Here is a 57671-nt window from a genome sequence, read left to right as displayed (position 1 = left end):
GGAATGAGCACGACGACGAGACCGATCGAGATGTAGAAAAGCAGATTGGTCGTCGCTTCGTCCATCGCCGGTTTGGCGGCGTTTTCGTTCATCGCCAGTGCGATCGCAGCGAACGCGAAGACGAGAATGCCCATGAGCATCGCGCCCCAGATGATGCGCAAGACCAGAAGCGTCTGTTGCGGGCTGGGTGTGTTGCTCTGCGGCGACATGTGCGTCTCCGATTACTCGGACTGACTTGTCGCGGTGCGATGCGTCAGGGCCATGCCGCGCAACGTCAGATCCGGCACGATGGCTTCTATCAGATCATAGCGCTCAAAAAGCAGCGCCGCATCCCCGCCGGTGGCGATCACTTTCGGGTAGCCCCGGTAGACTTCGGCGAATTTCTCGACGAGTTCACGCACCGCGCCGCGCAGACCGTTGACGACGCCGGTCAACATGGCCTGCCGGGTCGAGTGCCCGATGGGTTCGTCGGGCTCGGCGAGGTCGATGAGCGGAAGCTGCGCGGTGTATTCGTGCATGGCGCGGAGCATCATGCGGGCGCCGGGCAGGATCGCCCCGCCGTGGAACGTGCCTTCGCCATCGACGAAGTCGACGGTCAGGGCGGTGCCCGCGTCGACGATGATCACCGCCTGCTTGATCTGATCGAAGGCCGCGGCGGCGTTGAGCAGTCGATCCTCGCCGACGATGGATTCGACATCGAGCTTGCGCCCGATGGGAATGTTCACATCGCGCTCGACGCGCACGAGGTCGGCCTCGATCATGGCGCTGATGCGCTCCGCCACCGGTTCGTTGACCGAGCTGAGAAAAATCGCCGGCGCCTCGCCGAGCTCGGCCAGAAGGCCGGGCAACGTATTGAGCGCATCATTGGCGATCGTGTGCGAAGCGAGCAGGTTCGTCCCATCGAACGAGCCGATCTGTGTGCGCGAATTGCCGACGCTGATGGCGATGAGGGTGATGGACATAGGGGGGAGTATAGGCGAAGCCGCGAGCGGGTTCAGTCGGCGCTCGGGTGGAGTGTGGACCAGCATTTTTCGAGGAGTTCGGTGAGGCCGCGGCCGGTGATGGAACTCAGCGGGAGGACGGGGAGGTTCAGTTCGGCGCTGAGCATGGCGGCGGCGGTGGCGGCGTCTTCGTCGCCGCCGAGGGTGTCGGTTTTGGAGACGGCGACGATGACGGGTTTGGAGGCAAGGATGGGCGAATACCGGGCGAGTTCATCGTGGATGGTGCGGTAGTTGTCGATCGGATCGGAGCCGTCGGTGGGCTCGACTTCCAGAAGGTGGACCAGGATGCGGGTGCGTTCGATGTGGCGGAGGAATTCGAAACCGAGGCCGGCCCCGTGGGATGCGCCGGCGATGAGGCCGGGGATGTCGGCGACGACGAGGCGGCGGAAGCCGGAGAGCTGTGCGATGCCGAGTTGGGGTTCAAGCGTGGTGAAGGGGTAGTCGGCGATTTTGGGGCGGGCTTTTGAGATGCGGGAGAGCAGCGTGGACTTGCCGGCGTTGGGCTTTCCAACGAGGCCGACGTCGGCGATGAGTTTGAGTTCGAACCGGAGGGTTTTGGCTTCGCCGGGGGTGCCGGGGGTGTGCTCGCGGGGGACTTGATGGGTGGCGGATTTGAAGTGTTCGTTGCCGAACCCGCCGGTGCCGCCGCGTGCGATGAGCAGGGACTTGCCGGGCGTGTCCATGTCGTCGATGAGCTTGCCGGTTTCGTCATCGTAGACGAGTGTGCCGGGGGGGATTTTGATGGTGAGGTCTTCGCCGGATTTGCCGGTCATGCCCTTCGATCCGCCGGGCTCGCCATGCTCGGCGGACCAGTGGTGGCGACCGGTCATGTCGAGCAGTGTATCGACGCCGGGCGTGGCGACGAGATAGACGTCACCGCCCTGCCCGCCGTCGCCGCCGTCGGGTCCGCCCTTGGGGACGAACGCCTCGCGTCGGAAGCTGACTTTACCGTCGCCGCCGTTGCCGGCTTTGACATGGATGATGGCCTGATCGACAAGCATGATGGGGAAATGACCAATGTCCAAGCACCAATGACCAAGGGAATGACGGAATGCTCAAATGACTCTGTGAAAGAGGCCGAAGGCCGTTCCTTCATTGGTCATTGGGATTTGGTCATTGGTCATTGGCGTCCGGCGGGGCATAGAAAAAGGGCGCTACACACGTAGCGCCCTGCTGATTGCTGATGGCTGAAACCTGACGGTTTAAGCTTCGACGCTGTCGATGTGGACGCGACGGCCGGAGAATCGGACGCGGCCGGGGACGAGGGCGAAGAGCGAGTCGTCCTTGGCGCGGGCGACCTGGTAGCCGGGCTTGAAGACGGTGCCGCACTGGCGGACGATGATCGCCCCGGCTTTGGCCATCTGGCCGCCGTAGAGCTTGATGCCGCGGTACTGCGGATTGGAGTCGCGCCCGTTGCGGGTCGAGCCTTGTCCCTTCTTATGTGCCATGACGCAGGTCCTTCAAATAGGGTCGGGGAGTATAGCGGGGACGGGGCCGTCGGGCAAGCGGGGAAAATCGCTTCAAGGATTCAGGTTTCAGGCGCCAGCCGTAAGCCCGAACCCAGCTACCGGGGGTCAGCGGACGACCCAGTCCTGGCCTTTTTTGATGAAGGGCTTAATCTCCGCATGCGACTCGTCGCCGGGGGACTGGTATTCGACCATGAGCGTTTTGCGAAGCAGGTGCACATCGCCCGTCGCTTCGTCCTTGACTTCGTGCGTCTCGCCGCTCAGACCGCCGATGAAAAAGGTCAGGTGGTCGACGTCATGGTTGGGCAGTTCCCAGATGAACACGCCGTCCTTGGCGTTGTCGGGCCCCTGAAGCAGTTTGCCGATGATCTGCGTCGGGCTTTCGAGCAGCGGATTATCCAGATGGCTCTTGATGGCCTTGAACACGGTCGGGGGCACCGAGCGGTTGGCCTGCATCAGATCGCCCGCATCCGTCAATAGCACCGCATCCGGCACGAAAAGCTGGTCCTCGCCCGTGCCGTTCGTCACCGTGTATGTCATGTACCAGTACAGCCGGGGCTTGTCCTCACCGGGCAGGCGGACACTGATCACCGCGGGCGTGTGATACTTGAAGCCCAGTTCCCAACTCGACGGCACGACATCCGGCTCCGGCGCCTCGGCGAATGCGGGCACGAACGAAAGCGCCGCCGCCGCCACGACCGTCAGAACCACCAGCATCGATGAAAAAGCTTTCACGCGGCGCACCTCCCGTTGGCAAGGGCTGATTTGGTATTCTACCATCAGTCGCCCAGCCGTCAAAACCTTATTCGCCGCAGTCTTACCATGACGACGATCCGCCGCATCCAGACCGATTCCGCCCCGCTGGCCGCGGCTCAGGTCCGCCGGCTCCTCGATTACGTCGCCACCGGCTCCTTGCCCAATGAACACCTCTGGGGCGCGTTCGACGCCCGCGGCGAGATTCATCACGCCGCCGTCGTCCTCCCGCAGACCGGACGGACCGGGCTGGTGTTCACCAGCCGCCTGGACCGCCGGCGGGACGTGGCGGCGATGGCCGAATTGATCGACGCCGCCGTCGCCGATCTCCCCCCGTCGCAGGTCACGCTCGCACAGGCACTGATCGACCCGGATGACGACCTGCGGCTCGGGGCCTTCGACGATGCGGGCTTCACGACGCTCACCACGCTCTGTTATTTGCAGACGCGCGTGCCGGGTCATGCTCAGCCGCCCGCGCTGCCGGCGGATGTGACCTTTGAGAGCTATCAGGAAGCGCGGGTCGGTGATTTTGTCAGCGTGCTGGACGCCAGTTATGAGCGGACGCTCGACTGCCCGGCGTTGCAAGGCCTGCGCTGCACGCCGGATGTACTGGCGGGGCATCGCGCCACGGGCGTGTTCGACCCCGCGCTGTGGACGCTGTTGCGCATCGGGGGCAAGCCGGCGGGCGTGATACTGCTCAATCCGGTGCCGGCGGCGCAGTGCGTTGAACTGGTGTATCTGGGCATCGGCGCGGCGTATCGCGGGCGCGGACTGGGCGCGCTGCTCATGCAGCGCGGGCTGCATCTGTGCGCCCAGCGCGATGAGCCGTACATCACGCTCGCCGTCGACGAAACCAATGCGCCGGCGATGACGCTCTACAAGCGCTTCGGATTCCGACGACTGGCGCGCAAGGTCGCGCTGATTCGATCATTGCATCGCGCCAGCACGATGACCCATGCGTGAACCATCAACTTTTCCACAAACTTTTCAACACGCGCGCCGCGCACGGTGGACAAAACTTTTTTGCCGCGCTCAACTGCTTGATGCGCCGAGCTTATGTGATGCTCGCCCATCGCGCATCTCGTTCTCACCTATTGACTCGATCAAGTTGTCGCTTATTCTTGGACCTGTTCGGTCACGGAAGATCGAGTCCGTCACACGCAGGAGCGCGACACGAGGCAACGAGGCATCGGTCGCAACAGGCGTGTGCAATTCCGCACGGATGTCGATGTGCCTGACGCACGCGCGGTGATCGCGCGGCGCGGCAGGGTGTGTGAACCCGACTTCGCTCGCTCATTGGGGAACGACGTGACCCGTGAACTGTCCTTGAATTCCGATCGCTGTCGCATTGCGCAAAAACTGGCTGACGCGCTGGGCGACGGCAAATACGAAATGTGGTTCCAGTCCGCCCGCGTCGAGGCGGACGCGGAGGCGTTGAACGTCGCCGTGCCGACGCGCTTCGTCGCCGACTGGATCGAAGGCCACTTCCACGAGCAGCTTCAGGCGCTTGCCGCCGCGGAGCTGGGGCCCGCCGCCAAGGTGCGCCTGCACGTGGACCCCGCCTGCGGATCGGTATCGGAGCGAAGGATCGCTCCGGCCGGTCCACATCGCACGACCGAAACCGCCGCCGCGGTCCCCGTACCGGCCGCCCCCCCGCCGCGCCCGCGTCACATCCCCCTGCGCCATACGCTCGACGACTTCATCGTCGGCTCGTCCAACGAACTGGCGTTCACGGCCGCGTGCCGCATGGTCGACGAGGCGCAGGTGACGATGAACCCCCTGTTCATTCACGGTTCCTGCGGACTGGGCAAGACGCATCTGCTTCAGGGCCTCTGCCAGCGTTACGCCCAGCAGCATCCGACCGGCCGATGGTGCTACACCTCCGCCGAGCAGTTCACCAACCAGTACGTCATGGCGGTGCAGAAGAACCGGCTGGGCGAGCTGCGCCGCCGGCTGCGCGGGCTGGACCTGCTGGCGGTCGACGATGTGCACTTCTTTTCAAGCAAGTCCGCCACGCAGACCGAATTCCTGCACACCTTCGACGCGATGGATCTCCAGGGCGCCCGGCTCATCCTCGCCTCCGATGCGCATCCGAAGATGATTCAGCAGTTCTCGCAGGCGCTGGTGTCGCGCTTCATGAGCGGCATGGTCGTCAAGGTCGAGGCCCCCGAGCGGAATCTTCGCCGGCGGATTCTCGCCGCCTTGGCCCAGCGGCGCGGCATGACCATCATCGACGAAGCCCTCGACCTGCTCGCCGATCACCCCACCGGCTCGGTGCGCGAAATGGAGGGACTGCTCGCGCGGCTGGCGGCGATGGCGGCGGTGCGCGAGACGGCGATCCGTCATCGGCCCATCGGCGCGTCGCTCGTGCATCGCCTGCTCGAACCCGATGACCTGCGCCTCAATCGTCGCCCGGTGCGCGTCGAGCAGATCATCGACGTCGTCTGCCGCGAGATGGGCGTCGAGCGGACGCTGCTCATGGACCGCGGGCGGCATCGACGCGTCGTGCTCGCCCGGTCCGTGGCGATCTATCTCGCGAGGCAGATGACCACCCTCAGCTACCCCGAACTGGCCAAGGCCCTGCACCGCCCCAATCATTCGACCATTGTCACCGCGCACAAACGCCTCGCCGAGCAGGTCGCAGCCCAGACCCCGCTCACCGAAGCCGACGGCGTGACCGACGCCCGACTCGACCAGCTTGTCGATCGCCTGCGCAGGGCCGTGCTCCAAAGCGCCCCCGCGGCGTGAATCGCTCTTCAATGGCAAATGGCAATTGGAAAACGGAAAATGGCGAATCCGCCGATTTTCCATTTCCCAATTGCCATTTTCCATTTTCCATCGGGCCCCATCGCGTCCGTTTGTACCCCCCTGCCGCGCCCACTACAATGGCGTCATGAAACGACCCTTTGTCCGCATTCTCGCCGCTTTGATGGCGGTTTTGACCCTTGGTTCGCTCACGCGGGCCGACGAAACCGCCGACAGCGCCGTCTGGCTTCTCAAGAAGGCCACGCTGGTGCATCTCAATGGGATGCACAATGTGCTGCTGCGGTCGCTGCGTCAGATGCGCGACCCCAAGCTCAAGCCGCTCTTCAGCGAACTGGTCACCAAGCAGCATCCGGTGATGCAGATTCACGGCATCCTCGGGCTGGGCGAACTGGACCCGGCGCATCACATCGACCTGGCGCTGCTGGCGGACCTCAAGGACGCCGCCACGCAGGCCCAGCTTGTCTCCTCCGCCATCGACGGCGACCTGCTCGATCTTCCGCAGGCCAAGCAGCTCATGACCTGGCCGGGGCTCAGCGAGCCGGTGAAGGTCATCGTGGCGTCGTACCTGGTGTCCAGGAATGAGCCGCTGGAGAGCACGGCGGTGCTCGACAAGGCGCTGTCGTCGGACAATCTGGCGATGAAGGGCATGGCCGCCATGCTCAAGATGCAGCTCGGCGACGCCGGCGCGGAAAAGGCGCTCGACGAAATCGACAAGGGCGACGCGACGGCGAAGCTGCCCGTCGAAGCGATGCTCCTTCAAACGGCGATCCGCAACAAGTTCGACAAGGTCGGCCCGTTCGCCATGCGCCTCACGCAACAGAAAGACATCGACGAAGGGCTGGGCCTGCTGACGCTCCGCACGGCGATCATGTTCAAGGTCCCCGGCGCCGCGGAACTGTGGGCCAAGCGCTTCAACGCCACGACGAGCGTCGCCGACCGCATCCGGCTCGCCATCCTCATGGTCGATCTGGCGGACAAGGTCGATGCGTCGACGTTCAAGCCCATGGACGGCGATGCGCTGCCGCTGATTCAGCAGATCGGCAAAGTCGGCGCGGCGATCGCGCAAGGCCAACCCGCCGACAAGGAAGTGCTCGGCCTCCTGCAGCAGAACAATCTGCTGGCGATTCAGTGGGTGATCCAATACGCGCAGCGGCTGGACATCGAGGCGGCCAAGCCGATTCTTGTGGGCATCATTCTCAACGCCGAGGCCCCGCCCAACGAAGTGCGCTTCCGCGGCGAGCGGCTCGAAGGCGTCGTCTTCGCCACGGAGCAGATGAGCGAGAAGGCCAAGGACATCAAGCCGGTGATCGAAGCGCTGATGGCCAAAGTGCCGGCGCTGACGCAGGAGGCGATGATCATGGGGCTCGTCCGCTCCGACGCTCCCGAGCCGCAGAAACTCATCGAAGGGATGACCAGCTTCAAGAGCGACGCCGGGGAGTCGCTGGCGCTGCTCCTGCGTGCCAAGCACGGATTGCCGATGAACGATGCGGACATGGAGCGGCTTCGTCTTCTGGTGCGCGGCGGGGCGGGGCTTCAGGATCCCCTGCGCGTGCAGGCGGCCTGGACCTACGTCAAGCTCACCGATCAGGACAAGGTGACGCTGGCGAACGTGCTGAGCCGATAGTCAAGGAAGTGCGGAGTGGGGAATGCGGCGAGCGGAGTGAATCCAAACGCCGGCCCATCCGTCAGCAAGAGCATCAACCAACCAATTAATGAGTCGACTTCCCGATGGCTTCTGACATTCCTCTTTCATCACCGGACATCACCGATGCGGAAATCGCCGCGGTGACGGATGTGCTTCGATCGGGGCGGCTGAGCATCGGGCCGCGGCAGGTTCGCTTCGAGGAGATGATCGCCGAGCGGACGAAGCGGCGTCACGGCGTGGCGGTTTCGTCGGGCACGGCGGGACTGCATCTGGTGCTGGCGGCGTTGGGCATCGGCCCGGGCGATCAGGTGATCACCACGCCCTTCTCCTTCATCGCCTCCGCCAACTGCATTCTCTACGTCGGCGCGACGCCCGTCTTCGTCGACATCGACCCGGTCAGTCTGAACATGGACCCCGACAAGGTCGAGGCCGCCATCACCGACCGCACCCGCGCGATCATCGCCGTCGAAACCTTCGGCAATCCGACGCACATGGAGCGCCTCGCCTCGATCGCCCAGCGTCATGAAATCCCGCTCATCGAAGACGCCTGCGAAGCGCTGGGCGGGGTGTACAAGGGCAAGCCCGTCGGCTCATTCGGACGCGCGGCCGTGTTCGCCTTCTATCCCAACAAGCAGATCACGACAGGCGAAGGCGGCATGATCGTGACCGATGACGATCGACTCGCCGACCTGTGCCGCTCGATGCGCAATCAGGGCCGCGCCCCCGAGACGCAATCGTCGCAGGCCGGTTGGCTCAGCCACGAACGCCTTGGCTACAACTACCGGCTCTCGGAAGTCGCCGCGGCGCTGGGCGTGGTGCAGATGGAACGGCTCGACAAGCTGCTCGACCGCCGGCGGCAGGTCGCCTGCGAGTACATCGAGCGGCTCATGGACTACACCGACCTGGTCCTGCCGACGGTCTGCGATCACACGGACATGAGCTGGTTCGTCTTCGTCGTCCGCCTCACCGACGACTACACCGCGCGCGAGCGCGACCGCATCCTCACAGGCCTGCGCCGCCACGATGTCGGCTGCGCCAACTACTTCCCGCCGATTCATCTTCAACCCTTCTACCGCGAGCGCTTCGGGTTCAAACCCGGCGACTACCCCGCCACCGAAACGATCGCGCAGCGCACCATCGCCCTGCCGTTCTCGAGTATCATGGACTCGACGCAGATCGAGCTGGTCTGCCTCACACTCAAGGTCATGCTCCAGCGCGAACAGCTTCTGCGCCCGCAGAGCGAATAGCGCCGCCGATCGCGCCCCGGCACATCAAAACATATTGACATTCTCACATTCTTAAGAATGTGAGAATGTCTGCGAGGCGTGCCGCTCATTGAAAGCTCATCGCCGCCAAACCGTGCGCACGTGCGGCCGGGCTATTGTTTGCCCGTGGATTGAAAGGGAAGAAGTACACCGGCCCCAACAGGTCTTGCCAAGCCGGGAGACGGTGTTGATGTGCCCACCCGGCGATCCGCCTCAATCGCCGGGTGGTGTTTTGCGCATGTGAAAAAAGCTCAGGGATGGCCATCCCTGAGCTTTCGATTTGTGCGAGGTCGGTGTTTTAGAAGTCGATGGAGAATCCGCCATAGCCGCCGAACCCGTCGATGGACGGATTGCGGGCTTTGCCTTCGATGGAGGCGTTGGACAGATGGAAGTAGCGGAACCCGCCGATGAGCGCGAGGTTCTGTGCAAGCTGATAGCGGGCGCCGAAGCCGACATGCAGGGTGAAGTTGTGGTGCGTGCCATCGGGCGTCGGGACGCGGTGATCGCCTTCAAAGATGCCCGCCCCGCCTTCGAAGTAGATCGCAAAGGCATCGACGGGTTTCCAGAAGTAGTATCGACCGATGAGGTTGAACCCGAACGCGGCGGCATCGGGTTCGCGCTGGTCAACGCTGTAACCGACGAACTCGCCGTTGAGCGAGAGGTCGTCCCGGAGGAAGTATTCGACGTCGACGGTGCCGAACGTCAGCTTCTCGTTGTCCCCGCCGAACGCTTCGCGCCACTGGCCCGCGTAAAGATTCAGGTTCCACGAACCGGCCTTGAACGGCTCGTTCGTCGCGGCGGGCTCGAGCCCGGCGGGCGAAGCTTCGCGCTCCGGGCAGAGCGTCAGATTCGCCGCATGAAGACTCGTCCCGACCGACAACACCAGCAACCACGCACACCGCATCACCGACTGATTCACGTTACATCCCTTCGATCATTGAGTGAGATTACCACGCCGCACACCGCCCCGGACCCTCTCACAAATCGCATGCTAATCCGACCCCGACTCGTTTGCAATACGCATCGGCGTTTTGCGACGGTGCGCTTAAAACCGGGCGGATTACGCGGACTTCGATGACGCCGCCAGCGACGCGAGCACGTCGTCGGGCACCGCCTGCGACCCGATCGCAATCTGTTTGCGCAGCCCGTGATAGTCGCTGCCGCCGGTCACGATCAGCTCGTACCGCTCCGCGAGCCGGCGGTACTGATCCACCATCGCCGGCGTGTGATCGGAGTGCCAGATCTCCAGCCCGTCGAGCCCGGCCCGGACAAGCTGGGCGACGAGCTGTTGCAGTTCAGTGTCATCCTCGCACTTGAGCTGCACGGGATGGGCGAGCACGGCGACGCCGCCGGCTTCGTGAATCGCTTCGATGCCCCGCTGCGGCGCGAGGTTGTCCTTGCGGGCGTAGGCCGGGGCGCCGAATCCGATGTAGCGCCGGAACGCATCCTGAATCGACTTGGCGTAACCTTTGCGGACGAGCACGGCGGCGATGTGCGGCCGGCCGATCGTCGCACTCCCGGAAGCGCCGGCCTCGCCCGCTTCGGCGGCGATCTCGTCGAGCGTGATGTCCACGCCGAGTTTCTGAAGCGACTCGACGATCTGCGGATTGCGCATCCGACGCGCTTCCTGAAGTTCGTCGATCACGGCCCGCAGGGCCGGGGCGTCTTCACGGATGTGGTAACCGAGAAGGTGCAGCGCACCGCGCGGCTTGCCGCGCTCCGTCGAAAGCTCGATGCCCGGCACAAACGTGAGCTTCCGCCGCTTGCACGCCTTGGCGCACTCGGCGAGCCCCGCCGTCGTGTCATGATCCGTCAGCGCGATCGCCGAGAGCCCGGCCTCCGCCGCCAGCTTCGCCAGCGCCGCCGGCGCATCCGTGCCGTCCGAAGCGGTCGAGTGCATGTGAAGGTCGATAGGCATGGTGGAGAAAATGACCAATGACCAAGCACCAATGACCAAGGCAATGTTCAATGACCCAATGTCAAAATGAAAGGCCGCAGGCCGTTCCTTCCCTGGTCATTGGTGCTTGGTCATTGGTCATTTCCTTCGTATCGGTCATTTGGCGGCGATGAGTCCGCGCTCGTTCAAGTATGTGACGACTTTTTCGACCGCCTGTTCGATCGACAACTGGCTCGTGTCGACGATCAGTTCGGGCGCGGCGGGTTCTTCGTAGGGGTCGTCGATGCCGGTGAATCCCTTGATCTGGCCGGCGCGGGCCTTTTTGTAGAGCCCCTTGGGGTCGCGCTGCTCGGCGACTTCGATGGGGCAACGCACGTAAATCTCCACGAACGCCAGGCCCGCGTCCTCGTGCAGCTTCCGCACGCGGTCGCGGTCGGTGCGGTACGGGCTGATGAAGCTGGCGAGCACGATGACGCAGGCATCGGCGAACAGTTTGGCGACCTCGCCGATGCGGCGGATGTTTTCCGTGCGGTCCTCGGCGGAGAAGGTCAGATTGTTGTTGAGCCCGTAGCGGACGTTGTCGCCGTCGAGCCGGTAGCTGTGCACGCGCTGATGCAAAAGCGCCTGCTCGACGGCGCAGGCGACGGTGGACTTGCCGCTGCCGCTGAGGCCGGTGAACCAGAGGGTCGCGCCGGTGTGGCCGAGCAGTTCCCGCCGCTCCTCGCGGCCGACGACGCCGTCGTGCCAGGTGATGTTCGTTGATTTGCTCATCGTGCGGTGGGCTTCCTTTGGCCGGGGCATCGTAGCGGCTGTGCACCCCATTGCCAAACCGTATAATGCCCGACATATGGCCAATGCCCGCACGATTGTCGGCCTCGGGGAGGCGCTGTTCGATGTCTTCGGTGACGAAGCGCATCTGGGCGGCGCGCCGCTGAATGTGGCGGTGCATGCACAGCAGCTCGGCAACCACGGCATTGTCGTCTCGCGCGTCGGGCAGGACGACATGGGCCGACAGGTGCGCGACGAACTGACCAAGCGCGGCATGAGCGTCGACTATCTGCAAACCGACCCCGACCGCCCCACCGGCACCGTCATCGTCGGCACCGGCCCGGACGGCGAGCCGACGTATGACATCGTCAACCATGTCGCGTGGGACGTCATTCAGTACGACCCCGATCTGGATGCGCTGGCCCGGCGCACCGATGCGGTGTGCTTCGGTTCGCTGGCCCAGCGCGAGGCCCAGTCGCGCAACAACATCTACCGTTTCGCCGAGACGGCCCGACAGGCGGTGCGCCTTTTTGATGTGAACCTGCGGCAGGATTATTTCGATCGCCGAAGTCTGACGCGAAGCTGCGAGATCGCCACGGCCCTCAAGCTCAACACGGCGGAGCTGCGCACGCTCGACGATCTATTCAACCTCGGCGGCAGTTTCGACGACGCGGCGGCGACGCTTCTCAAGCGGTTCGATCTGCACTGGCTGGCGCTGACGCGCGGGCCGGACGGCGTGGTGGTGTATACGCCCGGCGGGAAGTTTGAGGGCGAGCCAGTGAGCGTGGACACGAGCGGGAGCGACGCGGTGGGCGCGGGCGATGCGACGGCGGCGGCGCTATTGCATGGCGTGACGCACCGCTGGCCCTGGCCCCGCACGATCGCGATGGCCAATCATCTCGGCGCTTTCGTCGCTTCGCAGAAGGGCGCCTGCCCCCAGATTCCCCAATCCCTCCAAAACATGGCCCAATGAGCCGCGTCACGCCCGACTCGGTGATTTCCCGATCAAGCCATCCGTCGCCGCGTGCCGATATCGGGCATAGGATCAGATGTCTGCGATGAACGTGGGCATCGCCGGCGACGTAACAATGACCGGAGAGAGGTCATGCCCAACGTCCCCAAAGAACCCGAGGCCTTCACCGAGCACGTCGCACGCTCCTTCCGCAAGCTCTACGACCGCTCGACCATCCACATCACCGGCCCGCTGGAGATGACCGTCGACGATCGCGTCGTCGGACTCGAAGATCTCTACCGCGCTTTCCTCAAGGACGACTCGAAGGTGCACGAGATGATCGCCGAGTTCGTCGAGGCGGTGCGCAATGTGCAGATGCTCGAAGAGACGCCGCTGCCGCTGGAGGTGGTGCGGACAAAGGTGATGCCGCGGATTCATGGTTACGGCGTCTTCCGCTCGACGCGCCCCGAACTCATCGCCCACCAGCCCTACATCAACGACACCGTGATTCTCTACATGGTCGAGCTCAACGGCGCCGCCACGCCCGTCACCACGGAGCAGCTTATCCGTTGGGGCATCGGGCTCGATGACCTGGACGCCATGGCCCGCACGAACCTGGCCGGTTATCGCCCCAATCTCGAACTTCAGCTTTTCCAGGGAGCCGAGGGCGCCGCCGCCCTGTTCAACACGGGCGACGGCTACGACGCCTCGCGCCTCCTGCTCGACCGACTCTACCCGCAGCTCGCCCCCGAATTCGGCGGCAACTTTCTCGTCGCCATCCCCGCCCGCGATATCTTCATCGCCTTCCCCAAAGAGCCCGACAACTTCGTCCACCGCCTCCAGCAACGCATCGACGACGACTACCGCTCGATGCCCTACCCCATCACGAACGATCTGTTCCTCGTGACCCTCGACGGCGTCGCCGACTGGAAACCCGCCGCGTGAATCGAGTGCGGAACGGGGAATGCGGAGTGCGGAGTAAATGACACGCCGACGCCCCCCGTTTAGCGAAGCCGCTCGCGGCCGACTTTCTTGCTAGAATGGCATGTATATGTGGAAGGCGTAGATGTACGTGTAGACTTGAGCAAAACCACATCAAGAAGACCAATGACTGACGAGTCAACAGAACTAATTCTCAATTCATCGGGTGAATTTCCAGCAGATTACGATGAGTACATCGAACGTCTAAAGGGGGAGTCTGATCGCGGCTGTGTACTGGTCGTAGCTGCCGACATTGACAATGCAGTATCCGAACTGCTGCGTGCCTATTGGGTAAACAATGCTCAACTTTCGGATATGCTGCTTCGACCCACGGGCCCACTCGGTAATGCTGCCGTAAAGTTGCAAGTTGCATACATGAGTGGCCTGATTAACGAAAAAACATTTCGGACAGCATCGAAAGTGATCAAGATTCGCAACGAATGTGCTCACAAAATTGCCGTCGACCTAGATTCGCAACCAATCATCGATTGGGTACGAGAGATGGAGCCAGCGAGCTTAAGTATTCTAGGATCAACTTTACCGAAGTTGGTGAAAGGACGAATCGCTTTCGTGATTGGGTCAATGACGGTTGCTAGAAATATCCGAGTCGTCGCTATCAATACGCAGAGAATGGAACCTGGCCGATTCTATGCAAAAAACGATAAACGCATTACAATGTGTGAATCTTCAGTGCATTTCGATTTTGAAGAATGAATTGATTTCTCGTGTGGCGGTTTGACGTTATGCGAGTAGGATGGGTCAAGTGTAGCGGACCCAACCTACGTGAAGAACCCTGATCCCCAACCCCTAACCCCCGACCCCCTTCTCCCATGATTCTTCTCATCGACAACTACGACAGCTTCACCTACAACCTCGTGCAGCGGATTGGCGAGCTTGACGCTTCGCTGGATCTGCGCGTGGTGCGGAATGACAAGATTTCGGCGGACGAGGCGGAGGCGATGAAGCCGGAGCGGGTCATCATCTCGCCCGGGCCGTGTACGCCGGCGGAGGGCGGGGTGTCGAACGACATCATCCTGCGCTTCGAGGGGCGCGTGCCGATTCTGGGCGTGTGCCTGGGGCATCAGTGCATGGGCTTCACGCACGGCATGATCGTCGAGCGGAACTACCGGCTGATGCACGGCAAGACTTCGCCGATCCATCACGACGGCAAGGGCGTGTTCGCGGGGCTGAGCAATCCGTTCGAGGCGACGCGGTATCACAGTCTGGTGGTGCGGCGGGAGACGGTGCCGACGGATTTGTGGGAGATCAGCGCGTGGACGGCCGAGGGCGAGGTGATGGGGATGCGGCGCAAATGGGACAAGGCGCCGATCGAAGGCGTGCAGTTCCATCCCGAGAGTTTTCTGACGGTCGAGGGGCCGATGCTGCTGGCGAATTTTCTGGGGCTGCCGAGGCCGGTCGTTTCGGCGATGTGACCGGATTACGCCGAGGGTCCGCCGTTCAAGGCCCAGGCGCACATGAGTCGGATGCCGACGGGGATGGCGGCGTCGGTGAAGTCGTACTGGCTTGAGTGCAGGCCGGGGTAGTCTTGGCGATCGTGCGGGCGGACGCCGATGAAGGCGAAGAAGCTGGGCACGTGCTGACCGTAAAACGCGAAGTCCTCGCCGGGCATGACGGGGACGGGCAGGTCGATGACGGCCTTTTCGCCGAGCGTTCGCCGGGCGATGCTCATGGCGTAGGCGCAGACGCCCGGGTCGTTGACGAGCACGGGGTAGCCCTGATCGAAAGTCGCATGGGCGGTGCAGCGGTGCGCGGCGGCGATCTGCGCGGCGACTTCGTTCATGCGCGATCGCAGCAGTACACCGGTGGCGGGCGTGATGAATCGATACGTGCCACGAATCGTCGCGGTGTCGGGAATGACATTGGGCGCTTCGCCGGCGTGCAGCGAGCCGACGCTGATCACGGCCGGGTCCACCGGATCGCGGTCGCGTGTGATGATCGTCTGAAGCGCGGTGACGATCTGTGCGGCGGCGACGATGGGGTCATGGCACAGGTGCGGCATGGCGCCGTGGCCCCCGCGGCCGCGCACTTCGATGGTGAAGTCGGCGGGGGCGGCCATGAGCGGACCGGAACGACTGGCCATCACGCCCACAGGCAGCATCGGCACGCCGTGCAGTCCGAACATCGTGCTCACATCCTTCAGCGCCCCGCCTTCGATCATGCGCTTGGCCCCCGCGCCGATTTCCTCGGCGGGTTGAAACACGAAGCGCACCGGGCGCGGCAACTGATCGCGCAGTTCGCTGAGGACGCGGGCGGCGCCGATGAGGATCGTGGTGTGCCCATCGTGTCCGCAGGCGTGCATGCAGCCGGGGTGCTGCGAAGCGTAAGGCAGCATCGTCTGCTCGTCGATCGGCAGCGCGTCCATGTCAGCCCGCAGACCGATCGCGCCGCCGCCGTCGCCGAGGCGCCCGACGACGCCGGTTTGGGCGATGTCCTTTTCATATTCGACGCCCGCCGCGTCAAGCTCGCGCCTTACCATGGCGCTGGCGTAGGTTTCCTTGTAGCCGAGCTGCGGATGGGCATGCAGATCGTGGCGCAAGGCGACCAGGTCGCTCAGATGGCGCGCGATCAGATCATCGATATGTTCAGCAAGCGTCGGATTCATGCGGTGACATTGTAGTATCGGCCGGGGACGGTGCGGTCGATCAACGGCGGTCACCGCGGGGGTGCGGGACGGTCCTTTGCCGCGGAGGCATCGGCGGCAAGGGCGTCGATTCGAGGATTTCCTCAAAGAGATTGGGGAGCTGAGCGGCATGGGCCCACGGATCCGCCGCCGCGTCCTCCGCCCACTCGAACCCGGGCAGGTCCAGCGCGTCCTGACACGCGTCGACCCCGTCGGCTTCGATCCTGCGGCCGCTCTGCGAAGAGGCGTCGGGCCAGTGTCCGTAACGACCGGTGACGAAATGATCCATGTCGTTGCTCCTCGTCGACGCGCCGGGTCCGTGTGCATCATCGTCGCCGCCCCGCCGCCGGTTAAGCGCGGGTCGATCGTTTGTCGTGATGCGACGGTTGGCGCGGCGGAGCAGGCGGCGCAGATGTTACAAACGGAGTCATGCCTCAGGCGCTGGCGGAGCGGCGCGCCGGCGCGTCGGTGTCGTCCATGTTGACGACGGAGCGCAGTGCGGCCAGGACATCGAGCGAGTTGTACGGTTTGGCGAGGAAGTCGGCCGCGCCGACATCGAATGCGGCGCGGCGGGCCTGCGCATCGTCCTTGCCCGAGAGCACGATCACAGGAATCGACGCCAGCGACACGTCGGCGGCGAGGCGGCGGCAAACGTCGTAGCCGTCCAGGTCAGGCAGATGCAGATCAAGCACGATCGCGCCGGGGCGATGCTCGGCGGCGGCGGCGAGACCGGATGCGCCGTCGGCGGCGGCGGCGACGGCGAAGCCGGACTCTTCAAGTCGAAGGCGCAGCGCGGCGACAAGGCGTTCATCATCATCAATGAGCAGTATGCACGGACGCATGATCAGTACTCCATTCGATCGCCGCGGTGAGCTGCGCGTGCAACGCACGATGCGATTCGTTCAGCGGCCAGGACCCCAGAATGTTCAAACGCACAGACGCCCCGCTCTGTCCTCGTGACCGGCGGGACGCCTCGATGGTCTGATTCAGTTCCTCCGCCCGCGCCGCCGTCGACGGCCAGCGTCCGATGACCAGCACCGACCGGTGCGAGGGATGGGCCAGGATCAATTCGGAGGAGGCGCCGGTGTGTGCGAGCAATCGGTGAAGCGACTCGAATTCATTTTCGTCAGCGGCGCCGAACCGGATCGCGCCCAGTTCCGCGCTGTCGTCGGCGTGAAGCCGGCTGTGGAGAAAATTGTGGAGGATGCGGGATGGTTCGTCGGCGCTGAGCGTGATGGAAAAGGTGCTGCCTTCTCCGCGACGACTGACGAGTGCGACGCGGCCGAGATTGAGCTGCACCAGTTGCTGCACGATGCTCAGACCGAGCCCCAGGCCGCGGGCGCCATGCGGCTCGTGCTCGCCTTCGGCGTCGCCCTGATGGAAGCGCTCGAAGATGCGGTCCCGCTGCGCTTCGTCCAGACCGGGCCCGGCATCGATGACGCTCACGCGCACGTCGCCGCACGCATCAGGTTCCGCGGCGAGACAAACGGTCGAACCGGGCGGCGAAACTTTGATCGCATTGGACGCGAGATTGATCAGCACGCGACGGATCTTCTCGCCGTCGGCATACACGGGATTGACATCCGGCGCGATGCGCGTTTCGAGCGTGACCTGGCGCGACCGGGCCTGAAGCGTGAGCATCTGGATCGCCCGATCGATCAGGTCGGCGACCCGGTGCGACTGGCGATCGGTCCGGACCGTGCCGACGCGCAGGCGCGTCGAGTCCAGGAAATCGTCGACCATGTGCGACATTTCGCGCGCCGCGGCCATGATGACGTTCAGATGCTGCCGCTGCTTGTCGTTGACCGGGCCGTCGAGCTCGTCCGCAATGATCGCCGCATATTCCTGCACGACGGTCAACGGCGTGCGGAAATCGTGCGCCACGTCGTCGACGAACCCGTGCGCCGCATCGCTCAGCTCCGAGAGCCGGCGGTTCTTGCGCGCCAGATCCGTCGTGACCTGCTTGAGCTGACCCGTGAGCTCGCGATTGAGTTCCTCCAGACGGTAGCGCCGCGCGGCATGGGCGATGGCGTGCGCGAGCATCATCGGCTGCTCGATGAAGTCGCTTTTGACGAGATAATCGGCGGCGCCGCTGTGGAATGCCTTGGCGGCGATGCGCTCCGAGCCGTGACTGGTCATCAGGAGCACCGGGCCGACGCGGGCGTGCACGAACTTGGGCAGCCAATCCAGGCCGGAGCCGGCGGGCATCGCGTAGTCGCAGAGCACGACGCATATCCCGTCCGTCTGCAGATGCGCCATCGCCGTGGCCGGATCGGCGCACACGACGATCCGAGCCGGCGCGTCTTCGGGACTGAACAGATGCGCGGTCGTCTCGACGGCGCGGCGGACAATCCGCTGATGCTCCGCATCGTCGTCGACCACCACCACTTTGCTGACGAGATTCGAGGCGCGTTGATTCATCGGCGGTCCTTCACCCGGAAACTGCAAACATCCTGCCGCCTCATTGTCTTGTATCGTATGCTCGGGGACCCCGGTTCAGTCCACTGACCAAAATGCAATTCATGTCAACAACCAGGCGCCCCAATCGCGCCGGTCCGTGTCAGCGTCATATTCCATATGATCAATGTAAACGATAGAAAGTCACCCAGTTGGGCTTGGGCCCAAGCTCGGCGTGACCGAGACTGGTCAGGCGACCGGTGCGCTCATCGCGCCGGTACACCGTAATCCCCCCGGATTTTTCGCCCACCGCCGCCACGTATCGATCCTCCAGATCGATCGCGAATCCGCGCGGCACCGCCTCCGTTTCCACACGTTCGATAAATCGCAATGACCCGTCGAATGCATTGATCGCATACACCGCCAGCGAGTCGTGCCCGCGGTTGGAAGCGTACAGGAAGCGCGCATCCGCGCTCAGATGAATCTCGGCGCACGTGTTTTTGCCTTGAAAATCGCCCGGAAGCGTCGTGAGCGTCTGCATCGGCGTGAGCGTGCCGTGGGCGCGGTCGAAGGTGTAGCACGTCACCGACGAACCCAGTTCGTTGACCGTATAGGCGCGATCGAGCTTCGGATGAAAGCGCATGTGACGCGGCCCCGCCCCGTCGGGCGGATGCACCATCGGCGGATCGTTCGGGCTGAGCATACCCGTGGCCGGGTCGAATTTGAACTGGTACACCGCGTTGGGCCCGGTGTGCGGCACGAAAAGAAATTTGCCGCTGGCGTCGAAGATGGTGGCGTGCGCGTTCTTGTCGGTCTTGACGACCTGCACGGGACCTTCGACGACGTTGCCGTCATCATCAATGCGGTTCACGGACACCATACCCTCGGTGTAGTACGCCGCGAGGAGGTAGCGGCCGGTCGGGTCGATGGCGATGAACGGCGCGGAGCCGGGCAGCGGCGTGGTGTGCCGCGGGGTGATGGTGCCGGTAGCGGGGTCGATGTCGCAGACGACGACGGTCTTGTCGCCGCGTGCCGCCACGTAGAGCCGCTTGCCGTCGGCGCTGATCGCGATCGGACCGGGGTCCTTGCCGACCGCCACATCCGGCCGGCGGCTGATCGCGCCGGTGGCGGAGTCCAGGTCGTACGTGGCGACCACGCCCGCACCCCCGACGCTCACATAAAACACCTGCCCGCCCGAAGCGGCGCAGCCGGTCACGAACACGATGCACGCGGCGAGAATGGAAAAGTACCTCATGGGCGAATCATACCGCGCGACCGCCGCCTGCCAACCGCGCCGCGCCGAAACATCATCGCCCCCGCGATCATCATCACCGCCGCGCTCGACGGCTCCGGGATCGCCACCGGGCCGAGCACATACTGAATCTCCCCGCCGGCCCAGACGGGAATGAGCCCCAGCGCATAATCGCCTGTCATATGAAACGTCACCGTCAACGTCGGATTGTCCACCGTCAACGCCGGATCGAATCCCGACGGCAGTCCGTCGATGATCGCCTGCGCCTCCGATGCACGCAGCGCGATGTAGGTGATCGGGTTGGACGTATCGTACGGCTCGGGGTTCACGAAGCCGTCGGTCGGCGTGTCAAAGAACGGATCCGTCGGCAGCACCGGTCCGTTGGGCACCAGCGCCAGCCAGCCCGGCGGCAGTTCAATGCTGTCGACGATGCTCGGATCGATGCCGAAGTTGATGTTGGGCATGTGCTCCGGGTCATTGGGGTCGGGCACGGCGTTGGCGGGTTGAAACTGAATCTGAAACGGGAAGACGTTGAGCTGCGGCGGCGGCAACGGATTGACGTTGCCCTGCGGGACGGCCGCACCGCCAGCCGCGGCGGGGCCGTACAACGCACTGATCTCCTTCTTGTCCTGACCGTTGAGGTTGCCGTCGCCGTCGGCGCTGCGCTCATCGGAATTCTGCGTGTGCGAAGTGACGGTGCCGGTCGCGTCGTCAGCCAGACCGATGATGTGCGTCATCTCGTGCTCGGCGAGATTCTTGAGGTACTCCTGTTCCGACATCGTGCCCGCGGGCAGCGCATTGCGGAACTTGGATGTGCCCCCGTCGAGTTTCTCGCCGTCCGTCGTCGGGCCGGACTCCGCATCGTTCTGCCCCGGCCCCAGCGTGCCCCCGTCCGCCTCCCATGTGACCTTCACGACGTTCGTCGCATTCGCCGGCGGATTGCCGATGACCACATTGATGTTCACCATCCGCGCCATCAACGCCTCCGACCACCGCAAAAATCCATCCCGCACCAGCGCATCGCGGCCCTGCGCCTTCGGATCGACCTGGATGTAGATGTTAATCGTCGAATTCTTGGGCCAGCGCGGCGGCTTGATGATCTGGTCGCCCCAGACGAACACCTTGCCCATCGCATGACACGCCATCAGCGCGATCAACCCCCCCGCCAACGCGCACCACCACCGCCGCCGCGCACACATCATGTGACTGCTCATGCCAACCTCCTGTGAAATGTCACAACATCTCATTCGACCGAACGAAAACGAAGTGTCGCACAGCACCCGACACCTGATGCTAGCGCCCGATCCGCCGCCCCGCCACGGAAAAATCAGGCGGATTCGACGATTTCAAAGCGCGCCCCCGTGGCGCGAAGCTGGTCGAGCTGGCGCTGGCCGATCGTCAGTTTCAACAGGACGTAATCCGTGTCGTACTGGCGGTCGTGGACCTTGGCGCGGTTTTCGATCATGTGCAGGGCCTTGCCCTCGCGCATCGGCACGCGGAGCGTCAGGTCGACCATCCCGCCCCGCTGGGCCTCGCGCACCGCCGCGACCAGCTTGTCGAGCCCGGTGCCGCGGGCGGCGCTGATGGGGATCGCGTTGGGATGCGCCTGCTGAATGAGCAACAGGTGCGTGTTGTCCTCCACCCGATCGATCTTATTGAGCAAAAGCAGGCGCGGCTGATCGACGGCGTCGATCTCCTTGAGCACTGTGTCCACCGTCGCCAGATGCGCCTCCGCCTGCGGGTCCGACACGTCCAGCACGATCAACAGCAGGTCCGAGTGGATCGACTCTTCGAGCGTCGCGCGGAAGCTGGCGACCAGATGGTGCGGCAGATTCTTCACGAACCCGACGGTGTCGGAGAGCATCACCGAATCCCCGCCGCCCAGGTCCCATCGGCGCGTGCGCGTGTCGAGCGTGGCGAACAGCAGGTTCTCGGCGAAGACGCTTTCGCCGGTGAGTGTATTAAAGAGCGTGCTCTTGCCGGCGTTGGTGTACCCGACGAGGCCGACGGTGAAAAAGTCGGTGTTGCGCTTGTCCACCTCGCGTCGCTTGCGGCTCTGAATCCGCTCGATCTCACGGCGCAGTTCCGCCTTGCGGTTCTGCACGATGCGCCGGTCGGTTTCGATCTGCGTTTCGCCCGGCCCGCGCGTGCCCACGCCCGCCCCCGCGCCGATGCGCTCCAGGTGCGTCCACATCCCCGCCAGCCGCGGATACGTGTACTCGAGCTGTGCCAGCTCCACCTGAAGCTTCGCTTCGTGCGTCCGCGCCCGACTCGCGAAGATGTCCAGAATCAGTTCACTGCGGTCGAGGATCTTCACCTTGACGATCTCTTCGATGTTGCGAATCTGCGAAGGCGACAGGTCGTTCTCGAAGATGACCACCTGCGCTTCGTGCGCCTGCACCATCATCGCCAGTTCATCCACCTTGCCGCGCCCGATGAACGTCCCGGCGACGGGATGCGCGCGGTGCTGAATCAACTCATCGACGACGAGAGCCCCCGCCGCTTCCGCCAGCGCCCGCAGTTCCGCCAGCGGGTCGTAGCCCGGTCCTTTCGCCGCCCACGGAGCCGGATCGAGCACCGCCGCCAGAACCGCCTTTTCCGCCTGTACTGAGATGTCCTTGCGCTCGGCCATATGGCCCATATCGTAGCCCGCACGCGACGCGTCCGTCCCGCCCCGTGCGTTTCTTTGGCAGCTCCATGAACTTGCGGCTACAATATCGCGTCTTAACCCCCAACACTGGGAGCCAAGTTCATGGCGAGAATCCGCTTCGAGTTCGTCATCCTCGCGGTCCTGCTGGGCATCTTCCTCGGCCGCATCCCCGATACCCTCGCCCTCCGCGGCAATGCCTACGACTTCTTCGACACGGTCGTCGACGTCCGCAGCGAGATCGTCCGCAATTACGTCGAGGAGCCGGACCAGAAGAAGATGCTCACCGGCGCGATCAACGGCATGGTCGCCTCGCTCAATGATCCCTACACCGACTACTTCGACCCCGAGAGTCTCGAAGCATTTGACAAGCAGACCCGCGCCACGTTCAGCGGCATCGGCGCCGAGATCAGTTCCGAAGACGGCCACCTGACCATCGTCTCCCCGCTCGAAGACTCCCCCGCGTTCGAGGCGGGCGTCATGGCGGGCGATGTGATTCTCGAAATCGACGGCAAAAGCACCGAAGGCCTCGACTCCAACGAAGCCGTCAAACGCATCACCGGCCCCGAAGGTACGGTCGTCAAGCTTAAGCTCCGGCACCTCTCCGGCGAGGAAGTCACGTTCGAGATCACCCGCCGCCGCATCGAGATTCAGACTGTCAAGGGTTTCTCCCGCACGAAGGACCATCACTGGAACTTCATGCTCGATCCCGACAATCACATCGGCTACATCCGCCTCACTCAGTTCTCCGATCCCTCGGCGGACGCGCTCAAGGCGGCGATCGATCAGCTTAAGCAGGAAGGGCTCAAGGGGCTGATCCTCGACCTGCGGTTCAACCCCGGCGGGCTGCTCAATCAGGCCGTCGAAATCTCCGACATGTTCCTTTCCAGCGGCACGATCGTCTCCACCAAAGGCCGCAACAGCCCCGAGCGGATTCAGACGGCCACCAAGGCGCTGGACGAAGGCGACTTCCCGGTCGTGGTGATGGTCAATGAGTTCAGCGCGTCGGCGGCGGAGATTCTCTCCGGCGCCCTCAAGGACAACAACCGCGCGATCATCCTCGGCACCCGCAGCTTCGGCAAGGGCTCCGTGCAGCAGGTCATGGCGCTGGAAGGCGGCAACGGCGCGATCAAGGTGACAATGGCGTACTACTACCTGCCGTCCGGCCGAAACATCCATCGCCGCGAAGGCGCCGATACATGGGGCGTCGATCCCAATGACGGGTACTACGTGCCGATGAGCTTCGATGAAATCCGCAAGATGACCGAGCTCCGACGCGACTCGGATGTCATCAAGGACGGCAACGGGTCGGCGGATAAAGTCACGCCCGACTGGCTCCGCGACAAGCGCAGCGACAAGCAGCTCGCCGCCGCGCTGGAGACCATGGTCGCCAAGGTCACGACCGGCGAATTCAAGAAGGTCGGCCTCGCCAACGCCACCCTGCTCGCTCACGTCAGCGAAAAGGCGAATCTCGAAAAGCGGCGCGATCTGCTTCAGGAAAACCTCGACGCGGTGAACAAGAAGCTCGTCGAAGTGCAGCAGAAAATCGAGGCCAACGACAGCAGCAAACCCGCTGACAAGACGGCCAAAGCGGACAAGAAGGACGACGCCGCGGCGGCCAAACCCGTCGACAAACCCGAACCGGCGCCCGCGGCTCCGTGAACGCCTCCTCGCTGATCCTCGGCATCGAATCCAGTTGTGACGAAACCGCCGCGTCCGTGGTGCGCGACGGCGTCACGGTGCTCTCGAACGTCATCGCCTCGCAGCATGATCTGCACGCCAAGTTCGGCGGCGTCGTGCCCGAAATCGCCAGCCGGGCGCACATCGAACGCATCCTCCCCGTCATCAACGAAGCCCTCGACAAGGCCGGCGTCACGCTCAACGACCTGACCGCCGTCGCCGTGGGCAATCGCCCGGGGCTCATCGGCTCGCTGCTCGTCGGCGTCAGTGCCGCCAAGGCGCTGGCGTGGTCATTGGGCAAACCGCTCGTGGCGGTCGATCATGTCGAAGCGCATCTCTATGCGGCGGCGCTCGACAGCGATCCGATCGCATATCCGGCGCTCGGACTCGTCGTCAGCGGCGGGCATACGAGCTTGTACCTGCTGCGCGATGCGATGCACATCGAGGTGCTGGGACGCACGATCGACGATGCGGTCGGCGAGGCGTACGACAAGGTGGCAGCGATTCTGGACCTGGGCTTCCCCGGCGGGCCGATCGTCGACAAACTCGCCAGGACCGGCGACGCCAACGCCATCGACTTCCCCCGCTCGCTGCTGGATCGCGAAAGTCTGGATTTTTCTTTCAGCGGGATGAAGACCGCTGTGCTTTACAAAGTGCGCGGCCATCCGGTCGGCCGGGGCCGCGCCGCGACCTTCGAGCGCAGCGCCGCCGATCTGACCGACACGCAGAAAGCCGACATCGCCGCGTCCTTTCAGCGGGCCGCCGTCGATGTGCTCATCCGCAAGCTCGAGCGCGCCATCACGCAGCACCCCGACATCCGCAGCATCGTCATCGGCGGCGGCGTCAGCGCCAATTCGCGCCTGCGCGCCGAGTCGCTGGCCTTCGGCGAAAAGAACAAGCTGCCGGTGCGCCTGCCGCGCATGGCCTTCTGCATCGACAACGCCGCGATGATCGCCGGCCTCGGTCACGAGCACCATCGCGCCGGCCGTTTCGCCGACCTGAACCTCGAAGCCGCCGCCACGGCGAGCATCTGAATTTCTCGGGGAATTCCGCTTAATTGAACGGCCAGACCATCGGGATGATGATCATCGCGATGACGAAGAGCAGAGCGCTGATGGGGATGCCGATGCGGGCGTAGTCGGTGAACCGGTAGCCGCCGGGGCCGTAGACCATGAGGTTGGTTTGATAACCGATGGGCGTGGCGAAGCTGGCGCTGGCGGCGATCATGATGGCGATGACGAAGGGCATGGGGTTGACGCCCAGCGAGGTCGCGGAGGCGAAAGCGATCGGCAGAACGAGCACGGCGGCGGCGTTGTTGGTGATCACTTCGGTGAAGGCCATCGTGAGCAGGTAAATCGCCCCGAGGACGAGGTACGGATTATCGCCGACGAGGCCGATCACGTGATGCGCGATCACCTTCGCCGCCCCGCTGACCTCGACGGCCCGGCCCAGTCCCAGCGCGGTGGCGATGACGATGAGTAACTGCCAGTCGATCGAGCGGCGGGCGCCGGAGGCGTTGCAGCAGCGTGTGGCGATCATGGCCAGACCGGCGATCAACGCCGCCTGAATCATGTCGACCCATCCCATCGCCGCGATGAACACCATGCCCGCCATGATCAACAGCGCGATCCACGCCCGGTCATGCCGCGGCGGGGCCGAGTCGGCGACGCTCGACACCAGGTAAAAATCGCGGCTGTCGCGGTGCTGCTCGGCGAATGACGCCCGCGCTTCAAGCAGCAGCGTGTCGCCGGCGCGCAGCACAATGTCACCGATTTTGCGGCCCTTGATGCGCTCGCCGTTGCGCGCCACCGCGATCACCGCCGCGTTGTACACGCTGCGGAATCCCCCTTCGCGGATCGACATGCCGACGATCGGGCACGAGTCGGACACGACCGCCTCGACGAGGCAGCGATTGACGCGCGGGGCGTCGAGCTTGTACACCTGGCTCGTCGCCGGTCCGAGTCCGCGAATCTTCTGAAGGTCCTTGACCGAATCGATGATGCCCACGAACACCAGCCGGTCTCCCGCCGTGAGCTGCACATTCGACGACACCGCCGCCATGATCTGCCCCGACCGCTCGATCTCCATCAGGTACAGTCCCGGCAGATGGCGCAGGCCGGCGTCTTCGATGGTCCTGCCCACCAGCGGGCCGCCCTGCTCGACCATCATTTCGACGGTGTACTCGCGCGCATCGTCCTGCGGGCTGAGCACGGGCTTGCGCTCCGGCAAAAGCCAGCGATGCGTGAGCAGCACCATGAGCGTCCCCGCCACCGCGCATGGCACGCCGACCCATGCGATGTCGAACATCCCCATGCCGGGCATCTTCGCGTCGTTGACGAGCCAGCCGTTGACGACGAGGTTCGTGCTGGTGCCGATGAGCGTGCAGATGCCGCCGAGGATCGAAGCGTAGGACAGCGGGATCATCAACTTGCTGACGCTGATGCGCTGCCGCCGGCCCCAGTCGCCGACGACCGGCAGGAGCATGGCGACGAGCGGCGTGTTGTTGACGAAAGCGCTCATGGCGGCGGTGGGCCACATGAGCCGATTCATCGCGCCGTTGATCGTCTTGGGATGTCCGAGCACGCCCTGCGAGAGCCAGTAGGTCGCGCCCGTCTCGCGCAGCCCCGCCGCGACGATGAACAGCGCGGCGACGGTCAGCATGCCTTCGTTGCCGAAGCCCGCCAGTGCGTCCTTGATGGTAAGGATGCCGACCTTCCATCCCGATTCAGTCGGCACGGGAATGATCATCAGCAGCGTCAGCCCGCCAATCATGATGGCGTCCGGCGCGCGCCGCGTGAAGACGAGCAACGACAACACCAGCCCGATCACCCCGAGCGTCACCCAGCCTTCATAACCCATCGTGGCAAATCCTTTGCAACTTTACAGGTCAGGCCGACAATGCTATCACCCATTCATGCGCATTTCCCGTTTGCCTATGCCCGCATGCATGTGCCTCACGATCGCCGTGACGCTCGGCAGTTGTCAGCAGCCGACCCGGTTGAAACCCGCCGACCCGCCGCGGCACGATTTTGAGTCGCCCGTGGCTGCCAATGTCATCGACCAGATCGCCGTCCTGCTTCCACTCAAAACCGCCGATCGCTCGTATCTGATCGTCGAAGGCGACGCGACCGGTTCGCATGTCGTCTTGTCCATGACCGAGGATCCCACGGACGCGGCGTTCCCCTGGCGCGTCACCGACGGTGAGCGCGTCGAACATCTTGGCCGGGCGGACGATGGGTCGATCGTTCTCGGCGCCGTCGAGGACAAGCCGCACAATGCATTGACGATCTACGATCCGCCGATGCCGCTCCTGCCCGCCGGTCTGGAACCGGGCAAGTCGATGCAGTTCACCAGCAAGATGACCATCGTCGGCCTCGATCACCCCGATCAGCAGCGCGACCGCGGCACCGCCACACGCACCATCACCCACATCGCCGATCAAACCGTCATCACGCCCTCCGGCTCCGTCCGCACGCGCAAAATCAAATCCGAAGAAGACGCCAAACTCGGCCTGGCGAGCGTCCATGTCGAAGATGTGCACTGGTACGCGCCGAAGCGCGGGCTCATGGCCGAGGACCACACCGAAAACGTCACGGCGCTGTTCCTGCATTGGACGACGCATCGGCTGATCATCGCCGACTGAATCGGCGCGATTCGGCCTCTTCGACGCATCAATTTGTGCAACCGCCGATTGCCTTGCGCGACGAAGGCATGTACTATTTATACGTTTTCCCTCCCGCTTCACCCGCCCCTTCGACCTCCCCTTTTCAAAGGTATCGCAAATGAAGATCGCCCTGCCGCTAACGGTGCTGTCGTTGTGGGCATGTTCCCGTTTGGTCCAGGCGGAGGAACCGTTCAATCCAGCACGGCTCTCCATCTCGGTCTACGAAACCGGCATCCCGCAGCCGATGGAACTGGAAGTCGGCTCCGACGGGCGCATCTTCTACATGGAGCTCGGCGGCAAGTTCAAAATTTACAAGCCCGACACGCACGCCTCCGTCGAAGCGGCGGACTTCAAGGTCTTCACCGGCATCGAGTGCGGGCTGCTCGGCTTCGCGCTCGACCCGCACTTCGATGACAACCACTGGGTGTACATCCATTACAGCCCGACCGACTACGACGGCCAGTACATCAGCCGATTCACCATGAACGGCGACACGCTGGACATGACCAGCGAAAAGCGCCTGCTGATTTTTCATGAACAGCGCCAGCAGTGCTGCCATCACGCCGGTTCGATGGAGTTCGGCCCCGACGGATGCCTGTACATCGGCGCGGGCGACAACACCAATCCGTTCAACGACTCGGCCGGTTATGCGCCGATCGACGAGCGCAAGGGGCGCGAACCCTGGGACGCGCAGGGCACGTCGGGGAACACGAACGATCTGCGCGGCAAGATCATGCGCATCCGTCCGCTGCCGGACGGGACCTATGAAATTCCCGACGGCAATCTGTTTCCCAAAGACGGCTCGAAGGGCAAGCCGGAGATTTACGTGATGGGCTGCCGCAATCCGTGGCGGCTCAATGTGGACCAGAAGACGGGCTATCTATATTGGGGCGAAGTCGGACCGGACGCGGGCGGGGACAACAAGGATCGCGGGCCGCGCGGTTATGACGAGGTGAACCAGGCGCGTCACGCCGGGAACTTCGGCTGGCCGTATTTTGTGGGTCCGAATCTACCGTACCGGCATTGGGACTTTGAGAAGCACGAAGCAGGCATCACGTATGACCCGGCTCATCCGATCAACGAATCGCCCAACAACACGGGCGAGCGCGAGCTTCCGCCCGCGCAGCCGGCGTTCATCTGGTATCCCGGCGGCGGATCGTCGGACTTCCCCGTGCTCGGCAGCGGCGGGCGGACGGCGTGCGCCGGACCAGTGTATCACTACGATCCGAATCTCAAATCCGAGACGAAATTCCCCGAGCATTTCGACAATTGCCTGTTCATTTACGACTGGTCGCGGCACTGGATCATGGCGGTGCACCTCGATGCGGACTCGAACATCAAGGAGATCGAGCCGTTCATGCCGACGACGAAGTTCAAGCGGCCGGTCGATCTGTGCTTCGGACCCGAGGGGGCGCTGTACATGCTCGAATACGGCGAGACATGGGGCCCGAACAAGGACTCGAAGCTCGAGCGCATCGACTACATCCGCGGCAATCGCACGCCGATCGCCAGCGCGAAGGCGACGAACAACATCGGCAAGACGCCGCTGACCGTCACACTCTCGGCCGAGGGGACGACGGACGCGGATGCCGACCCGCTGACCTATCAGTGGCTCCGCACCGACAATGGCCAGACGGTTGACGGCATGAACGCCACGATGACGTTCGACAAGCCGGGCGTGTACAACGTGCAGCTCGTGGTGAAGGATCCCAACGGCGGCGTGTCGCTGGCGACGGTGCCGGTCATGGCGGGCAACAGCCGGCCGACGGTGGCGTTTGTTGAGCCACAGGACGGCGATTTCTTCGAGTTCGACAAGCCGATTCATTACCGCGTCGACGTCAAGGACGAGGAAGACAACGTCTCGCAAGGCGCGACGATCGCGCTGGCGGGCCACGCCAATAGCGGCAACGCCGACGAGGCGGACGTGCCGGCGGCGCTGAAGATGATGCAGCATAGCGACTGTTTCAACTGTCACGCGGTGGATCACAAGATCATCGGCCCGGCGTACATGGACGTCGCGCGCAAGTATCAGAATGATGCGGCGGCGCAGCACATGGCGGCGATGCGCGTCGTCAGCGGGTCCGGAGGCGTGTGGGGCAAGGACGCCATCATGCTTCCGCACCCCCAGCACACGCAGGCGGAGACGACGCAGATGGTCGAATGGATCATGACGCTGGCGAACCAGGCCGGCGACGTCGCCGACGCGTCGCCGCTCGAAGGCGAATTCCACATCGGCACGCATCCCAAGAACATCGTCGAGGGCTACACGCTCAGCGCGACCTATACCGACAAGGGCTTCGGCCCCGTCGGACCGCTGACCGGCAGCGCGAAGGTCACACTCCGGCCCAACCCCATGGAAGCGGAGGCGTTCGACACGCACGCGGGCCTCCAGGTCCTCGGCACCGGCGACGGCGGAAGCGGCCAGCAGATGCTCGGCGGGATCAACAGCGGATCGCACGCCAGCTACCGCAACCTCTCCCTCGCCGGGATTCATCACATCACCTGCCGCGTCGCCTCCGCCGGTCGCGGCGGCACCATCACGCTCCGCAAGGGCGCGATCGACGGCGAAGCCCTCGCCGCCATCGACGTCACCCCCACCGGCGGATGGGACAAGTTCGTCGACCTGCATGCCGACATCAAGGACCCCGGCGGCCGATTTGAACTCTTCGTCGTCTTCACCCATCCCCAGGGCGGCGGCGGACTGATGAACCTCAACTGGATTCGCTTCGAGAAATGACCGATGGCCCCGCGTGAGAATCGACTGCGGCATTTGCCTCACGCCGCGCGGCGGCGATATGCTTCGGGCCTATGTCCGTCCTGCTCACCGCGCAATCACTCTCGCACTCCTTCGGTCCGCGGCCGCTCTTTGAGGGTGTGTCCCTGTCGATCGAGGACGATGCGCGCCTCGGCCTGATCGGGCCCAACGGTTCGGGCAAGTCCACGCTCCTGAAAATCCTCGCGGGTCGGCACACGCCCGACGCCGGCTCGCTGACCCTCCGCAAGAATCTCCGCGCCAGCTACGTCGCCCAGAACGACATCTTCGAGCCCGGCGACACGCCGCTCATGGCCGTCGCCCGCGCGCTGGCCGAGTCGTGGACCGAGCCGGGCGTCTACGTCGATCATCACGATGAGCACGAGCGCGAGACGAAGGCCGCCGTCGCGCTCGCCAAAGTCGGGTTCGCGAAGCTCGACCAGCCGGTCGAGGAACTGTCGGGCGGATGGCGCAAGCGACTGGCGATCACGCAGCAGATCGCGCGTGAGCCGGAACTGCTCATGCTCGACGAGCCGACGAATCATCTGGACATGGAAGGCATTCTCTGGCTCGAAGACCTGCTCGACGCCGCGCCGTTCGGCGTCATCGTCGTGACGCACGACCGCTACTTCCTCGAAGAGTCCATCACGCGCATCGTCGAACTCAACCGCATCTATCCGGAAGGGACTTTCCAGGTCGACGGTCCGTACAGCGAATTTCTCGTGCGCCGAGCCGATTTCCTCGCCGCGCAGGCCCAGCAGGAGCAGTCGCTGGCGAGCAAGGTCCGGCAGGACATCGCGTGGCTGAGCCGGGGCGCCAAGGCCCGGCGCACGAAGGCCAAGGGCCGCATACAGGAATCGGCTCAGCGCATGTCCGAGCTGGCCGACCTGAAAGATCGCAATGCGCCGACCAAGGCCGCGGGCATCGCCTTCAGCGCCACCGGCCGGCAGACCCGCAAATTGCTCGCCGCCAAAAATATCAGTAAATCCCTCGGTGATCGCGCCCTTTTCAGCGGGCTCGACATGGATCTGGGTCCCGGCGACTGTCTCGGCCTGCTCGGCCCCAACGGGTCAGGCAAGACGACGCTCATCAATGTGCTCACCGGCGAACTCGCCCCCGACACCGGTACGATCAAGCGCGCGGATGATCTGAGCATCGTCACCTTCACCCAGCGCCGCGCCGAACTCGACCGCTCCGTCACGCTGCGCGACGCGCTGAGCCCCGAGGGCGACACGGTCTGGTACCGCGGCAAGGCGGTGCATGTGGCGAGCTGGGCCCAGCGGTTTCTGTTCCGCTCCGATCAGCTCAACGTGCCGGTGAACAATCTCTCCGGCGGCGAGCAGGCGCGGATCATGATCGCCACGCTCATGCGACAGACGGCCGACATCCTCGTCCTCGACGAGCCGACGAACGATCTGGACATCCCCTCGCTGGAGGTGCTCGAGGAGAGTCTCAAGGAGTTCCCCGGCGCCGTGGTGCTCGTCACGCACGACCGCTACATGCTCGACCGTCTCGCCACGCAGATCGTCGGCCTCGACGGCGAAGGCGACGCGCACATCTTCGCGTCATATCTTCAGTGGTCCGCCGTTCAGAAGGCGGTGAACGCCCCCGTCGCGACGAAACCCCCGCCGGCGCACCCGCCGAAAAAGTCAGCCGACGCACCGGCGAAGTCCAAGCGGCTCTCGTACAACGAGCAGCGCGAGTTTGCGCAGATGGAGTCGAAGATTCACGAAGCGGAGGCGATTGCGGCGGAGCTTGAGAAGAAGGTCAACGAACCGGCCGTCGCGGCGGATCATCAGAAGATGCGCGATGCATACACGCAACTGGGCGAAGCGCAGGCGCTGGTCACGAAACTCTACGACCGCTGGGCGGAACTTGAGGCGAAGCAGAGTTAAGCGCATAAAAAAGGCGGCGGGACTTAAGTCCCACCGCCTTGATCAATCACTTGGTTTTTTCCATCGGGTAATCCTTGAGCAGCTCGTCGGCGGTCCAGAACATGGACCGGTCCTTCGTGGCCGCGCGGGCGTCGGTGACGGTCTTGACCTCGACCGGACCGGCACGGTTGGACCAACTGTTGCGGACATAGGTGAGCACGGCTGCGAGCTCGTCGTCCTTCAATAGATCGCGGAACGGCGTCATCGGCGGCAGCGGCGGCGACTGGAACGTCTTACCCTCCACCGTGATTTTGCCCCACAATCCGTGCAGCGCGATGCGGGCAAGTCGATCGGGCGACCCGTTGATCCACGGACTGCCGTCGAGCGGCGGATACTGGCCGACAAGCCCGCGCCCGTCGGGCTGATGGCAGGTGCCGCAGTGGGCTTCGCGGAAGTAGATTTCCTTGCCCTTTTCCATCAGGGCGGCGTCGACCTTCATGGGAATGCTCGCACGCAGGGCCGCGACTTCCTTCTTCAGCGGCGCGTCGGCGGGCTGCGCGGCGGTGAGCGTTTCGCCGAGCGTGATCAGCGTGCCGTAGTCCGCCGAATCGCGCACGACGGCCGAGGCCTGCGACGCCTGCTTGACGAGCACGCCTGCGATGGCCTGCATCTGATCGGCGGTGAGCGATGCCTTGACCTGCGTGGGATGCACGCGGGCCAGCGCCGCCAGCGCCGCTTCGACATGCTCGCCGGAGGCGATCAGCTTGGCGCAATCCGCGACCTTCTCGGGCATGTGGTTCGGAATGCCGGCGACGACGCGCAGGGCGGTATCGTGAATGTTCTCGCCGGCGCCCGAGAGCACGGCCGCGGGAATCTCCTGCTTGTTGATGCCCGGTCCCTGCCATGACACGACAAGCCCGTCGCCCCCGCCGTTGTCGAAGTAGCAGACGCCGATCGGATGCGGCCCGGCGGCAAGTTCGACGGTTGCGCTCTTTTCGACCATGCCGTGCAGACCGTCATTGTTGATCAGCTCCGCGTGATCGAGATACAGACGCGAGCCGTCGTCGGAGTTGATGAAGAACGTGTACTTGCCCGTGCGGGGGATGTTGATCGTCCCGTCGAACACGAGGGCGAAGTCATCGTGCGTCGCCAGCGGGGCCTGGTCCATCTGGAACTGCTGAACCTTCCCCGTCGCCTGCGCGGCGGACGCTTCATATACCGCGGCGTCGGCGGTGCGGCGGGCTGGTGCGTAGAACTTGACGGACATCTGATCCGACCCGGCGGTCTGGTCGGCCTTGAGTCCTTCGGGCAGCGCGAAGATCAGCGCCCGCGCATGCGGGTAGAGCGATTCGAGCGCCAGCGGATTGTGCACTTCGCCCGCCGCCTCCAGAAGCGTCTTGAGATTCGCGGTTGATTTGGATGCCTGTGCGAACGCGCGGTCGGCGTTGCCGTCGGCGTTCATCCATGCGGCGTAGACCGTACGCTGCGTCGACGGGGCGGTCGCCTTGTCGGCCAGCGCGGTCAGCGCCTCGGCATTCGCCTTGATCGCCTCCGCATCGGCGGCGGCGAGCATCGCCAACAGATCGCTCAAGCTCGGGCTCGACGCGGCGTCGGCCCGGCCGATCGCGCCGATGAGTTCCTGCATCTGCGTCGTGTGATGCGCCTGGGCCATCGCGTCCAGCGCCTCGGTCCGATTGGCCGCGGGAATGCCCTCACGCGAGAGCAAAGCGTCGTTGACGACGTCGGTCCGCTTCATGGTCAACAGCGTCGCGACGCCGGCTTTCTGGACGGCATACGTCTGGGCCGCCTTCGAGAGCGGCTTGCCGGACTTGAGCGCGTCCTGAACGACCTGATCGACATTGATCTTGCCGCGGGCCCAGTTAAGGTTGTAGTCAAGCTGCGGATCGGTCGGGCGCGTGGCGACTTCGAAGATCGCCTCGGCCCCGTCGAGCCCGTCGAAGCTCGTGGCGGCGATGACGGCTTCAGCCCGCACCGCCGCCGACTCGTCACGAGCGCCATCGAGCAGCAGCGCCGCGCCGTCCGGCACGGCCGTGCCCCAATGTCCGAGCGTGCGGATCGCCGCCGCGCGGACCAGCGGGTTCGTCGCCCCGTACACCTTGCGGAGCAGATCGCCGTCGACGACCCGCTGCTCTTCGAGCACCCAGAGCGATTCGAGCAGCGCCTGCGCGTCGTCGGCTTTCTTGACGTCGAGCTTGTCGGTGAACGTCTTGACGGCGGGCACAATGTCCTTCACGTCGCGGCCGGACAATTCGAGCCGGGCGCGATATCGCGTGCCGTTTTCCTTGGCGAAGAAGTGACCGAGCACCTCGGCGATGGGCTTGCCCTTCATCTGCGCCGGCTCCAGCAGCGGGCGTCCGTCGGCGATGAAGCGGTAGATGCGCCCGTGCGTGTGGTCACGGTTGGGGTCGCGGATGTTGTGCTGCATGTGACCGATGAGCGGATTGTGCCAGTCGGAAATGTACAGCCCGCCGTCGCCGCCGACTTCGATGTCGCTGGGGCGGAAGTTGGGATCTTCGGAGACGACGATCGGCTCGATCTCCTTGGCGGTGATGTCCGCGCCGTTGTAAGTCACGGTGTGCTGCATGACGCCTTGAAACCCGATGACGTTGCAGACGAGGAAGTTGCCCTGCATGTCGTCGGGGAACTGGCTGCTGGACAGGAACGCGGACCCGGGCACGGGGCGCATGCGCTTGGTGTAGAACTGATGCGGCGCGCCGGTGCCCTTGCCGATCCCGACGTAGTAGCCCACGCCGGTCGTGCCATCGGTGGCGAACTCGTGACCCCATTGGTCGAACGTGTTGCCATGCGGATTGGGCCCGATCGGGAACTGATGCGTCGTCTGGAACGTGCGCGGATCGAAGCGGAACACGCCGTCTTCGTGAGCACGGAACGGGCCGGTCGGCGTTTCCTGATTGTCGAAATGGAATACGCCGTGCGAGTAATACAAGCCGCCGTCGGGTCCGATGACGAAGGAGTTGCACGTATGGTGCGAGTCGGCGCTGCTGATGCCCTGCACGAGGCGAATGCGCACGTCGGCCTTGTCGTCGCCGTCGGTGTCCTTGAGGAACCAAAGCTCCGGCGCCTGCGCGACGATCACGCCGCCGCCCCAGAACTCGAAGCCCGTCGGGCTGTTGAGGTGATCGGCGAAGACGATCTCGCGGTCGGCTTTCCCGTCGTGATCGTCATCAACAAGGATAATCAGCTTGTCTTCCCGCGGATGCGTCGGGTTCCAGTGCGGATACGACGGCCAGGTCGCCACCCACAGCCGGCTGTTCGTGTCGACCGCCATCTGCACCGGGTTGATCAGGTCGGGGAACTTCTCTTCGGACGCGAACAGATTGACCTTGAGCCCCTTGGCGATCTTCATCTTCTTGATCGCCTCCTCGCCGCTCAGATACGGATACGTACCGTCGGGATTCGGGCCCGGCCGGTTGGATTTGACGACCAGTTCGGGCGGCGCGTTGGAATCATTGACCGTCAGGTCGCTGCCGTTGGCGACGGCCCAGACGCGCTTGTCCCGATTGGCCGTCATGACATCGAAGATCTCCATCTCGCGCGACATCACGTCGGCGTTCGACTGCCCGTTCCACGAAAGCCGGGAGCGCCCGCCGAAGACGTTGTACTCGTCGATGACGCGGTAGCGGCTGAACCAGTAGTAGTCCTTGTCGACGACCGCCTCGCGCAGCTTCGCCGCCTGCGGATCGCTGAGTTTGGACTTCATCCCGGGCAGAAGCTGCGCGACGATGACGTCGGCAAGCAGTTCGTTGCCGTGCGGGTTGAGGTGGATGCCGTTGATCGTCAGCGGGCTGGACGCGGCGGCGTAGAGCTTGAGCGTGGGTTCATACAGATCGACGAACGTGACGTTCTTCGCCTTCGCCACTTCCGCCATCGCCTGCGCGTACAGCGCGATGCGGGCGTTGTTCTCCTTGCCGTCGGGCAGCAGGCGATCGTGCATATCTTCGCAGGCGATCGGGGAAAAAAGCACGAGGCGCGGGGCGCTCTTGCCGTTGTACTTCTGGCTGAGTGTGTGATCGATGAAGTTCTCCAGGTTCTTGCGGAACCCGGGCAGGCCCGCTTCGCCGGCGAAAGATTCGTTGAACCCGAAGAAGGCGAACACGATGTCCGCCTGCGTGCGGGTGAGCCATTCGTCGGGCGAACCGAAGTTGTCCGAACGCGGGCGGACCGTCAGTTCGTCGGCGGGATAGCCGAGGTTGCGGAACGACAATTCCAGTTCCGGCATCCGCGACTGGATCGCCGCCTCCATGTAGCCGTCGTGCTGCATCCGATCGGCAAGCGTGTTGCCGATGATCGAGATGTGATCGCCCTTCTGGAACTTCAATTGGGCGAACGAGGCGGAGGCGAACAAGACGACGAGGCCCAGCGACAGCATCACACGGCGCACAACCGGGGTCCGTTGAAACATGCGACTCTCCAAAGCGTTCGGGGATTTTGCAGGGCCCGTCGGACCCTCTGGCGGAGGTCATATCATAGCCGCAACCGGCGGCCAAGTCCGCGCCGCCGGTCAGTCGCCGTCATGGTGACGCTCGTTTACTTTGCGGGAATTTCGTTGAGCGTGTAGTAGCTGACGGGATGCAGCAGCGCGGCCCCGTCCGCCGACCGCACGCCGTCCATGTGCAGTTCGTGGACATGCCCCTTGGTCAGCAGGTCGATCGTCAGCCGCACGCTCATGCCGTCGTCGCTGACGATCGCCTTGGTGATCGTCGGCTTGACCTCGTCGACTTCCGGGCTGCCGTAGCCGGACTGATAGATGTACGTGAATTCGCGCATCTGATACGACGCGACATCACCGGCGGTTTTCGGATCGACCTTCTCGGTGAACGTCAGCACGAAGCCATCGGGCGTCGCGCGCGTGTGATGCACTTCAAAGGGGATCTTGCCGGTCCATGTCACACGCTCAAGCGTGAACGGCTTGCCGCCGCGCGAGCCCCATCCGCGGTCCGACCCGCCGACGAACAGCACGCCGTTGTCCGCCATGCGTACGCCGATGAGTCCGCACTTGAAGCCCGAGAGGAAGGGGTAGGCCGCGCCCTGATAGACGCCGTTGACGACTTCCATCTCGACGCGCTGCACCTGCGACCAGGTCTGCTCGCCGACAAAAAGCTGCTTCGTGAACGGGCCGAACTTGCCGGAGGCGTCATAGGCGATGCCGGTCGGGGACTGGCCCATCTTCGCATGGGGCAAAATCACCGACGGGGGCACGAATTCGGGAATCCGCGCCCGCTCGGCGAGGATGCGGCTCCCGGACTTGGGATCGGTCGGGCGCGGGCCGATCGCGTCGGTCAGACTGTAATACCCATTGCCGCTGGGATTGCCTTCGAACGCGCCGACGGTCAGATGCTTGACGGAGCTCGATCCGTTCCAAAGGCCCTGATTATCCGTGTAAAACACTTCGCCGTCTGCGTCGAACCCGATGCCGCCGGGCGAGCGGATGCCGCTGGCGGTCGGCAGCGTCTTGCCATCGGGCGTGACGCGCATGCACCATCCTCGGAAGTCCGCGTGCGCGCTGGCCGAGCCGGTCAGGCACAGCACGACCCAGATGTTATTGTCCTTGTCGAAGCGGGAGCCGAAGGCGAATTCGTGATAGTCGCCGCTGATGCCCCAGCCGTTGGCGACCGTCTCGAACACATCGGTGCGATCGTCGCCGTTGGTGTCCTGCAGCCGCGTGACTTCGGGGCGCTGCGTCGCGTACAGCGAGCCGTCCTTCCATGCCAGCCCCAGCGGCTCGTGCAGCCCCGATGCGAACAGCGTGTACTTGACCTTCGAAAGATCGCTTCCGAACGCGCCGTCGATGATGTAAATCTCGCCGCGCCGAGTCGCCACCGCCAATCGCTCATGCGGCAGCACCTCGATCGCGCCCACTTCGAGCACGACGCCTTCGGGAATCGGCAGCTCCTCGATCGTGTAGTACTCGCTTTCCCCTTCCGGCGGCGGGCCCTTGGGGCCTTTGTCCGCCGCGAGGATCGGCACGGTTGTCATCATCAGCATCATGCTCAAACAGGTGAGTTTCCGCAGCATGGAGTTACTCCGAGGTTCGGGCCGTCATGGGCCGATGAGGTTTGATTCAGTGTTTGCCGTGCACGTGCGCGTGGAAGGCGGGCCAGTCATAGGTGAAGCGCAGCTCGACCGCCTTGCCGCCGACGCTCACCGGCGCGATCAGTTCATCGCCGCGACCCACATGCCGCAGCGTCGGCGTGACGCCTTCGACGCGAAGCCGCATCTGTCCGTCGAGCATGTACGCCCCGTCCGGCGTCGGCTCGATCTTGTCGCAGTCGGCGACGCGCACGAACAGCCGATCGACCGACGCGTCGCTGGTCAGTTTCATGATGCGCGTCAGTGATGCGGTTCCCTTGGCCGCGTCGCCGCCGGGCTGGGCCGTATCTTCGACGCTCACGCCGCCAAAGACATACTTGAACGTCGGATAGCGATGCGCGTCGAGCACGTAGCCCTTGAACCGGTAGCCGGGGGTCGGTTCGTGCGTGGCGTCCTTGCTCGCCGGCCAGTTGGCCTCATCCTTCTCGAGCACCGCCAGCGGCGCGCCGCTGTTGACGTTGACCACGCCGTAACCCGACGGCGGTTGGAACCCGACGCCGCGCCCGGTCCAGTGACGCTTCGCATCCATGAACGCCCCCTGCCACACCATCCGCATATTGCACTCGTCCGCATCGAACCCGATGTTCACCCCGCCGGGGTAGCCCACGCCGATGCCGCGCGGGCTCAGACCGGCGATGAACTCGCGGTACATGACCGCCTCGCCGTGGGCGGGCTCGATCGGAATGCCGACGAATTCATTTTTCGTCGCCGTGTTGCTCCCGCCGTGCGACGGATGCAACCATTTCGACAGCGCCGTGCGCGGCCCTTTCGGCTGCGCGTACGCCACGTACAGCCCGCGCTCGCCCTGATTCTCAAAGTACTCCACCACCACCGTATGATCGCCCTTCGCAAGTTTCACGCGCCCCGAGCTGAGCTTCGTCGATGGATGAATCCCGTCCTCCTCCACGATCGTTTTTCCGTCGACGATCACCCGCGCCCCGTCATCGCATGCCAGATAAAAATCGTACGCCCCCGCCGCCGGCGTCGCGAACGTCCCCGTAAAGCGCAGCGCGTATTCATGCGGCACCGGCGCGACGCCGAAGTCGATGAGCCCGTCATTGATCTGGCCGCTCCCCGTCGGCGTCAGCTTCGAAAAATCCGGCAGCGTTTTGAAGTCGCCCTTGTAGTAGTCGTAATGCAGCGAGCCCAGCCCCCCGCTCCCGCCGCCGACCTCCATCGTCCCGTTCATCATCATCGCGTGCCCCGGCAGCGTGCAGATGAACGGATACTTGCCCGTCTCCTTCGGCGCCGTGAAGGTCAGCGTCTTCTGCGTATGCGGGTCGATCAACGGCAGCGCCGCAAGAATCCGCGCCTCGTTGGGCGGCAGCCAGTTCAGGTCCAGCCCTTTGTCCCCCAGCGTCCATATCTTCTCCATCGCGAACTTGACGCCGTTGGCGTCCGCCGCGTCCGGCAAGAGCAGCGCGATGTTGTGCGGCATCTCGTCGTCATTGACGAGCGTCAGCTCGACCTTCTGCCCGGGATTGACGCTGAACGACTCGGTGTCGTATTTCATCTGAGCGGCGAGCGTGTGGATCGTGATCTTGCGAACTTCGTCCTCCGCGCGGACCGGACCGGCCCACGCCGACAGAACGATCCAACCTGTCAGCATCATCGCCGTGACCCTGCCGCTGATGCTCATCGCGCCGGTTCGCCGCATGCCCTGACTCCTGTGTGAATTCGGAAGTTGTCCGTCCTGACGGGGGGACTGAATATCTTACTGGGGCTATGACATAAAGCAACCCGTTTCGAGCGCGCTTTATTGCATGACGCTGGTCAAACCGCCGTCCTTGCGGTAAAACGGGAGCACCTGGCGGGCCGTCCCGCCGCGCGGGCATGCGTGCATGAACACCCTCGGCAATATCGGGCAGATGACGATGAACTTCGGGCGGGAGCTGAGCTATCAGACCGCCGTGATCTGCCGCGTGCTCGTCATGGCGCTCAATCCCGCCCGCTGGCCCCGCACCGTCCGCTCCGTGCTCGCCCTTCAGATTTATTTCACAGCCGTCGGCGCGCTCGGCTTCGTCGGATTTCTGTCTTTGCTCGTCGGCGTCGGCGTCGTCGTGCAGGCGCAGCTCTGGCTCCGCGAACTGGGGCAGTCCACGCTCATCGGCCCCCTGCTGATCATGGTCGTCGTCCGCGAACTCGCCCCCCTGCTCGTCAACATCGTCGTCATCGTCCGCAGCGGCTCCGCCGTCAGCGTCGAGTTGGGCAACATGAGCGTGCATGGCGAAGTGCGCGTCCTCGAAGCGCAGGGCGTCGAACCGTTCAGCTACCTCGTCCTGCCGCGCGTGCTCGGCATGGCGATTTCCGTCGCTTGTCTGACCATCCTGTTCATCGTCGTCAGCGTCGGCGGCGGATACCTCTGCGCCCTGCTCATCGACACCAAGCCCCCGCCCTTCGCGCAGTTCATGATCGACCTCTTCAACGCTTCGACGCCCAAGTCGATGATCGCCACCGCCGCCAAGGCCGTCCTCCCCGCCCTCGCCACCGGCGCGATCTGCTCCACCGAAGGCCTCGCCGCGCGCGGCCCGGTGACGATCGTCCCCGTCGTGACGCGACGCGCCATGACCCGCTCCGTCGCCGCGCTCTTCACCATCTCCGTCCTCATCACCGTCCTGAGCTACCTCTGACGCCGCACCATGCCCGACGCCGCAACCATCCTGAGCTTCGACAACGTGACAATCGAGTCGCGCGGCGCCTATGACTCGGGTCTGTGGCAGACGAACCTGTCCCTCGCAGCCGGCGACCTCGCGCTCGTCCTGCTCGATCGTGAACATGAAATCACGCCCCTCGCCGACGGCGCCGGCGGTCTGATCAAACCCGACCGCGGAACAATCCGCTTCCTCGGCGAGGACTGGCAGTCGATGTCCATCGATGACGCCGCCAAACATCGCGGGACAATCGGCCGCGTGTTCGCCCGTGCCGGTTGGGTCAGCAATCTCGACATCGCCGCCAATATCGTCCTGGCCCGCATGCACCACGACGGCGTCGACCCGCGGCAGATCGTCGACGAGGCCGCCGAGTTCGCCAAACAGTGGGACCTGTCCGGTCTGCCGCGCGGCCCGGTCTTCGCCGCACGCTCGCAGGACCTGACGCGCGCCGCCTGCGTCCGCGCTTTTCTCGGGGAGCCGAAGCTCATCATCCTCGAGCGCCCCACGCGCGGCGCCTTCCCCGAGATCATGCCCGCGCTCATCAACGCCGTCCGCGCCGCTCGATCGCGCGGCGCCGCCGTCATGTGGACCACGACCAACATCGAAATCTGGCGCAGCCGCGTCCTTCGCCCCACCGCCCGCTACCGCATGTTCGGCTCGCGCCTGCGTGCATTCTCGGAGGCCGCCGATGCCGCGCGGGATTGATCAAGGCCGGGTCAACAAGGCGGTCGGCGCACTGGTCATCGTCGCCGCTCTCGCCGCGATGACCTTCTTCGTCATCGCCTCGCGCACCCAGCGATGGTTCGTCCCGCTTTCACGCTTAACGCTCGCGCTCCCCGAGGACGGATCCTACGGCCTGCGCGTCGGCGGCGACATCGAAATCATGGGCACGCGCGTCGGCGAGGTCGAAGCCGTCCGCGTCTCTGAGGAAGGTCGCATGGAGGCACGCATCGCCATCCGTTCCGATTTCGCCCGATTCCTCGCCTCCGATTCCGTCGCAATCATCAAAAAGCGCTTCGGCGTCGGCGGCGATTCTTACGTCGAAATCTCGCGCGGCTCCGGCGCCCCGCTCACCGACAAAAGCCCGCCGCTTTCCACCACCGCCGATCGCTCCCCCACCGACATGCTCCAGGAGATGATCGGCGAAATCCGCCAGGAAGCCGTGCCCACCCTCAAGGAAATCCACCTCGCCGTCACCGAGTATCGCCAGCTCGCCGTCGACCTGCGCAACAAGGATGGCTCGCTTCAGCAGCTCATCGCCCATCTGAACAACATCTCCGCCAGCGTCGATCAGGGCGAGGGCATCGTCGGCCGCCTGCTCAAGGATCGCGCCTTGGCCGACAAACTCACACACAGCGTCGATCAACTCAGCGCCGCGATCGACAAGACGCAAAAGATCATCGACGACGCCGGCAAGAGCACCGACAAGCTTCCCGAAGCCGTCGTGCAGATTAACGCTATTCTCGCCGACCTGCGCACGTTCGTCGCCGACATGAAAACGACCGGTCAGAAGCTGCCCGAACTGACGCAGGGCCTTTCCGACAGCGTGCAGACCATGCCGGGCCTCGTGCTTCAGGCCCAGCAGACGCTCCACGAAGCCGAGCGCCTCATCGATGCGATTCAGAACCATTGGCTCTTCCGCGACTACGTCGCGCCCGACACCGCGCCGCAGCGCCTTCCCCCCATCGATTCGCCCAGGTGATCCGCCGCATGACGCACCCGCTTCGCCATCTCCTGCTCCTGTCCGCGCTCGCCGCTATGCTCAGCGCCTGCGGCTCCGCGCCCAAGCGCAGCGACGCGCCGACCGCCAGGATCGACGCGGAACTGGCCCGCAGCGCCACCGCCGCCCGCACCGCCTTCGACGGCGGGCTCTACCCGCAGGCCGCCCGCTTGTATCGCCTCGCCCTTGTCCGCGCCCGCTACATCGATGACGCAGAACAGGTCGCCGCACAGTCGTTCAATCTCGCGCTGACGCTCGAAGCACAGAAGCAGTACGCCGCCGCGACAACCGCCGTTCGAGAGTCGCGGGCGGCGATGCGAAGCACGGGCGCGCCGCTCGCCGATGCGCTGCTCGTCGATGCCCGGCTCGCCTACGAAGCGGGGAATCTCGACGAATCGGTCGGCTTGCTCGACGCCTTGCTGCACGATCCGGCGTCGAAGCCCGCCGCCGCGCATCTCTTTGAAGCGCACCGCCTGCGCGGGCTCATCGCCTGTGATCGCCATGACGCCGACGCGGCCGAGGGGGCGCTGGCGGAGGCGCAAGCGGCCGATGCGACGCGTCATGCGTATGACCTCGTTGCCCGCATCGCCGTGTTGCGCGGCGACTTCGCCGCCGCCGCCGACGCCTTCGACCGTCACGCCGCCGCGATGCAATCCGCCGGTCGTTACAGCGCCATGTCCGACGCGCTGTCCGCCGCCGCCGACGCCTATCAAAAGGAGGGTCACCCCGATCGCGCCTTCGACCGCGCGTATCGGGCCGCCCGCTCGCAGCTCGCGCAGGGGGACATGGCCGCGGCGCAATCGACCGCTTCGCTCGCCGACAAACTGGCTCACGAACTGAGCAGCGCCGAGGACCTCGCGCTCATCACGGCGCTGCGCGCGGAAATGTCACATTCGCCGGCCCTGAAGTAGATACGTGATCACTTCCCCCTCGCCCTTCACAAAATACGCCCCGCGCTCCTCCAGCAGGAACTTCTCGCGAAGAAGCGCGAACGCCGACTCGGTCACCTGAATGCTCCCCGGCGGGGCCGACACGCGCAGGGCGTTGGTCGTGTTGACGATTTCGCCCCACACGTCGTAGCCGAACTTCCAAGTCCCGATGACCCCCGCCACGACCGGCCCGGTCCCGATGGCGATCCGAAGCCGCAGCGGCTTGTCGAGCCCCGCCTCGACCTCCATCACCGCCTGCTGCATCCGCAGCGCCATCTCCGCCAGCGCCGACGCATGATGCACCATCGCCGTCGGCACCCCCGCCGCGACTTCGTACACCTCGCCGAGCGTCTTGATCTTCTCGACGCCCAGCTCGCGCGCCAGATCGTCGAACCCCGTGAACACTTCGTTGAGCAGGTCCACCTTTTGCGTCGGCGACATCGACCGCGTCATCATCGAAAAATCCACCACTTCCGCAGAGAGCACCGACGCCTGATCAAATGTCTGCGCTATTTTCGTCTGCCCCGCCTTGAGCTGCCCGACGATCGCCTTGGGCAGAATGCTCTCCAGGAGCGATTCGGACTTCTCCTGCTCCGTGCGAATGGCGCGGTTCTGAGCGGCGAGCTGATCGCGCAGCAGGGCGCGCTCGTTGGTGGCCTGCTGAATGCGCTGATGTAGCTGCACGGCCGAGGTGCAGTCGATGAGCACGGCCCAGTCGCCGGCGGCGCCCGATCCGCCGGGAATGACGTGCACATCCGCATATCGCTCCGGCCCGACCTGCACGGATTCGAGCAGCACCGGCTCGCCCGGCGAGGGAATGAGCCCGACCAGATACGGGGCGTGCGCCTCGATATTCGCGCCGTCGCCAAGCGCATCCAGCCCGTACTTGCCCAGCGATCCGCCCCGCTCGCCGATCGCGCCTTCGGCATTGACGCAGAAGTACGCCATGTCGCGGCTCGTATTGAGCCAATCGCCGATGTAGGTCGTGATCGCATTGGGCCAGTTGGACATGATCTACTCCAGGGTCCGGGCTGCGAGTGTTTCGAACGCCTCCGCCACGCCAACGCCCTCCTTCGCGCTCGTCTCGATCACCGTCCAACCGTTCTGTTTGAGCGTGTCGATCATCTCCTGCGGGATGTCGAACTGATCGACGAGGTCGGACTTGTTGAGCAGGACGATGAAAGGCATCTCGCCCACTTCATTGATCACGCGCTGATGAAGCTGCATCGCCACGTCGTATGTCACCAGGCGCGTGCGATCGATGACGAGCAGGTAGCCGGACGCGCCCTTGAGGTAGCTGGTCCGCACTTTCATCAGCTCGTCCTCGCCGGCCAGGTCCCAGAGCATCATCGTCACGTCCTGCCCTTTGACCTGCACCTGTCGCTTGTCGATCTTGACGCCGACGGTCGAGTGATACTTGTCGGAGAACATGCTGTGCACGTAGCGCGCGACAAGACTGGTCTTGCCCACGGCGAACGCGCCCAGCATGCAGATCTTCTTTTGAATCATCACGGATTTCCCTGCGTTTTCCCATCGTTGACGATCATGACACGGAACGTCGTCCGGCGATGCCGGGCCTTCTGCTCTTCGGTGTCCTGCGGGCCGAGGCGGACGCTGTTGCCGGCGGCGACGGTCGTGAACACGCTCGGCTCGATGCCCGCCAGACTCAGCAGTCGGACCACCATGTCCGCCCGCGACTGGCTGAGTTTCTGCGCGGACTCGCCCTGATCGGTGATGTCGGTGTGTCCGGTCACTTCGATCCGCACCTTTTGGTTCATCGCCGCCGCGGCATCGAGCAGGTCGCGCATATCGTTCGTCAACGCGCCGATGACGCGCTCCTGATCCTCGATGATCAGATCGCGGTTCTGCGTGAAGTACACGGTGCGCGTCTCGATGCGTTGGCGTGCGGCGTTGAACTTGGCGGTCGTGACATCGCTCAGCCCGGTTTCGTCATACGCCTTGACGCCTTCAATGAGCGGCGCGAGGCGGCGGGCCTCGGCGATCCAGGGGCGGGAAGCCGACCCTTCCGCCTTAAGCGTCTGCCCGTCGACGCTGAGTTTCACGGTCGGCGGCGGGCGCAGCGCGAGCGTGGCGCGCGAGACGAGTCGATCGGCGAAATCCGTGTCAGTCACGCCGCCGTCGGTGTAACCGCTCGCCCCGTCGATCGAGCGGGCGAGCAGACGCGCGGAGGCGATCCACTCGTGCGTGGCGGACCCGCTGGCGTTGATCGTGTCGCCGTCGAGCGCGAGCTTCACGGTCGGGGGCGGATTGAGCAGCTTGTTCGCCCGGGCCAGCAGCCGCTGGGCGTGATCGGACGGCTTGAGGTATTCATCGTGATATGCCGCCGCGCCGTCGACGGCGCGAATGAGCAGTTTCGCATCGGCGATCCATTTTTCGGGAGCGCTGCCGGTCGCCGTGACGACGCCGGACTGGGCGGCGAGCGTCACGCCCGCCGGCGGCTCGAGCACGCGCCGAGCCCGCGCGAGCAGCAGTTCGTCGGCGTCGGCGGCGACGACATCGTCATCGTGATAGACCTCGACGCCGGCGATGGAACGGGCGAGCATGCGGGCCTGTTCGATCCACTGGGTCGTCGCCTTGCCGCGTGCGGTGATGACGCCGTCCTTGTAGTCGAGCACGACCGAATCCGGCGGTGCGAGCACGCGATACGCCTCGCGGAACACCGCCTGCTGGCGGTCGGAGGCGGTAAGCTGACGCGTATCGAAAGCTTCGATGCCCGGCAGGAGCGGCGCCAGCAGCGTCGCCCGGTCGATCCACTGCCCCGGCGCCTCCCCGCTCGCGCGGATCGTATGCCCCACCAATTCGAGTTTCACCGTCTGCGGCGGCGTGAGCATGCGTTCGACCCGCCGCATCGTCACACTCGCCGCATCGTTGACCTTCAGGTCATGGTCATCGACCTTGATCACGCCCGGCACGGAGCGCGCCAGCACGCGGGCCTCGTCGACGAAGGCGCTGTCGGCCTCGCCGCTGAGCGTGGCGACACCCTTGTCGAATGTCAGCGTCACGCCCGGCGGCGGCGCCAGCAGCATGAGCAGCCGCTTCTGCACCAGCGCCGGATGCAGCGCGTGATACGGCTGCCAGTCCTCGACGACATCGCCTTCGGAAAATCCGTACGTGCCGAGCAGCGACCTGGGATCGCGGGCCAATGGATCGCGCAGCCCGGCGACGAAATACCGTCCGTCCTCGCGCTTCGCCTCGGTCACAACCAGCCCCGGCTCATCGCGCAGCGCCTGAATGTAGCCGTTCCATGCATGATGCGCGTACCAGCCCAGTGCGATCCAGACGATGATGACGAGCATCAGCAGAACGATCGCCGCCACCGCCAGCACGGGCGCGCCGGTCTTCTCCTTCTCCTGCTTGGCCTCCTTGAGCAGCGCCTCGAGTTTCGGGCGCGAATACTCGAACGGCGCGGCGTCGCCCGAAAAGTCCGCCAGCGACTGGCCCTGCTCGCGATGGATCGCTTCGAGCGTTTCGATCATCTGCTGGCGCAGCGCCGCCGGCGGGTTGCCGCGCATCACGCCCGCCAGCACCGCGCGGGGCCCCGCTTCGACCCAGACCGTTAATTCGCCGACCTGCATCGTGCCGACCGATTCGCCTTCGCCGGCTCCGAACGAGTCGCGCACGAAATCCTGAATCGCCGTCAGCATGCCCGACACCATGTCCGCGTCCTGCGCCGCCACCGCGTCCGCCACCACATGCTGAAGCAGCAGGCCGGTTTCCTTGTGAATCAGAAACACCTGCTCGACACGGTAGACGATCGTGTGCGTGAGCACGACCTCGGCGAAGCTCTTGCCGGTGCGCCAAGCTTCGATGCGCCATCCGATCGACCGCGGCGAGAAACTGTGCTCCAGCGCCGAGTTGAGCGACTCGATCATGTTCGAGAACGCTTCGCGGATGGCTTTACGGATCGCCGGGCCGATGATGGGGAAAATCGCATCGGTGATCGGCTGCGGATTCTTCTGCACCGAGGTGTGAATCGCGCGGTCGATCATCGGCGACATGGCGTCGGCGATCTGATCGTCCGTCTTGAGACTTAATCGCATCGCCTGCGGGAGCACCTTGCCGACTTCGCGGGCCTGGTGCTCCCCGCCGTCCATGCGCTCTTCGATTTCGTCGAGTCGATCCTGCTCGGGTCCGACGATCAGACGGCGCAGCTTGTCCATCGAAGCCGCGTCATTCGGCGGCGTCGCGCCTTCGTGTCCCTGCGGCGTCAAGTCCTGCCCGTCCGTCATGCGCATCCCCGCGCAGTCCGATCATACCGTTCACATCATCACCGACTTGTTACTTCTTGGCCGGCTTGGCGCCCTTGCCCGAAAGCTGCATGGCCATCTCGTTGAGCATCGCCGCCAGCGCGTGCCGGTCGGTCTTCTCGTCGCGCAGCTCCGCCACCGCCGCCACGCGCGCCGCCGTCTGCGCATCGTTGGCCGTGACCAGCTCATCGCGCAGCATCTTGCTCTGCTCGAGCATCTGGGCCCGCATCTTCTGCTGCTCTTCGCCCGTCGCCTCGGCGAATTTCTCAAGTTGCTTGGCCGTGTCTGCGAGGTCCTTGGTCAACGTCTTGAGCGCCGCCATCCGCTCGGCCTGCTCCTTCTTGAGCCGCTCGGTGAGCGATTCAAGTTCGGTCTTGACGTAGTTTTCAAGCGAGTCGAAACGCTTGCGGATTTCATCGCGCAGCGCGTTGGCTTCCTTCTGAAGCCGCTCCTCCATGGCGACGAAGCGCTTGTCCGCCTCGCGCATCTGAGCGCCGAACAGCAGATCGCGCACCTGATCGAGATTCTGATCCTGCCCGCCCTTTTCGTCTTTCGCCATACGCCTGACCTTGCCTTTCTCGCCCTTGCCGGCCGATGCTTTCGGGGCGGTGCGGGCGGACGAATGCTTGACCTTCTTCCTGATTGCCACAGCCATAACGACGCTCCAATCTTACCAGATGACCCGAACGCTTGTCACACCAACCGGCCGCACACGTGACCGGCCCATCTATCCTATCGTCAAACATCGCTCCCTCAATGGACGTATCATCCTCGCATGGCGCGACTCCGCCGTTTTCTGCGATGGGTCTTCCTGCTGACGCTGGTCCTTTTGACCATCGTGCTGGCGATCTACGCCTTCGCCCTTCGTCCCGCCGTCGAGCGATACGCCTTGTCCATGCTCACCGACATGGGCCTGCCCGACGCCCGCCTGCGCATTGACACACTCGATCTCGACCACGCCGTCGTCAGCGCCATTTCTCTGAGCAAGTCCGACACGCTGACGATCGACACGCTCGAAGCGATGTACAGCCCCGATGAACTGAAGCGCGGCGTCGTGCATACGCTCCGCCTCACCGGCGCGACTCTTCGCGCCGCCATCAAAGACGGCCAGCTCGATCTGGGCCCGCTGACGCACATCACGACCGGTGGGGCCGCCGGCGGCGAATGGCCCTTCGCCCGCGTCGAACTCAAAAGCTGCATGATCGTGCTGACGATCGACGGCGCGCCGCAGCGATTTTACCTCGACGGCGTGATCGACCGCACCACGGCGGCGGATTTCAAGGTCGATCTTCATCTGCGCTGGCGCGGCTACGAGACACGGCTTGCCGGCGACTGTTCATTGAAAGACGGCCGATTCATCAGTGACGACCTGGCCTGCACGACCGCCGCCGCGCTGGTTCAATGGCCCGACTCGCCCGTCGCGGCGAAGCAGGTTGACATCGCCCTGCACTTCGCCGCCGACGTCGGAATGGACAAGGCGCATGTCGAGTTGCTGCCGACCTCGCGTCTCGCCGCCGCGTCCCTTCAGGTCGGCGAAGACACATGGACCGTCACGCTCGGCAATCTGTCGGCTCATGCGGATGTGAACTTCGCGGCTGACAAATCGGCGATCGACGCATCGCTCGCCTTCGGCAACCTCGCCGTCGCCAACGAAGCGGCGGACCTTTCGATCGCCGACATTCATGGTCAGATTCCCTACACATCATCAGCCGACGGCCCCGCCGGCTCGTTCGCCACCGGCGACATTCACCTCGGCTCCGACACGCTGCCGCCGCTCGCCGGTTCGATCCGTCTCGGAGCCGGCGGCTTGTCGCTCGACGCCGATTGGCCGCTGCTCTCGGCCGCATCGGTGACGATTCACGCCGCCGTCGCGCCGGGCGAGGTGAACGTCACCGCGTCGCTCCCGCAGGGGCACATCGTCGATCCGACCGCCATCGGCCAGCGCTTCGCCGCATTGCGCGACCTTGAAATCGACGGCGGTGTCGGCGTCGATGCAGCGATGAACCTCGTCGATGGCGCACTGGTGCCGCGCGTGACGCTCAAACTCGACGGCGTCACCGTGCGGGATCGAAAAGTCGATGTGACCATCGAAGGCCTCAATGGTGCGATCACGCTCGACCATCTCACGCCCCCGCGCACCCCGCCGAGCCAGACGCTCAACTTCACCACGCTGCGCTCCGGCAAGCTGGCATTGACCGACGGATCGCTCGCCTTCCGCATCGACTCCGATCGACGGTATTTCGTGGAGCGCGTGGGCGTGACGCTCGGCTCGACCGGCCGGCTCGCCGCGCATGCCATCACCTATGACCTCGACCAGCCCCTCGTCAAAACCGATCTGTACATCGAATCGCTGAACCTCGGCGACTGGCTCTCCGTACTGACCAATGAAACGATCCGCGCTTCGGGCACGCTCTACGGGCGCCTCCCGCTGACCTTCCGTCCCGAAGCGCACTGGAAGCTGACGCTCGGCGAGGGCTTCCTCTACAACCGCCCGGGCCCCGGACAGATGGCGCTGACGGATGCGAAGCTCGCCGCCGATCTGCTGGCCCAGGCCGACCCGCGCTTCGCCACCGATCCGACCTACAAGACGGTGCGCGACCGGGCGGTGGACGCTTTGTCGGACTTCGAATATTCGATGTTCCGATTTGACCTGATCAAGGAAGACGAGGGTATGATGCTTCGGGCCGAAACGCGCGGCAAGGGCCGCAAGGGCAAGGACCCGCAGGAGATCAGCAGTCTCGTGATCAACATCCATCACTTCGACACGCTGCTCAACCAGGCCTTGTTCACGACAAGCCGGCTCAACATCGACGATGCGCTGAAGGATTTTTTCGAAGGCAAGGGCAAATGAAGCCCGGAGGTGCTCTGTGAAAGCGATCCTGTGGCTGAGTCTGATCACGGCCGGCGCGGGCCTCGGCGGGTGCATCGAGCACCATGTCAAGGTCGATCCGCTTCAGATCAACATTGATGTGAATGTGAAAGTCGATCGCCAGCTCGACAACTTCTTCGACTTCGAGAACGAATACAAGAACCCGAAGGATGAAAGCAAATGAACAGACGCACGATGATTCTGGCGGCGGTCGTGACGCTCACCAGTTGGCTGGGCCTGGGCGTCGGGTTCGCCGGCGCGAGCACGATGGACGAACTGAAGGCGCGCTTCGCCCAGCGGTATCCGAAGCTGATGGAAGCCAAGAACGCCGGGCAGGTCGGCGAGACGTATCAGGGATTCGTCGAAGCCGTCGGCGACGTCGATGGCGCGACGGCCAAGCTCATCGCCGACGAGAACGCCGACCGGACGGAGCTGTACGCCCTGATCGCCAAGGAGCAGGACACCACCCCCGACAAAGTCGCCGAGCGCAACGCCCTGCGCAACTTCTCCAACGCCGCCTCGGGCCATTATCTGAAGGGCCGGGACGGGAAGTGGATCAAAAAGAAGTGAGGAATGAGGAGTTGGGAGTGCGGAGTGAAGAAATGGCGGAGCGTGCCGCTTTCTTGCCTTCACTCCCCACTCCCAACTCCGAACTCCGCACTTTCACTGCAACCTACCGAATTCGCACCGGTAGCTCCCCATAAAGGGGCTGCCCATGCATGCACTTCCCATCGATCGCCGGACCTTCATCAAGTCGACCGCTGCCGCCGCCGCAACCTTCGCGGCCGCGCCGTTCGCCGCCGCGGCCCCGGTCGCAGCGCCGGACTATCGCGGGCCCAATATCGTGATCATCCGCTTCGGCGGCGGCGTCCGGCGGCTCGAAACCATCGACCCCGAGCACACCTACGCCCCCTTCTTCCGCCATGAACTGACCAAACGCGGAACGCTCTATACCGACATGGAAATCACCAGCGAGCACGACGTGGACACCGGCCACGGACAGGGCACGCTCAACATCCTCACCGGTCGCTACGACAAGTATCACGACGCCCAGGACCGCTTCCTCTCCGAGCGCTTCGAGCCGAAGGTGCCGACGCTTTTCGAATACATGCGCAAGGCCTACAACGTCCCGGCGCATCAGACGCTCATCGTCAATTCCGAAGACCGCACGCAGGAGGAGTTCTACACCTTCTCCAATCACCATCTCTACGGCGTCGAGTACCGCTCCAACGTGCTCAGTCTCTACCGCTTCAAGACGTTCCTGCTCCGCAAGCAGATTGAGTCGGGCGCGTTCGACGGCAAAACGCTGGACGAGATGAAAAAGAAGCTCGCGCATCTGGAGAGTCTGGACTATCGCGACACGGCCAGCGGACAGACGCCCGAGATTCAGGCGTTCTGGCGGCGCTGGCGCGCGTTCTACGGCGACAGCGGCTTCAAGAACCCGCGCGGCGACCGCCTGCTGACCGAGCTGGGCGTCCGGGCGATCAACGAACTCAAACCCAAGCTGATGATGATCAACTACACCGACCCCGACTATGTTCACTGGGGCAACATGAATCACTACACGCGCGCGATCGCCATCATCGACGAGAGTCTGGAGCGGCTCACCAACACGATCGCGCTCAGCGAGGAATACCGCGACAACACGGTGTTCATGGTCGTGCCCGACTGCGGACGGGACTCGAACCGGTGCATGAGCGTGCCGTGCCAGCATCATTTCAATTCGCCCAGCGCGCGGAAGATTTTCGCCTTCGCCATGGGCCCGGGCATCGAGAAGGGGTTGATCGTCGACAAGCGCGTGGAGCAGATCGCCGTGGCGCCGACGCTGGCGAAGCTCATGGGCGTCCGCGCCGCCGAGGCGCAGGGCGACATTCTCACGGAGGCGCTGGCATGAAAACGCTTCGATTCATATGGAAATACCTCGTCGGCGCGGTGCTCTGCGCCAACCCGCTGACCGCGATCGTCATCGTCGGATGGACCCTGCGGGCGATGCGGCGGGCGACGTTCAAGCACTGGCACAGCGCTTCGAGCGTCGGCACGGCAGGCATGACGTTCGCCGAATTCGCCGCGGAAGATCCGGCGACCGCACCGCTCGTGCGCTGGCCCAACTGGTTCATCCGCCAGCGCGAGGGACACTGGCTCGGCGATTCGCTCTGGCTCAACGTCAAGCGCGGCCTCGGCGGGGCGTTCAACACTTGGGTCTTCACGCTGCCGGGCTGTGTGCTGTGGCTCTTCGCGTGGTACGACGGGTGGAACAACTCGTTCAACAAGGGCTACGAACAGGCCGCCGTCGGCCCGCTCACCGGGCTCGCCGGCACGATGCTCTTCATCGCCGCCATGATGTACGTGCCGATGGCGCTCGCCCATCAGGCCGCGGCGGGGAACTGGCGGCGGTTCTACGATTTCCGCCTCGTCTGGACGCTGGTGCGGCGGCATGCATGGGCCTGCGTCGGCCTCGCGGCGATGTACGCCCTGCTCTCGATGCCCGTCATCCTTCTCAAAACCGCGCCGATGTTCTTCGACCGCCAGCCCAACTACGACGCCATGACCGATGCACAGGTCTATCAGCAGCTCGCGTCGTATTTCCTGATGGCGAGCTTCATCGTGTTCCCGATTTTCGTGGCGCTGCGGTTAATGGCCGCGAAGTTGTACGCCCGCGCCCTCGCCGGCGCGATCCGCAAGGGCGCGGTCGCCGCCGAATCGATCAGCGAGACCGAGCGTCATGTGCTCGACCGCCTCGACCTTTTGGCCATCGAAGAGCCGACGAAACGGCATGTCGTCGTCGCCACCGTCGGCTGGGCCGGCTCGCGCTTCGGCCGCATCGCCGCCGGCGCCGCGGCCTTCATGATCTGGTTCACCTTCGTCGCACAAATCTACGTGAGCGAATTCCTCAACTACCACCAGGCCATCGGCTGGCTCAACCAACCGCTCGTGCAATTGCCCTACTTCCGATACATCCCCGCGGCGCTGTTGGGGCACTAACGGCAATTGAACGCATCATTGACTCGCCGACTCCACATCGCGCGGCTGGAACGGCCCGATTTCCAAGACATTGTCGCGAATGATCGCAATTGTCTTCCCATCGTGTGAAACGGCCGCAGCCCTTATGCCCGAATTGCTGCTTCGCCAGACGCGTTGCCAGGTGCGACAATCAAAAACTTCCATCATTTCAGCGGAGGCGAAAGTTCGCCCAGCGCATTTGAGTCGAACAACAAGATAGTCCCGGCCGCTGAAGTAAATATCCGAAGTTTGCCAGATGAATGGAGCCATGTCGCTATTCAGTTCCACACTTGCCGTGCGACCGGTCAGATCGACGGTGCGGACACGTGCGGTTTGCAGATCGCCAGCGGCAACACGCCCGCTCGCATCATCGTGAGCAATTCGCCATGCGCGAAATGGCACTTCTTCGCGGAGTCCGAATCGCTTCCGATATGCCTCAATGCCTTTATTTGTGTCGAACTTGAAGTAGGGCCATTCGTGCAGTATTTCGCCGGTCGATGGCGAAAGCGATCGCACACTGGTTGATTCAAACACGAGAACGGATTCCACGAGCCCATCGCCATGCTCCACTTCTAATTTTTCCACGTCATCCGACTCAACCCGCCAGCGCATCGCCGAAGCGTCATCCGGCGACGTCATCTCAATCCATTCGCTGCTGGAATCTTCACGGCGCGCTCGAGTGACAATTCCCGATCGCGCGTCAATTCGCCAGACATTGTCGCCCGAAAGATCGTGGAACATTGAGTTGGTGACGATGTACGAAAACAGCGGCGCATATGCGGGCATCAGTTGATGGGATGCGTTCAGCGCCTCAGGCACAAAACGCCCGTGCAAGTCAAACACATCAAAGCTTGGATTGTCGGATGTCGGAATGGCGGCGAAACCGTCTGAACTTCGTCGAGGCGTAAATCGACGCACGCCGACAAATCCATCATCCGTCGAGAATTCGATCGCTTCGATCGTCTGGTACTCATTGTTGTAATGGAATACGCCCACAGGACGAACACTGGCCGTCTCGACCTTCTGATATACATTCGATAGCGGACCCAGGTGCATGCTGACCAATCCCACCAGTACCGAGATCACGGTGGCGAATAGCGCAATTGCAATCAAATGCCGCCGCATGGGCATGCCCCATGATATCGTTAATCCGCGCCGTTGCGGCTCACTTGGCTTTTTTGAGCGTCGTCAGGTATTCGACCAACCCGACGAGTTCATCCTGCGTCATCGCGGCTTGGAGGCCCGGGGGCATGAAGGAGGTGGGGAGCATTTGCCGGCTGGCGATGTTGGCCTTGGGGTAAGTCTGCATGATGCCGCCGGGGAGGCGGAGGGTGAGGTTGTCTTCGGTTTCGGAGGCGATGAGGCCGATGGCCTGCGTGCCGTCCTTGAAGGTGATCGTGAACCCCTCAAACCCGAAGCTGATGCCGGCGGAGGGGTCGAGGATGGCGGAGTACAGGCCTTCTTTGGGCAGCTTGTCGCCGATTTCGGTGAGGTTGGGACCAAAGTCGATGCCCTTGTCGGCGACTTTGTGACAGGCGACGCAGATGCGTTCGAACACCATTTTGCCCTTGGCGACGTCGCCGGTGAGTTTGACCAGTTCGCTCACCGGCGGCAGCGGCGTCGCGCTGGCGCTGGTCGGCATCGTGATGAGCTTGCCGGCTTCGTCGCGCACGGCGGGGTCAGCGGAGGCGGAGAGCACCTGACCGGCCGAAAGGTTCAGATCGGCGGGCAGCTTCTTGTCCTTGACCGCTTCGAGGAGCGCCAGTTCGCCGTTGCGCGACAGGCCGATCGCCTGCACGGCGGCGCTGCGCACGGCCTGCGGATGCTTCATGTCGCACGCCATCGCCATCAGCGCCTCCACCGCCGCCTTCTCCCCGGTCAGCCCCATCGCCGTCCGCGCCGCGTCGGCGCGCTTGGCATCGTCCCCGGCGGCGATGTCGATGAGGCGCTGCCCCTGACCGAAGTCGATGACGAGTTTCGCGGCTTTGACGCCGATCGTCTCGCGCGGCTTCTCGACGGCGAGATCGGCGAGATCGGCGAGATCGGCGGCTTCGCCGTCCACATGAAAGCGCTCGATCAGATCGACGTATTCCTGCGACCCGTGGTTGCGCTTCAGATAGCGCGAGAGCGCCGCCTGGGCTTTTTCGGATTTGGTGATGTCGAAGTTGTCGATCTTCTGAATCGTCTCGACAATCAGGGCATCCTTGGCCGCCTGATCGGCGTCATCATCGGCGATGACGGGGGCGACATGCGCCATGAGCGAAGCGACAACGAGCAAGAGCATCATCGGACGATAACCAGTGAATGCGAACATGATTGCTCCAGTCATGGATGACGTATCGCGCCGGGGCTGTGGCCCAGCCGCCCTCGGCTGGGCGATGCAGCGCATCATTTGCACGGCCGAGGGCGACCGTGCCACAGTTTACTTTGCGATCATCACCTGTCAGAGCCCCAGAATGCTCTGAAGCGCCTTGTCCTTGGCAGCGCCCTTGTGGAAGTCGAAGCTGCGCATGTACCGCGGCTTCTCGGCTTCGGGCGTCTTGGGGTCGGTCACGATCTTCGCCAGATAGTCGCAGGCGGCGTCGGCCCGGCTGCGCCAGATGATGTCGCGGCCGGCGGGCGTGTTCCACTTGTCACCGACCTTGGCGAGCCAGGCGGCGAAGCGGCTCTCGGCATGAAGATCGCTCCCGATGCCCAGCGCCTCCAGATACCAGCGGTCCTTGCCATCGTGCTGCATCGCAAGCTCGGCCCAAAGTTCGTCGGCCTGCGACGAACCGCTGAAGCGCAGCTCGATCGCCGCATCGCGACGCACCTGCGGCGAGGAATCATGCACCACCTTCGCCACCGCCGCATCGAGATTCACGCCCGTCTCGCGCGCCAGCCGCAGGCCTTCGATGCGGATGTTCGCATCGCCGTCCGCCAGCGCCGCATCGACATACTGCTGCGCCTTGCCGTCGATCTTGCCCAAAAGCCAAAGCGCCCGCGCCCGGTAGCGCGGATTGTCCGACTTCCAGAGCTTCGTCAGCGCCGGCTCCGCCTTGTCGCCCATCGCGTGCAGCGCCTGCCATGCGATCGCGCGCGTCGCGTAGTTGGGGCTCTTAAGCGCTTCGATCGCGCCGTCGGCGGTGGAGAAATCCTGCGGCGGAATCTTGTACGCCGCGGCGCTCGTCGGGGCGATGCGGAAGATGCGCCCGCTGGGGATGTCGCGCGCCTGATGTCCGCCGACGCCCGGGTCGTACCAGTCGGCGACGATCAGCGACCCGTCCGGCGCAACCTGCACATCGCTCGGCCGGAACCACTTGTCGCGCTCGCCGGTGACGATATTCTCGATCGTCGCCTTGTAGCCCGCGCCGTCGTTCTCAACGGGGTACGCCCGCACGACATTCGGCCCGGCGTCGCAGTGAATGACCTGATTATGGAACACCGCCGGGAGCAGATTGCCTTCGTACACCGTGATCCCCGTCGGCTAGCCGGCGCCGGTCTGCAAGAGATTCCGCACGACGCCCGGGTCGTTCTGATGCCAGTGCCGCAGCGGAATCTCTTCTTCCATGTTCGTCCGCTTCGTCTGCCATGACGCGCCGGTCATCTCGTCCTTGTACCCGTAGTTGCCGTACTGCATGACATAGTTGATGCGCACGCCGCGGTTGCCGTCGTCGTCGTTGTCCGACTGCCAGAGCGTGCCGAACGAATCGACCGTGACC

The 57671-nt window shown here is 64.2% G+C and carries 46 protein-coding genes and 1 pseudogene (2 of these 47 running past the window's edge); 22 read left to right on the top strand and 25 right to left on the bottom strand.

Annotated elements, in window-relative coordinates; translation table 11 throughout:
- The 5 genes from GC162_11695 to GC162_11675 all read right to left on the bottom strand — a co-directional run.
- Positions 1-209: the beginning of a hypothetical protein gene (locus GC162_11695; protein MBI1369301.1), read on the bottom strand. 304 nt of this gene lie to the left of the window's left edge; the window shows 209 of its 513 coding nt (coding positions 1-209); the start codon lies at positions 207-209; its stop codon lies off the left edge, out of view.
- 12 nt (positions 210-221) lie between these two features.
- The gene (locus tag GC162_11690; protein MBI1369300.1) at positions 222-1028 is read right to left on the bottom strand and encodes a type III pantothenate kinase; all 807 of its coding nucleotides are present in this window, start codon (positions 1026-1028) and stop codon (positions 222-224) included.
- Complete coding sequence (obgE, locus tag GC162_11685; protein MBI1369299.1) at positions 995-2002, bottom strand: GTPase ObgE; 1008 nt, start codon at positions 2000-2002, stop codon at positions 995-997. Before obgE ends, GC162_11690 begins: the two co-directional genes overlap by 34 nt.
- Positions 2003-2203: 201 nt before the next feature.
- Positions 2204-2449 (bottom strand): 50S ribosomal protein L27, encoded by a 246-nt coding sequence (locus tag GC162_11680; protein MBI1369298.1) that lies wholly within the window; start codon positions 2447-2449, stop codon positions 2204-2206.
- A gap of 126 nt (positions 2450-2575) precedes the next feature.
- Positions 2576-3202 carry a hypothetical protein gene (locus GC162_11675; GenBank protein MBI1369297.1) on the bottom strand — a complete coding sequence of 209 codons (627 nt, stop codon included), beginning with the start codon at positions 3200-3202 and terminating at the stop codon, positions 2576-2578.
- Positions 3203-3289: 87 nt separating this feature from the next.
- Between GC162_11675 and GC162_11670 the strand changes: the two genes are divergently transcribed.
- The 4 genes from GC162_11670 (at position 3290) to GC162_11655 (ending at position 8878) form a co-directional block, all read left to right on the top strand.
- Entirely contained in the window at positions 3290-4183 is an 894-nt protein-coding gene (locus GC162_11670) for a GNAT family N-acetyltransferase (protein ID MBI1369296.1), read from the top strand.
- A 225-nt stretch (positions 4184-4408) separates the two neighbouring features.
- Positions 4409-5968 (top strand): chromosomal replication initiator protein DnaA, encoded by a 1560-nt coding sequence (gene dnaA, locus GC162_11665; GenBank protein MBI1369295.1) that lies wholly within the window; start codon positions 4409-4411, stop codon positions 5966-5968.
- Positions 5969-6113: 145 nt separating this feature from the next.
- Positions 6114-7610, top strand: coding sequence for a hypothetical protein (locus GC162_11660; GenBank protein ID MBI1369294.1), 1497 nt, complete (start codon positions 6114-6116; stop codon positions 7608-7610).
- 104 nt (positions 7611-7714) lie between these two features.
- Positions 7715-8878 carry an aminotransferase class I/II-fold pyridoxal phosphate-dependent enzyme gene (locus GC162_11655; GenBank protein ID MBI1369293.1) on the top strand — a complete coding sequence of 388 codons (1164 nt, stop codon included), beginning with the start codon at positions 7715-7717 and terminating at the stop codon, positions 8876-8878.
- A gap of 316 nt (positions 8879-9194) precedes the next feature.
- Here the strand turns inward: GC162_11655 and GC162_11650 are convergent, their stop codons facing one another.
- The 3 genes from GC162_11650 to cysC form a co-directional block, all read right to left on the bottom strand.
- Positions 9195-9815: an outer membrane beta-barrel protein gene (locus GC162_11650; protein ID MBI1369292.1), complete on the bottom strand. Its 621-nt coding sequence runs from the start codon at positions 9813-9815 to the stop codon at positions 9195-9197.
- A 141-nt stretch (positions 9816-9956) separates the two neighbouring features.
- Positions 9957-10814: a PHP domain-containing protein gene (locus GC162_11645; GenBank protein ID MBI1369291.1), complete on the bottom strand. Its 858-nt coding sequence runs from the start codon at positions 10812-10814 to the stop codon at positions 9957-9959.
- A gap of 135 nt (positions 10815-10949) precedes the next feature.
- Entirely contained in the window at positions 10950-11564 is a 615-nt protein-coding gene (cysC, locus tag GC162_11640; GenBank protein ID MBI1369290.1) for an adenylyl-sulfate kinase, read from the bottom strand.
- On the opposite strand from cysC, the gene GC162_11635 reads away from it, so the two are divergent.
- From GC162_11635 to GC162_11620, 4 genes are all read left to right on the top strand, one after another.
- Complete coding sequence (locus GC162_11635; protein MBI1369289.1) at positions 11545-12534, top strand: carbohydrate kinase; 990 nt, start codon at positions 11545-11547, stop codon at positions 12532-12534. The genes cysC and GC162_11635 overlap by 20 nt on opposite strands.
- Positions 12535-12666: 132 nt before the next feature.
- Positions 12667-13458: a DUF1444 family protein gene (locus GC162_11630; protein ID MBI1369288.1), complete on the top strand. Its 792-nt coding sequence runs from the start codon at positions 12667-12669 to the stop codon at positions 13456-13458.
- Positions 13459-13620: 162 nt separating this feature from the next.
- On the top strand, positions 13621-14208 hold the full coding sequence (locus GC162_11625) for a hypothetical protein (protein MBI1369287.1): 588 nt from the start codon (positions 13621-13623) through the stop codon (positions 14206-14208).
- Positions 14209-14324: 116 nt separating this feature from the next.
- Entirely contained in the window at positions 14325-14927 is a 603-nt protein-coding gene (locus GC162_11620; protein MBI1369286.1) for an anthranilate/aminodeoxychorismate synthase component II, read from the top strand.
- A gap of 5 nt (positions 14928-14932) precedes the next feature.
- Here GC162_11620 and GC162_11615 read toward each other — a convergent pair whose 3' ends face one another.
- From GC162_11615 to hflX, 6 genes are all read right to left on the bottom strand, one after another.
- Positions 14933-16465, bottom strand: coding sequence for an amidohydrolase (locus GC162_11615; protein MBI1369285.1), 1533 nt, complete (start codon positions 16463-16465; stop codon positions 14933-14935).
- Positions 16466-16569: 104 nt separating this feature from the next.
- Positions 16570-16977, bottom strand: coding sequence for a response regulator (locus GC162_11610; protein ID MBI1369284.1), 408 nt, complete (start codon positions 16975-16977; stop codon positions 16570-16572).
- Positions 16952-18556, bottom strand: coding sequence for a response regulator (locus tag GC162_11605; protein MBI1369283.1), 1605 nt, complete (start codon positions 18554-18556; stop codon positions 16952-16954). Before GC162_11605 ends, GC162_11610 begins: the two co-directional genes overlap by 26 nt.
- A gap of 160 nt (positions 18557-18716) precedes the next feature.
- A complete protein-coding gene (locus GC162_11600) occupies positions 18717-19787 on the bottom strand; it encodes a beta-propeller fold lactonase family protein (GenBank protein MBI1369282.1) in 1071 nt (356 codons plus the stop codon).
- Positions 19784-20998, bottom strand: a complete 1215-nt coding sequence (locus GC162_11595) for a hypothetical protein (protein MBI1369281.1) — start codon at positions 20996-20998, stop codon at positions 19784-19786. The genes GC162_11600 and GC162_11595 overlap by 4 nt, the downstream gene beginning before the upstream one ends.
- 113 nt (positions 20999-21111) lie before the next feature.
- Entirely contained in the window at positions 21112-22416 is a 1305-nt protein-coding gene (gene hflX, locus GC162_11590; GenBank protein ID MBI1369280.1) for a GTPase HflX, read from the bottom strand.
- A 120-nt stretch (positions 22417-22536) separates the two neighbouring features.
- On the opposite strand from hflX, the gene GC162_11585 reads away from it, so the two are divergent.
- Positions 22537-24093, top strand: coding sequence for a PDZ domain-containing protein (locus GC162_11585; protein MBI1369279.1), 1557 nt, complete (start codon positions 22537-22539; stop codon positions 24091-24093).
- Positions 24090-25145, top strand: a complete 1056-nt coding sequence (gene tsaD, locus GC162_11580) for a tRNA (adenosine(37)-N6)-threonylcarbamoyltransferase complex transferase subunit TsaD (GenBank protein ID MBI1369278.1) — start codon at positions 24090-24092, stop codon at positions 25143-25145. The genes GC162_11585 and tsaD overlap by 4 nt, the downstream gene beginning before the upstream one ends.
- A gap of 19 nt (positions 25146-25164) precedes the next feature.
- Here tsaD and GC162_11575 read toward each other — a convergent pair whose 3' ends face one another.
- Positions 25165-26970 (bottom strand): SLC13 family permease, encoded by a 1806-nt coding sequence (locus GC162_11575; GenBank protein MBI1369277.1) that lies wholly within the window; start codon positions 26968-26970, stop codon positions 25165-25167.
- Between the two features lie 88 nt (positions 26971-27058).
- Here GC162_11575 and GC162_11570 point away from each other — a divergent pair, with 88 nt between their 5' ends.
- The 3 genes from GC162_11570 (at position 27059) to GC162_11560 (ending at position 32422) form a co-directional block, all read left to right on the top strand.
- On the top strand, positions 27059-27754 hold the full coding sequence (locus tag GC162_11570) for a hypothetical protein (protein MBI1369276.1): 696 nt from the start codon (positions 27059-27061) through the stop codon (positions 27752-27754).
- A 139-nt stretch (positions 27755-27893) separates the two neighbouring features.
- Positions 27894-30512, top strand: a complete 2619-nt coding sequence (locus GC162_11565) for a carbohydrate-binding protein (GenBank protein ID MBI1369275.1) — start codon at positions 27894-27896, stop codon at positions 30510-30512.
- Between the two features lie 71 nt (positions 30513-30583).
- On the top strand, positions 30584-32422 hold the full coding sequence (locus tag GC162_11560; GenBank protein ID MBI1369274.1) for an ATP-binding cassette domain-containing protein: 1839 nt from the start codon (positions 30584-30586) through the stop codon (positions 32420-32422).
- A 46-nt stretch (positions 32423-32468) separates the two neighbouring features.
- On the opposite strand, the gene GC162_11555 is transcribed toward GC162_11560, so the two are convergent.
- The 3 genes from GC162_11555 to GC162_11545 form a co-directional block, all read right to left on the bottom strand.
- Positions 32469-36845 carry a c-type cytochrome gene (locus GC162_11555; protein MBI1369273.1) on the bottom strand — a complete coding sequence of 1459 codons (4377 nt, stop codon included), beginning with the start codon at positions 36843-36845 and terminating at the stop codon, positions 32469-32471.
- A 125-nt stretch (positions 36846-36970) separates the two neighbouring features.
- Entirely contained in the window at positions 36971-38458 is a 1488-nt protein-coding gene (locus tag GC162_11550; GenBank protein ID MBI1369272.1) for a hypothetical protein, read from the bottom strand.
- 46 nt (positions 38459-38504) lie between these two features.
- The gene (locus GC162_11545) at positions 38505-40190 is read right to left on the bottom strand and encodes a hypothetical protein (protein MBI1369271.1); all 1686 of its coding nucleotides are present in this window, start codon (positions 40188-40190) and stop codon (positions 38505-38507) included.
- Positions 40191-40374: 184 nt separating this feature from the next.
- Here GC162_11545 and GC162_11540 point away from each other — a divergent pair, with 184 nt between their 5' ends.
- Genes GC162_11540 through GC162_11525 form a run of 4 tightly spaced genes read left to right on the top strand, consistent with a single transcriptional unit; the run spans position 40375 to position 43815 of the window.
- Complete coding sequence (locus GC162_11540; protein MBI1369270.1) at positions 40375-41163, top strand: hypothetical protein; 789 nt, start codon at positions 40375-40377, stop codon at positions 41161-41163.
- A 9-nt stretch (positions 41164-41172) separates the two neighbouring features.
- Positions 41173-41889, top strand: a complete 717-nt coding sequence (locus tag GC162_11535; protein MBI1369269.1) for a hypothetical protein — start codon at positions 41173-41175, stop codon at positions 41887-41889.
- Positions 41873-42886 carry an MCE family protein gene (locus GC162_11530; protein MBI1369268.1) on the top strand — a complete coding sequence of 338 codons (1014 nt, stop codon included), beginning with the start codon at positions 41873-41875 and terminating at the stop codon, positions 42884-42886. The genes GC162_11535 and GC162_11530 overlap by 17 nt, the downstream gene beginning before the upstream one ends.
- An 8-nt stretch (positions 42887-42894) precedes the next feature.
- Positions 42895-43815, top strand: a complete 921-nt coding sequence (locus GC162_11525; GenBank protein ID MBI1369267.1) for a hypothetical protein — start codon at positions 42895-42897, stop codon at positions 43813-43815.
- Here the strand turns inward: GC162_11525 and GC162_11520 are convergent.
- From GC162_11520 to GC162_11505, 4 genes are read right to left on the bottom strand one after another with little or no spacing between them, the layout of a single operon-like run.
- Positions 43792-44844: a hypothetical protein gene (locus tag GC162_11520; GenBank protein MBI1369266.1), complete on the bottom strand. Its 1053-nt coding sequence runs from the start codon at positions 44842-44844 to the stop codon at positions 43792-43794. The two genes, GC162_11525 and GC162_11520, sit on opposite strands and share 24 nt — an antisense overlap.
- A gap of 3 nt (positions 44845-44847) precedes the next feature.
- The gene (locus GC162_11515) at positions 44848-45342 is read right to left on the bottom strand and encodes a GTP-binding protein (GenBank protein ID MBI1369265.1); all 495 of its coding nucleotides are present in this window, start codon (positions 45340-45342) and stop codon (positions 44848-44850) included.
- Positions 45342-48089, bottom strand: coding sequence for an OmpA family protein (locus GC162_11510; protein ID MBI1369264.1), 2748 nt, complete (start codon positions 48087-48089; stop codon positions 45342-45344). The genes GC162_11515 and GC162_11510 overlap by 1 nt, the downstream gene beginning before the upstream one ends.
- A gap of 43 nt (positions 48090-48132) precedes the next feature.
- The gene (locus GC162_11505) at positions 48133-48756 is read right to left on the bottom strand and encodes a hypothetical protein (GenBank protein ID MBI1369263.1); all 624 of its coding nucleotides are present in this window, start codon (positions 48754-48756) and stop codon (positions 48133-48135) included.
- Between the two features lie 120 nt (positions 48757-48876).
- Between GC162_11505 and GC162_11500 the strand changes: the two genes are divergently transcribed.
- From GC162_11500 to GC162_11480, 5 genes are all read left to right on the top strand, one after another.
- Entirely contained in the window at positions 48877-50952 is a 2076-nt protein-coding gene (locus GC162_11500; protein MBI1369262.1) for a hypothetical protein, read from the top strand.
- 16 nt (positions 50953-50968) lie between these two features.
- Positions 50969-51154 carry a hypothetical protein gene (locus GC162_11495; protein ID MBI1369261.1) on the top strand — a complete coding sequence of 62 codons (186 nt, stop codon included), beginning with the start codon at positions 50969-50971 and terminating at the stop codon, positions 51152-51154.
- Complete coding sequence (locus tag GC162_11490) at positions 51151-51540, top strand: DUF1318 domain-containing protein (GenBank protein MBI1369260.1); 390 nt, start codon at positions 51151-51153, stop codon at positions 51538-51540. The genes GC162_11495 and GC162_11490 overlap by 4 nt, the downstream gene beginning before the upstream one ends.
- A gap of 145 nt (positions 51541-51685) precedes the next feature.
- A complete protein-coding gene (locus GC162_11485; protein ID MBI1369259.1) occupies positions 51686-52864 on the top strand; it encodes a hypothetical protein in 1179 nt (392 codons plus the stop codon).
- Positions 52861-53952, top strand: a complete 1092-nt coding sequence (locus tag GC162_11480; GenBank protein MBI1369258.1) for a hypothetical protein — start codon at positions 52861-52863, stop codon at positions 53950-53952. The genes GC162_11485 and GC162_11480 overlap by 4 nt, the downstream gene beginning before the upstream one ends.
- Positions 53953-53967: 15 nt before the next feature.
- Here GC162_11480 and GC162_11475 read toward each other — a convergent pair whose 3' ends face one another.
- From GC162_11475 to GC162_11465, 3 genes and pseudogenes are all read right to left on the bottom strand, one after another.
- Entirely contained in the window at positions 53968-55101 is a 1134-nt protein-coding gene (locus GC162_11475) for a hypothetical protein (GenBank protein MBI1369257.1), read from the bottom strand.
- A 34-nt stretch (positions 55102-55135) separates the two neighbouring features.
- Positions 55136-56362, bottom strand: coding sequence for a c-type cytochrome (locus GC162_11470; GenBank protein ID MBI1369256.1), 1227 nt, complete (start codon positions 56360-56362; stop codon positions 55136-55138).
- A gap of 51 nt (positions 56363-56413) precedes the next feature.
- Positions 56414-57671, bottom strand: a pseudogene (locus tag GC162_11465) (DUF1080 domain-containing protein); it runs 2804 nt beyond the window's last position.

The sequence above is a fragment of the Planctomycetota bacterium genome (assembly GCA_016125255.1).
In the GTDB taxonomy this organism is placed as follows: domain Bacteria; phylum Planctomycetota; class Phycisphaerae; order Phycisphaerales; family Zrk34; genus RI-421.
Note: the sequence above shows the minus strand (reverse complement) of the source record. Positions and strands in the feature narration are given on the sequence as shown.

Bases quoted from the DNA above. Each gene is read 5' to 3' on its own strand.
- GC162_11570 (MBI1369276.1), top strand. From the start codon at position 27,059: ATGTGCCTCACGATCGCCGTGACGCTCGGCAGTTGTCAGCAGCCGACC.
- GC162_11510 (MBI1369264.1), bottom strand. From the start codon at position 48,089: ATGCGCATGACGGACGGGCAGGACTTGACGCCGCAGGGACACGAAGGC.
- GC162_11615 (MBI1369285.1), bottom strand. From the start codon at position 16,465: ATGATGCACACGGACCCGGCGCGTCGACGAGGAGCAACGACATGGATC.
- GC162_11555 (MBI1369273.1), bottom strand. From the start codon at position 36,845: ATGTTTCAACGGACCCCGGTTGTGCGCCGTGTGATGCTGTCGCTGGGC.
- GC162_11585 (MBI1369279.1), top strand. From the start codon at position 22,537: ATGGCGAGAATCCGCTTCGAGTTCGTCATCCTCGCGGTCCTGCTGGGC.
- GC162_11620 (MBI1369286.1), top strand. From the start codon at position 14,325: ATGATTCTTCTCATCGACAACTACGACAGCTTCACCTACAACCTCGTG.
- GC162_11515 (MBI1369265.1), bottom strand. From the start codon at position 45,342: ATGATTCAAAAGAAGATCTGCATGCTGGGCGCGTTCGCCGTGGGCAAG.
- GC162_11470 (MBI1369256.1), bottom strand. From the start codon at position 56,362: ATGATGCGCTGCATCGCCCAGCCGAGGGCGGCTGGGCCACAGCCCCGG.
- GC162_11545 (MBI1369271.1), bottom strand. From the start codon at position 40,190: ATGCGGCGAACCGGCGCGATGAGCATCAGCGGCAGGGTCACGGCGATG.
- GC162_11565 (MBI1369275.1), top strand. From the start codon at position 27,894: ATGAAGATCGCCCTGCCGCTAACGGTGCTGTCGTTGTGGGCATGTTCC.
- GC162_11500 (MBI1369262.1), top strand. From the start codon at position 48,877: ATGGCGCGACTCCGCCGTTTTCTGCGATGGGTCTTCCTGCTGACGCTG.
- GC162_11630 (MBI1369288.1), top strand. From the start codon at position 12,667: ATGCCCAACGTCCCCAAAGAACCCGAGGCCTTCACCGAGCACGTCGCA.
- GC162_11525 (MBI1369267.1), top strand. From the start codon at position 42,895: ATGACGCACCCGCTTCGCCATCTCCTGCTCCTGTCCGCGCTCGCCGCT.
- GC162_11490 (MBI1369260.1), top strand. From the start codon at position 51,151: ATGAACAGACGCACGATGATTCTGGCGGCGGTCGTGACGCTCACCAGT.
- GC162_11670 (MBI1369296.1), top strand. From the start codon at position 3,290: ATGACGACGATCCGCCGCATCCAGACCGATTCCGCCCCGCTGGCCGCG.
- GC162_11520 (MBI1369266.1), bottom strand. From the start codon at position 44,844: ATGTCCAACTGGCCCAATGCGATCACGACCTACATCGGCGATTGGCTC.
- GC162_11485 (MBI1369259.1), top strand. From the start codon at position 51,686: ATGCATGCACTTCCCATCGATCGCCGGACCTTCATCAAGTCGACCGCT.
- GC162_11550 (MBI1369272.1), bottom strand. From the start codon at position 38,458: ATGCTGCGGAAACTCACCTGTTTGAGCATGATGCTGATGATGACAACC.
- GC162_11690 (MBI1369300.1), bottom strand. From the start codon at position 1,028: ATGCTGGTCCACACTCCACCCGAGCGCCGACTGAACCCGCTCGCGGCT.
- GC162_11575 (MBI1369277.1), bottom strand. From the start codon at position 26,970: ATGGGTTATGAAGGCTGGGTGACGCTCGGGGTGATCGGGCTGGTGTTG.
- GC162_11475 (MBI1369257.1), bottom strand. From the start codon at position 55,101: ATGCCCATGCGGCGGCATTTGATTGCAATTGCGCTATTCGCCACCGTG.
- GC162_11480 (MBI1369258.1), top strand. From the start codon at position 52,861: ATGAAAACGCTTCGATTCATATGGAAATACCTCGTCGGCGCGGTGCTC.
- GC162_11595 (MBI1369281.1), bottom strand. From the start codon at position 20,998: ATGAGCAGTCACATGATGTGTGCGCGGCGGCGGTGGTGGTGCGCGTTG.
- GC162_11645 (MBI1369291.1), bottom strand. From the start codon at position 10,814: ATGCCTATCGACCTTCACATGCACTCGACCGCTTCGGACGGCACGGAT.
- GC162_11560 (MBI1369274.1), top strand. From the start codon at position 30,584: ATGTCCGTCCTGCTCACCGCGCAATCACTCTCGCACTCCTTCGGTCCG.
- obgE (MBI1369299.1), bottom strand. From the start codon at position 2,002: ATGCTTGTCGATCAGGCCATCATCCATGTCAAAGCCGGCAACGGCGGC.
- GC162_11600 (MBI1369282.1), bottom strand. From the start codon at position 19,787: ATGAGGTACTTTTCCATTCTCGCCGCGTGCATCGTGTTCGTGACCGGC.
- GC162_11605 (MBI1369283.1), bottom strand. From the start codon at position 18,556: ATGAATCAACGCGCCTCGAATCTCGTCAGCAAAGTGGTGGTGGTCGAC.
- GC162_11680 (MBI1369298.1), bottom strand. From the start codon at position 2,449: ATGGCACATAAGAAGGGACAAGGCTCGACCCGCAACGGGCGCGACTCC.
- GC162_11535 (MBI1369269.1), top strand. From the start codon at position 41,173: ATGCCCGACGCCGCAACCATCCTGAGCTTCGACAACGTGACAATCGAG.
- GC162_11505 (MBI1369263.1), bottom strand. From the start codon at position 48,756: ATGGCTGTGGCAATCAGGAAGAAGGTCAAGCATTCGTCCGCCCGCACC.
- hflX (MBI1369280.1), bottom strand. From the start codon at position 22,416: ATGGCCGAGCGCAAGGACATCTCAGTACAGGCGGAAAAGGCGGTTCTG.
- GC162_11655 (MBI1369293.1), top strand. From the start codon at position 7,715: ATGGCTTCTGACATTCCTCTTTCATCACCGGACATCACCGATGCGGAA.
- GC162_11625 (MBI1369287.1), top strand. From the start codon at position 13,621: ATGACTGACGAGTCAACAGAACTAATTCTCAATTCATCGGGTGAATTT.
- cysC (MBI1369290.1), bottom strand. From the start codon at position 11,564: ATGAGCAAATCAACGAACATCACCTGGCACGACGGCGTCGTCGGCCGC.
- GC162_11530 (MBI1369268.1), top strand. From the start codon at position 41,873: ATGCCGCGCGGGATTGATCAAGGCCGGGTCAACAAGGCGGTCGGCGCA.
- GC162_11610 (MBI1369284.1), bottom strand. From the start codon at position 16,977: ATGCGTCCGTGCATACTGCTCATTGATGATGATGAACGCCTTGTCGCC.
- GC162_11540 (MBI1369270.1), top strand. From the start codon at position 40,375: ATGAACACCCTCGGCAATATCGGGCAGATGACGATGAACTTCGGGCGG.
- GC162_11660 (MBI1369294.1), top strand. From the start codon at position 6,114: ATGAAACGACCCTTTGTCCGCATTCTCGCCGCTTTGATGGCGGTTTTG.
- GC162_11635 (MBI1369289.1), top strand. From the start codon at position 11,545: ATGTTCGTTGATTTGCTCATCGTGCGGTGGGCTTCCTTTGGCCGGGGC.